Origin of the sequence: Corynebacterium casei LMG S-19264, from assembly GCF_000550785.1 — a bacterium.
GTDB classification, from domain to species: domain Bacteria; phylum Actinomycetota; class Actinomycetes; order Mycobacteriales; family Mycobacteriaceae; genus Corynebacterium; species Corynebacterium casei.
This window is the reverse complement of sequence record NZ_CP004350.1, coordinates 1380198-1437868: the sequence shown is the minus strand read 5'-3', so window position 1 is coordinate 1437868 and position 57671 is coordinate 1380198. Positions and strand designations below refer to the sequence as shown.

Here is a 57671-nt window from a genome sequence, read left to right as displayed (position 1 = left end):
ACTGATTCAGCTTTTACGCCACTGCCCCAATCCTCCCCGCTTGCTGCGGACATCATTGGCCCAGCTCCTGATCCTTCAACCCCACATGTACGTTTCGTTGAGGTTTCAACTCTCTCCGGGTCCGCTGCCATATCCGGCAACAGTGGCGCGATGGGCAACAAGCTGGATACTGAAGTCTTCCTGGGAATTCGTGAGCGCTCTGATGTCATCGTCGTCGGCAGCCGCACAGTGTTGGAAGAAGACTACGGCGGAGCACAGCCCACGAAAAATCGTCCGACTCCACCACCGATTGCTGTAATCACCAACTCTTTCAACGTTGATGTGAATGCGAAGTTCATCAAGGAAGCGATCACTTCGGCCCTAGTCATCGCGAACAATGACGCGCTCAACGACCCCGGCTTCTCGGCCAAACGCCAGGAACTTCTCGATGTCGGAGTGGAGTTCATCGACAGTGGCACCGGAACTGCGAAAGAAATAGTTGAGCAGCTGAGCAAACGAGGACTCAACAAAATCGATTGCGAAGGTGGCCCCGGAATCTTCGGATTATTCATCGCGGATAAAGCCATTAACCAGATGTATTTGACTCTTGATCCCCAACTAACCCCAAAGGTTGAGAAGAATTTAGTCTCAGCCAAAGCCGCTTCTGCAGTGGGAGTTCCAATGGATACAAATCTTCGCATGACGCTGGAGAAAGTAGCCATTGATACGGACTCGACGGTGTTTCTACGGTACGGAGTCGCTTCGACCACGTAGTATCTGCCGGTGTGACAGCTGCATTTCAGAACTGGTTCGAATCCGTGTGGTCAGCTAGACAACCCTTGACCACCACGGTTGATACAGCAACCCACAATGAGGTTCCAGCATCGCCGTCTCGTCTGCCGCGAGTTCTGACAGCAGCTGCGTGGCCACTGGCAATCCTGTTAGTTCTCCATCGCACCTTAATCACCGCCTTCAACGGCACAGCTACCGATGACTTCACAACGGTTTACAACGCACTATCACGGGCATTAGCCGGCACGCCTGTATATGACCAGGCCTATCACCATGTTGATCCGCTGTACTTGTACAACCCAGGCGCAACACTGTTGCTCCTTCCCATCGGAGCCGTGGACAGCTTCGAAGCTGCTCGGTACACGTTTATTCTGGTCAATAGTCTGGCCATTATCGCGGCGCTCGCCATCTTGACCAGGCTTGTCGGCCATTGCCTGCGCGGCCCAGTATTGCCAGTGGCTACTGCCCTGGCGTTTTCTACCGAAGCAGTCATCAATACCCTGACCTTTTCAAACATCAATGGCATCTTGCTTTTGCTGCTAGCGGTTTTCCTCGCCTGCTTTGTTAGGTCCTTCGACTCCGCTGCGAACAATGCTGTGGCTGCCCAAGGCGTAAAGAGTTCGTCACCGCGGGTATCGCCACATGCCCTGCGTTATATTGCTGGCTTGGCCATTGGCCTTGCCATTGTCATCAAGCCGCAGTTCGCTCCCCTGTTATTCATCCCCTTCATGCGCCTAGATTGGCGCACCGTAGGCACCGGCATTGCGGTCCCTGCGCTTTTGAATATCGCTGCATGGCCAATCATTCCTGGCGCTGGTGACTACCTCACCAAGCTCGTTCCTTATCTCGGTGAGACCCGCGACTACGCAAACTCTTCACTGGCCGGCTGGCAAGCATACTTCGATATTTCAAACGCGCTTTACTTTCCGGTATGGCTGCTCACTGCAGCGGCAGTGGCGATCGGCGTCATTTTTCTCCTGCGTTGGCGGTCCACGGATACCTTGTTGTGGACATTGACCACAAGCGGGCTTTTGATGGTCGGCGTATTCACGTTGAGCTCCCTGGGGCAACAGTATTACTCCATGTGGCTATTCCCCATGATATTTACAGTCCTGTTATCCCGGAGCGCTTTCCACAGCTGGCCAGCATGGCTGGCGGCAGTTCTATTCTTGATTCCGAACAGCTGGACTTCCTCGCTGTGGCCAGATTTCGGCCGCTGGATGGGCACCTACATTGGAACTATCGGCTGGGTGCTACTCATCTCCGTGACCGCCGCGACAGCCGTGGGCTGGTGGCGTTTACAAGTAAAAAATCCGGCGTAGACTCACTGTTATGTCCGATAACTTTGTATCCCCATCAACCGGCACTGAAGCAGAAACTGACTTCTCTCAGCTCACCGAAGAACAGTGGCGTGAGCGTCTTAGCCCTGAGGAATACCAGGTACTGCGCCAAGCAGGCACTGAGCGTCCTCACATTGGTGAATACACCAATACCACCGCAGAAGGCATCTACCGCTGCCGTGCCTGCAACGCAGAGCTCTTCCGCTCTACTGAAAAGTTCGCATCCAACTGCGGTTGGCCTTCATTCTTCTCCCCACTCGCTGGAGAGAGCATCATCGAACGCGAAGACCGCTCCGTTGGTATGGTTCGCACCGAGGTTCTCTGCGCAAATTGCAACTCACACTTGGGCCACGTCTTTGCTGGTGAAGGCTACGACACCCCAACCGATCTGCGTTACTGCATTAACTCCATCTCCATGAGCTTCGAGGACGCAGAGGCTTAAGCTAAAGCTAAAGCCGAGTTTCTTAATTTTCCTACAAACAGCTGTGGGGCGAGGATCTAATCCGGATGTCTCGCCCCACAGCTGTTTTCTTACAACGATGCAACTAAGCCGCAGTCGAAATTATGCATCTATGTACTTATACCCTCAAACCGATTAGGTTTCATTCGTCTGGGATTAAGGAAGGATTTCAATCAGTTCAGAAACATCCTTGACGCGACGACCGGTGTGGAATGGGATCTCCTCACGAACATGCAGACGCGCTTCGGTGTAGCGCATGACGTACATCAGATCCACGATGCGGTCGAGCTTTGGCGCTTCGAATGCCAGGACCCACTCAAAGTCACCGAGTGCAAAAGCTGGAACAGTGTTAGCGCGCACATCTGGGTAGTCACGGGCAGCCATGCCGTGCTCCATCAAAATCTTGCGACGCTTTTCATCCTCAAGCAGGTACCAATCAAAGGAGCGAACGAACGGGTACACCGCGATCCACTCTTCTGGCTCCTCGCCCATGATGAAGGAAGGCAGGTGAGACTTGTTGAATTCGGCTGGACGATGCAGAGAGTTGCCGATCCAGGTGACATCGGAAATCTGTCCAAGCACAGTGGTGCGACGGAATTCGCTGAAGACCTTTTGAATATCTTCAAATTCCTCGGCGTGCCACCAAATCATGAAATCGGCGCTGTCACGCATACCTGACAGGTCGTAGATACCACGAATGATGACGGTTCCAGCTTCTTCCACTGCATTGAAAAACTGCTGCGCCTCAGAGATTACGTCTGCACGCTCAGAACCCAGTGCGCCAGCCGGTACTTTAAAGACCGCATGCTGTGAGTACTGCTGCTTCTCGTTCAGCGCCTTAAAATCGAGCTTCGCCATGTGACTTCGCCCCAACCTTTCATCAATACGAATAACTACCTCATCCATCATAAGTTCGATGGTTGAAAAATGCACCAAATGTGACACGGCGCGCCTAATCGGATTGCAGGACTTTAAACTATAGGTTGAGACTCGTGAGCATTTCCGACGCACCCACCCAGCACTCAACTGGCGCCCCTACGCCTATTTCAGGCAATCAGGACGGAGCGCAAGGCACTGCTGGCGATTCAGAAAACAAGACCCCACCAGCCTTTTCGCAAGCTGTAGAGTCGATGCACGCGGCACAGCTGCGCGATGAGATTACCTTGGGCACCATTCGCCCACCACAAAAGTTGGCTCCGTTTAGCCACGCTGTGGGCCTTGAAGTTGGCGGTAACAGTGCTGATGACATCGTTCCAGTCGATACTGACGGTGACGCATTCGGTCGCCTCATCTTGCTTCATGATCCAGGCGCAGAAGAAGCATGGGAAGGCGCAATGCGCCTTGTTGCCTATATCCAAGCCGACATGGACTCCGATGTTGCTGGTGACCCATTGCTTCCGGATGTGGCCTGGGAATGGCTGACCGAGTCGATGGAAGACTGCGGAGCAACCCACACCAACCTTGGAGGCACCGTCACGGCAACTGCTTCAGTTCGCTTCGGCGAGATTGGTGGCCCACCGCGTGCACATCAGCTGGAGATGCGTGCATCGTGGACTGCTGAAGGTCTCGACCTGACCAAGCATGTTGAGGCGTTTTCTCGCGTGCTTGCTAATGTCGCTGGGCTTCCACCAGAGGGCATCACCGAACTTTCCCGCTAACTACGGTGCACAAAAGCCTGTATTCGAAGCAATATTCGCAACAGGCTTGCACTGTGCCCAAGATTGTCTATCAGGTGGACTACTCTTCTAACTTATGAATTCTCCGCGCCGCGTCCCTGAAGGTGGAATCCCTACCGTATTTTCAACACGCAACGGAGTAATTGAAGCAGCACGAATCCTGGCACAAGGCTCCGGTCCAATCGCTATCGATACTGAACGTGCGTCGTCGTTTCGATATGATGACCGGGCCTTTCTTATTCAGCTACGCCGCCCAGATACCCCCATCGTTCTTATTGCTCCAGAAGGTATTCGCAGCGATGTCCGTGAGTTCCTCGCGCCGGTTATCAACGGCGAAGAATGGATTGTCCATGCTGCGGCTACTGATCTCACGTGTTTAGCCTGGTTAGGTTTATATCCGGGAAAGCTCTTTGACACAGAAGTGGCGGGACGCCTCCTGGGTATCCCTAATCCAAATTTGGCCTATGTTACTGAAGAATTCCTCGGGATTGAGCTTGATAAGGGTTATGGGGCGACGGACTGGTCGCGCTTTCCGTTGTCTAAGGCACAACTTGCTTATGCGGCTTTAGATGTGGAAACCCTGATTGACCTTGCTGAAGAGATGGCCTATGACCTTGAGCAAGACGACAAGGCCGAATGGGCTAGGCAAGAATTCGCGGCTATTGCTAACCACTTCGGAAGTATCACCGAGCCGGCCCCACGGTCATGGATAGATTCCCGCGGGATTCGCGGAATCTATGAACTTGAGGGTTTAGCGGTTGCCAAAGCTGTATGGGAAGAACGCGAGCAGCAGGCTTACGATGCCGACATTGCTCCTGGCCAAATTATTTCGAACTCGTCTCTTGTTGATATTGCACGGCATATCCCGCGTTCCATAAACCAACTTCGACGGATTTCTCAGTTGCGAAACCGATCTGCGGCGGAGCTTAAAAAGTGGGTCACCATTATCACGACAGCTGCCGACTCAGATCCGAAAACCTGGCCAGAAATTCCTGTGGAGAATCATGAGTACCCTACTAAGCAGTTCTTAAAAAACAACCACCCTGATCTCAATGAGTTGGTCAATGTCCTGCGCGAAGACCGCGATGACCTCGGCGAGGACATAGCCGTGGTGCCTGATTCCATTGTCAGCGTCGCCGTTTTGCGCAGTGCTGTCTGGGCGACCCGCGGAGATATTCGAAGCCCTCAATACGGCGAGAAAGCTCAAACTGTCACCACCACGGTTCAGCTCGAGGAATTCTTGCGTGAACACGGTCTGCGCAATTGGCAGGTCGAGCAGCTCACCCCAGTTCTTGAATCAGCTCTGCTCTAAATTCAAGCCGTAAGAGCCGGTGATAGAAACAGCGATGCCGCCACAGCGTCTGTTCATGCTGTAGCGGCATCGTTTTGTTGAATCCAGTGCACTAATGCAGGCCGCTAGTGTAGATTGTCTACCCACTCAGTAACGGTTGCTGCAATGCCTTCGGCATCCATACCAACCTCTTCAAGAACTTCACCGCGTGAGCCGTGCTTCGGGAAGATGCTTGGGAAAGCTACTCGGCGCAGCGGAGTATCTACTTCAGCCGCTGAGAACGCTTCGTCGAAAAGTGAGCCAACACCTGCGCGCATCATGCCGTCTTCTGCCACAACGACGATGTCGTGGGCATCGGCCATTTCAATCAGCGATGGTGCAACCGGGCACAGCCAGCGTGGGTCAACCACGGTGACGGACATTCCCTTTCCTTCCAGGATGTCAGCTGCGCCCAGTGAACGCGCAGCCATCGCACCAATGGAGATGATCAGAACCTTCTTCGCGGACTCTTCGTCCGAGACTTCTTCCGAGGACTCATAGAGAATGTCCACGCCGTCATCGGTAGTCGCAACGGCATCCATATCCTCCAGCAAGTTGCCCTTTGGGAAACGCACGACTGATGGGCCGGAATCAATGTCCAAAGACTCCTGGAATAGCTCCCGCAGACGCTGTCCATCGCGTGGTGCCGCAACATGAATGCCCGGAATAATGGTGGTCAAAGACATGTCCCACACACCGTTATGGCTAGCGCCGTCCGAGCCAGTGACACCCGCGCGGTCCAGGACAATGGTCACTGGCTGCTTCAAAAGAGCAATATCCATCAAGAGCTGATCAAACGCACGGTTCAAGAAGGTTGAGTAGATAGCAACCACTGGGTGAAGGCCACCCAATGCGAGGCCAGAAGCTGACGCCATCGCGTGCTGTTCTGCAATGCCCACGTCAAAGAAGCGGTCCGGGAATTTATCAGCAAAAGGCATCAGGCCGGTTGGACCAGCCATCGCTGCGGTAATGGCAACGATGTCGTCGCGCTTTTCCGCTGCCGCAATGAGCTCTTCAGAAAATACTGCAGTCCAACCTGGCTGGCTCTTTCCTTTTGGAACACCAGTGACTGGATCAATCGCGCCGGTGGAGTGCATCTGATCCTGAGGCTCATTAACCGCGGGAGCGAAGCCGTGGCCCTTCTCAGTCACCACGTGGACAATGATTGGTCCCTCATAGTCACGCGCGTAGCTGAGTGCGTGATCAAGCGCCTCAAGGTCATGGCCGTTGACAGGGCCAATATACTTCATGCCCAACTCAGGGAACATCTCAGTTGGCAAGACCGATGACTTCACGCCTTCCTTAAATGCGCGCAGTGCATCGAAAGTGCGATTGCCAACCCAGCCCAAAGACTTCAACGTCTTTTTGCCGTGCTCCATCAGCTCGTCATAGCCATGTTGGGCGCGAATTCGCCCTAGGTTCTCTGACAGACCGCCGATGGTTGGTGAGTAGCTACGGCCGTTATCGTTGACTACGATAACCGCATTACGTTCATTGTCCGCCGAGACGTTGTTCAACGCTTCCCAGCACATGCCGCCGGTAAGTGCGCCATCGCCGACGACCGCGATTGCGTTTCGACGAGACTCCCCCTTAATGCGAAATGCCTTGCTCAGTCCATCAACCACGGAAATCGCTGCGGAAGCATGGGAAGATTCAGTCCAGTCATGCTCAGATTCGCCGCGGTCTGTGTATCCAGACAGGCCATCTTTTTGACGCAAAGTATCGAACTGGTCAGCGCGTCCGGTCAGAATCTTGTGCACATAAGACTGGTGCGAGGTATCAAACACAATGGGATCGCGTGGAGAATCAAAAACGCGGTGCAAAGCAATAGTCAGCTCAACTACGCCGAGGTTAGGGCCGAGATGCCCACCCGTGACTGAGACCTTGTCAATGAGGAATTGACGGATCTCTGCGGCAAGTTCCTCGACTTTGTCATCGGACAAACTCTTCAGGTCTTGAGGTGAGGTCACCTTATTGAGAATTCCCATGGAGTGTTTAGAACCCCTTTACTAAAGACGGTGCTGGGCAAAATGTGTGAAGAATTCACGTTTATCACGCGCGGCTCGTGAATATATACGGTACTTCCGCCGGCTACGGGGCGCGATCTTTTAGGTTCCACCGTACCCCGGGAAAGGTAGAAAACGTGAATGATTCATCGGAAAATACGTGCGGGGTCAAACAAACGTAGACCTGTCGGCGAAAGCGCTACTGCGCTGAAGCTTCCTCATTCTCAGAGTCTTCTTGTTCTGCAACGCCTGGCTCCAGAAGTGCAATCACCTCAAAGTGGTGCGTGCCTGGGAAAGCATTCACGAGTGTGAGACGCTGCATGCGGAAACCATGCTCATTCCAGTAGCCGATATCGCGAGAAAATGTTGCCGGGTCACAACCCACGTGGACAACGCGCTGTGGCGATACGGATGCAACGGTAGATACAACATCTTTGCCAGCACCGGTGCGTGGTGGGTCCATAACAACGGCGGTTGGGCCAGGAAGCTGAGCTGCGACCTTTTCCACGCGGTCTGAAACAACATCGACCTCATATTGTTCAAGATCCGATTGGTTCAGCGCAGTAGCCGCTGGAGAGTAATCCACTGAGATTACACGCGCAGGCTTTTGAGGAGAGCCGAGGCTTCGCGCAATTGCCGGAACGAAGACGCCGACGCCACCGTACAAGTCCCAACCAAGTGGCTCACGGCCCACAGTTTGTGGGCAATCCTTCAAGAACTCACGGATAACGGTGGAATAGGTATCTGGCGCGTCGACATGTGCCTGCCAGAATGCGGTTGCCGGGAAATGGAACCGGTGTCCATCAGCTTCTTGGTTAACGTCACCGCTGCCTTCGATAACGGTGGTGACTTTCTCCACGCGCCGACCACGCGGGGCTTTCGATGTTTCCACAACGTGACGTTTGCCATCACTGTCAAGAACAGCGATAACCTCTGCACCTGGAGTAAATCGACGCGCATCCGCGCCAACGAGGCCATCAACAAGGCCGGGAACCAATTGTGTACACGGAACTTCATGCACAATCTCATTCGAACCACGCTTGCGGGTACCAGCACGTCCCTGCTCGTCGACACCAAGTCGCACGCGAGTGCGCCATCCGCGCTGTGGGTTGAGGTTGATGGTGTCAATATCAGGGATATCGTTAGTTTTTGCTACACGATGCAGCTGGTCCACCAAAACGTCTAGCTTGATGCCAATTTCTGATGTCGGAGCAAGTTCGGCGAAGTCACAACAGCCTGCACCAAGCTCAGCGGCTGGACATGATGACGTTGTGCGGTGTGGTCCTGCACTAACGACTGATTTCAACACTGCGTGTGCAAATGATTTCTTTGCCTTGCTCACTTGAGTGCTTACAACATCACCTGGGAATCCGCCCTGCACGAAGACCACGCGGCCATCAGGTGCAACGCCGATACCTTCACCTCCATGAGCCATGCGCTCGATGGTCAACTCAAAGGTATCTCCTACCTGGATAGCTGGCGCGGAGTTTGCTGCTGCATCGGCAGCCGCATTGTCGTTGTTCTGTGGACTTACTTTTTCGCTCATCGTCCGTCCTCGTTGTTTCTCATAGTGTCTTCAGGATGTGTTTCCGTGATTGTCTCAGCTGTTACTTCAGCATCTCCACCTGCGGAAATTCCATCTTCTTCATTAGCTAGATCGGCGTGCTCGTCGCTGCCATTGGACTGCTCGGGGTTAGTCTCTTCGGTGGTTGAAACCTTAGGTTTCGGGGTCACTTCCCCACGTGCAATGGCTTCTTCCACTGCCTTGTTGGCGCGGCGAACCATCCAGATCGTCAAAATGGTCACAACACCAGTAAGTGGCCAGCCCATGAGGATGCGCACCACGCCCAGTGTCGCGGTATCTGCTGAGTTGTACAGATTGTTCTGGACAAAGAACCTGGCCAGGAAAATAACTACCCATCCAAGCGTCGCGATTGAGTATGACCGACGTGCACTGGCAACACGCTGCCAGGTCATATCCTCGCCGTTAATACCCTTCCAAATAACGCCTACTGCGGGCCATTTGAACAAGACTGTCGCAAAAGCAATTACGGCGAAGACCAATGAAGCCCAGATGCCATAGAGGAAGTAGCCCTTTGCATCACCGGTAAACCACGCAATAGCAGCACAGAAGGCAACACCTAAGAAGCCAGAAATAGCCGGCTGGATAGTTTCCTTGCGGATGATACGCCATACAAGAATAAGCAGAGCAACGCTTAGTGCTGCGATCAGCGCAGGGCCGAGTCCACACCTGCTGTTAACAGGTACCAGCACCAGAATTGGCAAAGTCGTAGAAACTAGACCTTGCCAGCCTCCCATTTGTTCCAGCAGAGTCTGCTCTTCAATCGGCTTCTTTTCTGGTTTGGCTTTAGCTTTGGCGCTGGCTTTGGAATGAGCAGCACCGGAAGCGTTGCTGTCTTCTTCAATTGGGTTATTCACCGTTAATAAGTTGCCTTCACAATCGAACAGTAAAAATTAGCGCCCTATGCAAGCATGATTGCGTTTGCTCGGGCGCTAGAGATAGGTTCACTCTACTTGGAGTCGGTACCTTTATCGGTATCGTCGACACCATCGTCGTGTGAATCTGATGGCACATCAGGCTCATTTTCCGGATGATTCTCGGAGTTCTTTGCTGCTGCTTCCGCGGCAGTTGGCTGGTTATTCTTCTCAGCCTGTGCCGCTGCATTCCCGCCGAGCATCTGGAAAAGCTGACGGGCTGCAGCTTCTTGCGAAGCTTTATTGGCAGCGGAAGTACTTTGCTCAGGCTTCGTCTGCTGCGAAGAGTCCTGGCTCTTTCGGCGTTCCATCTCGTCTTGTACTTGCTTCACCAGCTGTGGCGGCATGGTCACTGGCAAGGAGTTACCCGCCAGCATTGGGTCATCTCCGCGGTAGACGAATACACGGGAGGCTACTTCACGAGCAAGCTCGGTCAAGCCTTCTTCCTTGCCAGTTGGCGCAGCCAAAGTGAGACGCAGCAGCCAACGAGGACCTTCGATGCCGATGATGCGAATCATTCCGTTGGCATTCTGGGCAACGATTTCAGTACCCCAAGGGCCATCTTCTAGTTCGGTGTCCATACCGTCTTTATGGATATTTGCTACCAATTCGCCGACGGAAGACTCCCACTGACCACTAGACCGTGGTGCAGCGAATGCGACTGGGGTAATACGCCCGTGCTCAGTAATGACGTGAAGCATCTTCGGCCCCTTGGGGCCCATCTCCACCTGCACCTGGGACTTCTTCGGTAGTGGAATCTTCATGGACTTCAAATCCAGAATGCCGTTGGAGAATTCCGAGAAGTCAAAGGTTTCAATATCTACGGAGTCGCCGTCGAATGGCCCCATATCGCCATTGATGGCGTCATGCGGGTGAACGGTTACCTCAAGGTTTTGTGCAGCGGCAGCATCACCTGGGGTATCAGATGGCGCTGCGCTATCTGCTCCCAATGCTTGCTCGTCCGCTAATCCCTCTGAACCAGTGTCACTGGTGTCTTCCACAGCACCAGCAGATGCAGCGCGGGTTTCCTCAGCTGCCTGTGCAGCTTGGTCTTCTTTGTCTTGCTTCTTATTCTTTCCGAAAGGCCAAAGTGCCATAACGTGTGATCATCCCTTCAGATGAAATTATCAATCTGTATTGAATCAGTTCTATTGGTGCGGCCGTGGCGTGAAGAGCGAAAATCCCGTGCCAAAAGCCAGTGCAAATATTTAAGTATTTCTACCCAGCCTAACGAAGCCGCAGAAACTTTCATCGTCCAAACGCAATTTCTTCGACTTTTCATCGCTTTTGCAACCGCCGCTCAAAGGTGGGTAGACGCAGTTACGCCATCTAAACGCCCGTGGAGCCGTAGCCGCCTGCGCCGCGAACGGTGTGATCGAGTTCTTCAACTTCAATAAAGTCCACGAGCTCAACACGTTGAATGACCAGCTGTGCAATACGCATCCCGCGCGTGATCTCAATTGGCTCGTGGCGGTCATGATTAATCAAGCAGACTTTAATCTCGCCGCGGTAGTCCGCATCTACGGTTCCCGGAGTGTTGACAACGCTCAGGCCTTGCTTAGCCGCTAGCCCAGAACGTGGATGAATAAGGCCGACGGTGCCCAGCGGCAGCGCGATAGCGATGCCGGTTCCTACAAGTGCACGCTCCCCCGGCTGCAGAGTCACGGCCTCAGCAGCGTAAAGGTCGGCACCAGCGTCACCACGGTGGGCGCGGTGCGGCAGAGGCAATTCCTTATCCAAACGCTTAATTGCTACATCACCAAGCGGCGCTGGCGCACCTGCTGGCGCACCTGCTGGCGCGCCAGCTTTGTCGAGGTTCTCAGTCATTTTGTCGCATCCATTCACGTCCCACACCATACCGTCACTCTCATGCGAACATCACCATAGAGCGCCGTTAAAAGCATAAGAATTGGATTAACAACGGTGTTCTTCTGGCTTCTCCAGCAGAATTTTGGCGTACCTAGCGGGCATGACACTTAGCGATGTGGCGTAGGTCAAGGTAGTTCGCTAAAAAATAGGAAACAAGTACACTAGTGTTTTGTGACTTCATCAGCTAATTCCACACCAGACAGCACAACATCCGGCGAAAATGCCGAGGTTTTATACCAGGAACATCAATGGGTTCCTTGGTACTGGTGGCTGGCAGCTGCGTTTGTAGCGGGGTTGCTTGCGACGACTGTGGGGATCAACCGCATGGATATCTGGCCGATCATCACGTTCCTTATTGCTTTCGGCTTGATGGCTTGGGCGTTGTATTCCATGTCCGGCACGATCATCAAAGTCGAAAAAGATCCGGATGGAACCCGGTGGATCACGGTCAAGGGCGCTCAATTGCCGAACGATATCGTGTCGCGCAGCTTGGCGGTTCCAAAGACTGCGCGCCGCAGCGCATTGGGGCCGCAATTAGACCCAGCAGCTTTTCTTGTCTCACACCAGTGGGTTAATGAATTGGTTATGTTGGTGCTTGATGACCCAGAGGATCCAACGCCTTATTGGCTTGTCAGCTCCAAGAACCCCGAGGCGCTGCTGCGAGCTTTCCTTCCGGGACAAGCAGACCATGCAATCAAGGACCTCGAGAATTAGATAATTCCTCGAAGCACTTCACATAGTTTCGAGAGTTGCAAAAGCGGCATCCCACCAGAATGGGATGCCGCTTTTGCGTTATTGAGAACTAAACCTCAATGCAGACTAAGCAGTGACTAAGCGCAGTCAAGGCAGATTGGCTGGCCGTCTTCCTCATGTGAGAGTCGCTTGTTTGACTGCACGATAAAGCAAGAAGAACAGGTGAACTCGTTCTCCTGGCGTGGGATAACAGTCACGTTGAGCTCTTCGCCGGTGAGGTCCACTGTTGGTGGCTCAAACGGCTCAACGATTTCTCCGTCGTCGTCCATGCCGTTGTTGTCGTTTTCAGCAGCCTTGAGACCTTCCAGAGAGTCGGTCTCGAGCTCGTCCTCAACTCGACGACGTGGTGCGTCGTAATCGGTTGCCATAGATGCGTCCTTAAATAGCGTTAAACATACGGTTTACGTTTCGTCGATCGCGCATACTAAAGGACATTTTTGCATCTGTCATACTCGTTGACGCTTCAAAGTATGATTTTTACCCCCACCACGTATATTCTTCTCGCAATTTTTTAGCCTCACCTGCAGGTTCTCTGGTAGCGAACGGTGATGTGATTTTACCCCTACTGCGGGTGAAAATTGCTGGGCCGTTCAAGTCTGACCCAATATTTTGAGGCTTAAAAACTAGTCAATTTCGCCGTTCGCACCAACGGAAGAAAGCAGCCGTTCAAATGCAGGAGCTAATTCAGCTGATGCTGCCCACACCAGTGTGCCGCGGGCCGAGTTTTTCTCCCACACTTCCGGCACTCGCACTTGAGCGCCTGCTTCACGTGCAATCACGATGCCGGCAGCAACATCCCAAATCTTCACGCCATGTTCGTAGTAGGCATCCACTGTGCCCTCGGCAACCCGGCACATATCAAGGGCAGCTGAGCCCATGCGCCGGATGTCACGAACTTGTGGTAGTACCTCTTGGAGGATTTTCGCCTGTCCGGAGCGACGTGTCTGGGTATATCCAAAGCCAGTGGCGATGAGAGAAAGCTGTGGATCGGTTTCTTGGCGGCAGCGCAAGATGGTGCTTGTGCCGTCGCGATAGGTCACGGTCGCACCGTGGCCCACGGCGGCGGAGTACAAGGTTTGCTTCACCACATTGATAACCACGCCGGCAACATATTGCCCATCGACCATTGCGCCGATTGAGACTGCGTACTCCCCCAGCCCATACATGAAATTCACTGTGCCATCGATGGGGTCAATAACCCACGAGACGCCAGATTTTGATGGTATATCGGCACCCTCTTCGCCAATGATTCCGTCATCGGGTCGATCGCGGTGGATGCTGTCCACGATGAACGCTTCAGCCGCAGTATCTACTTCGGTGACAGGGTCGACTGCAGAAGTCTTTGTCTGGCTGTGCGAACGAATGTCATCGGTCGCGGTAATCTCAGCCCGCTTCGTCAAAATGAGGGACGCGGCCTGTTGCGCTAGACCTGCGGCATAGTCACGAAATTCACGCACATTGATTTCAGTCATACCAACCATTGTGCACTTCTGTAAACTTGTGCGCATGAAAACTTCTTTTGGCATTGATGTGGGCGGCTCTGGCATCAAAGGCGCCGTAGTCAATTTAGACACCGGCGAGTTTGTTGGAGACCGCATCAAGATTTCAACCCCGAAACCGGCAACTCCCGAGGCAGTCGCATCCACGGTGGCAGAAATCGTGGAGCAGGCAGGTTGGGAGGGCCCGGTTGGCATCACCTTGCCTTCCATCGTGAAAGGTCAGATGGTCCTCTCAGCGGCCAATGTTGATAAGTCATGGATTGGGGTGGATGCCTACGAGCTCTTCCACCGCCACCTAGGTTCCGATAGGCACATTTCAGTGCTTAACGATGCCGACGCGGCCGGCCTGGCAGAGGTTGCTTTCGGCGATACCAAGGCAAAAGAAGGGCCAGTCATCTTCCTCACCATTGGCACCGGTATTGGTTCAGCCTTATTGCTGGACGGAAAGTTGTGGCCGAACGCGGAACTTGGACATCTCATCGTCGGCGATGATGAGGCAGAACACCAAGCATCATCGGCGGTCAAAGAAGACAAGGATCTATCGTTCAAGAAGTGGGCGAAGCACGTTAATCGCGTGCTGCACGAGTATGAGGCGCTGTTTAATCCGAACCTGTTCATTATCGGCGGAGGAATCTCGCGGCGCTTTGAAAAATGGGGACCGCATTTGACCATCAAGACTGAGGTTGTTCCTGCTCATCTACGCAATAAGGCAGGAATCATCGGCGCGGCGATGGCCGTTACTCGTGACATCGCGCCATAAGCAATTATGTTGAGTGTCCAAACCAATATTTCAAAAAGCGCTCTATAATAGTAAGAATGCCGACCCGTTCTGGCAATGATGTTTATTCATCATCTATACTGGGCGGTCGACCGTTCAATATTGAGCAACTCCGCACGCGATGGGATATGCAGTTAGTACTGCAACCCCCTCTCATCTGGCGGCAGGAAATTAAAACACCCTCTTCGGCGTTTTAATTATTTGTCGCACCTAGAGGGTGTAAATCCAGGTTTTATGCAATCTGCGTGTTAAGTTTCAAACAAATCATGTCTAGGCGAAAGGGCGTACGTGGCAGCCACTGAATCTTCAGACCAGGCTTTCAGCGAGGGTGCAGAGGAAGCTCCTGCAGTAAAGACCCCTGCCAAAAAGACGGCGAAGAAAACGGCCAAGAAAACCGCTAAGAAGACGGCGAAGAAAACGGCCAAAAAGACCGCTAAGAAAACCGCTCGCAAGACTACGGCCAAAAAGACTGTCCGTAAGTCTGCAGCTTCAAAGGCAACTTCTCCTGAGAAGGCTTCTGCAGAATCCGATGACGAAGAGGCATTGGAAGAGCAGGAAGTCGACGCAAACGAGGAAGACGTAGATCAGAAAGAAACTGATTTCGATCCTGATGCAGCGGAGATGGATGAGGGCGAATTCGGCGAGCCGGATGAAGAGCTCGAAGCCGAGGAGGATGAGGAAGAGTCCGAGGAGGACGCTGGCGCTAGCGTTTGGGACGAGGACGAATCCGCAACCTTGCGTCAGGCGCGTAAGGACGCTGAGCTCACCGCTTCGGCTGACTCCGTCCGTGCTTATCTGAAGCAGATCGGTAAAGTTGCGCTGCTGAATGCTGAGCAAGAGGTTTCTCTCGCGGAGCGCATTGAGGCGGGCTTGTACGCACAGCACCGTCTCGATGACATGGAGCGCTTGATTGCGGAAGGTGACGCGGCTGCGAAGCTGTCGCCTGCGCAAAAGCGCGACCTTCGTTGGATTGCCCGTGATGGCCGCAAGGCTAAGAACCACCTGCTGGAAGCAAACCTTCGTCTGGTTGTTTCGCTGGCTAAGCGCTACACCGGCCGCGGCATGGCATTCTTGGATTTGATCCAGGAAGGCAACCTGGGCCTTATCCGAGCAGTCGAGAAGTTCGACTACACCAAGGGCTACAAGTTCTCTACCTACGCTACGTGGTGGATCCGTCAGGCTATTACCCGCGCTATGGCAGACCAGGCACGTACTATTCGTATCCCGGTCCACATGGTTGAGGTCATCAACAAACTCGGCCGAATCCAGCGTGAGCTGTTGCAGGATCTGGGCCGCGAGCCAACCCCGCAGGAGTTGGCGAAGGAAATGGATATCACCGAGGAAAAGGTGCTGGAGATCCAGCAGTACGCTCGTGAGCCAATTTCTCTTGACCAGACTATTGGTGATGAGGGCGATTCCCAGCTGGGTGACTTCATTGAGGACTCCGAGGCAGTCATTGCTGTCGATGCAGTCTCGTTCACCCTGCTCCAGGATCAGCTCCAAGACGTGTTGACTACTCTGTCTGAGCGCGAGGCAGGCGTTGTACGCCTTCGCTTCGGCCTGACCGACGGCATGCCGCGTACTTTAGACGAAATCGGTCAAGTTTACGGTGTTACTCGTGAACGTATTCGCCAGATTGAGTCGAAGACGATGTCGAAGCTTCGCCACCCATCGCGTTCGCAGGTTCTGCGCGACTACTTGGACTAGACGCCTAGTCCTCCCTGTCGTTTTAAGCCCTGATTCTTACTTCCTTCACTCGCCGTGGAGGTTCGAGAATTAGGGCTTTTGGCGTGCCTCGAGATATTCGCTCCTGAGAATCCCCATGTGGATCTGTGACAAGAATTTTCCGGCGTGGAATGCAGCCGCGCGTCGAGTTTCTTCAACGACAAACCCAACACGTTCGTAGGTGCGCAATGCACGTGTGTTGAATCTCCAGACGTTTAGCTCAATTTTGTTTAGACCAAGTTCTTCAAAGGCGTATCGGAGCACAACCCGCATCGTATCTGTGCCGAAGCCTTGCTCTACGAATTCGCCGCCGATGATGATTCCGAGAGTTCCTGCGCGAACCACCGGATCTACTCCCCAGACGGCGACGTGGCCAAGTAGCTTGCCGCTCTCAATGTCTTCAATAGAGAAGCCAAATCCTCGAGGATTATCATTGCCACTCCAATTGCGGAACATCTCAATGGTTGATGCTTCGGGAGTTGGGAAGATGGCCGCTTGCTGAAGGACCATCCACGCAGGATCATTCCACCATGCAGCAAGCCGCGGAAGATCGCCTTCTTGCAGCGGGCGGAGGCGAATCTTTTCTCCCCGAAGTATTTCGGATGCGTACTCTTGAAAGTCCATGCCCACGTTTTCCAATCATGATTGCGTCGGGTGAGTCTGAACGGTATTTCTCATCATCTTACGCACGCGCCGTCTCAGATTTGGGCACGGTTTGGGGTGAAAACTTAAGTGGAGACACCAGGCTCGGGGGGGTGTCCTAGTGTCTCCGTGTCAGGGGGCTCGCTCCGGAACTATCGGGGGTGAAGGACCGGGGGCCGCGCGCTGACAATTACGAGTATTACATATGACTTTGCTCCTCGCCACCTTAATTAATCGATGTTTTTTCTCAGCGATCAATGGCGGTTCTCGGCATGATTTCAAGCACGAAAAGGTCTACTGCGGGATATATTTCACCCCAGTAATCCGCCCCCATAATTCCACCGCCACCTTTAGGGCACATTCAAGTGCAGGTCATAGGTCAACGTCCAGGGCCCATGTTCGCATAGCGAATTGTGACCCCATACTGCGCACATTGACTATATTGTCTCTATCACTACTTTTACTTCCGTTGCTTCAGTGGGAGATAGAGACCTCTCCTCTCCCTGGTTTCGGTCGTTAAAGACCTAGTTCGAAAGAGGCATGAATATGGGCATCCATTCGCGTTCAGAATCATCACATACCCCGGTAGCAATCGTGGGCGCCGGGCCGGCAGGACTAATGTTTTCGCATCTGCTCCACTTGCAGGGCGTGGAATCTGTGGTCATCGAAAAGCAATCCCGCGAAGAAGTTGAGACCACTGTGCGCGCCGGCATCCTAGAACAAGGCACCATCAACCTGCTGCGCAAGACCGGTGTGGGAGAACGCCTGGACCGAGAAGCAGAAATCGATGAAGGCATATCTATCTCCATCGCGGGTGAAAGCCACCGCATTGACTTTGCTAAATACACCGGCAAACATGTCGCGGTGTATCCACAGCACGAGGTGCTCATTGACCTTATTGCCAAGCGCCTGAGCGACAGCGGCGAAGTCTGGTTCAACACCGAAGTCACCTCCATCGAAGACCACGAGTCCGACAATCCGAAGGTGCATTACCGCACGGCCGATGGCAGCGAGTCGGTTCTAAGCGCCGACTATGTTGTGGGCGCTGATGGTTCCAATTCGCTTACTCGCAAGCTGATTACTGGCGAAGATGGGCGCCGCATGAAGCACGAGTACCCCTTCGCCTGGTTTGGGATGATGGTCCACGCACCGCAAACCGCACCAGAGCTCATCTATGCAACCCACCCAGAAGGTTTCGCGCTGATTTCCACGCGTTCGGAATCCGTGCAGCGCTACTACCTGCAGTGCACTCCCAGTGACACACCTGGGATGTGGCCGGATGAGCGCATCTGGGAGCAACTGCACCTTCGCGCCGATTCGGACAGCGTGATTGTGTCCGAAGGTGAGATCACTGACAAGGCTGTGTTGCGTTTTCGCTCCGCAGTAACTGACCCAATGCAGCGCGGGCGGCTGTTCATTGCCGGCGATGCCGCGCATACCGTGCCGCCTACCGGTGCGAAGGGCCTCAACCTTGCCATGGCGGATATCTGCGCCTTGGCTCCGGGCTTGGTCCAGGCGGTAAAAAGTCTGAAAGCTCGCTGCTGAGCACCTACACCGATCGGGCCTTGCCGCGCGTATGGAAGACCCAGCACTTTAGCTACTGGATGTCATCAATGCTGCACTCGGTACCAGCAGAAGACGAATTGACCTCTGCCTTCCACACCGACCGCCGCCTAGCGGAGCTTTCCACCGTTGTGTCCTCCGACGCCGGCCGCCAGCTTCTTGCGCAGCAATACGTCGGCTGGGACTTCCCTGCCATCTAAGTCCCCTTCAAAAAGGAAGGCCTCCTAACGCATGAACTCATCTACTTCTACTTCTTCAGCCGCAGTGCGTGCCGCACGCGGCGCTAAGAAACCCGCTGTCATCACGGTGCTGTGCTGGTTGGCAATGCTGCTCGATGGATTCGACCTTGTGGTCTTGGGCGTTGCCATTCCGTCCATGATGGAAGACACGCGATGGAACTTTGGCGCAGCCGAAGCAACACTCGTCTCCACCGCCGGCTTGGTGGGCATGATGCTCGGTGCGCTCATTATCTCTTTCCTCACCGATAAGTTCGGCCGTCGGCGCGTTCTCATGCTGGCGGTAACACTCTTTTCCATCTTCACCTTCTTCCTCGCCTTTACTAACAGCGTGAGCTTGTTCGTCATTTTGCGTTTCCTCGCGGGCGCGGGTCTCGGTGGCGCGTTGCCAACAGCTATTGCACTGGTGACAGAATTCCGTGGTGCCACCAAGTCTGGTTCTGCCTCAACAACGTTGATGACTGGTTACCACGTGGGCGCCGTTGCCACCGCGTTTTTGGGCATCATCATGATTGAGCCACTGGGCTGGCACTCACTGTTTATTGCGGGTGCACTACCAGCGCTCGTCCTGGTCCCAGCAATGTACTTCCTGCTGCCAGAGTCACCGCAGTATTTAAAGACAGTTGGCAGGGTCGACCAGGCTAAGGCGATTGCCGCGCAGTTCAACATCCCATTGGAGGATGAATTGGGCGTTAAACACGCGGCAGAAATTGAAAACAACAACACCATGAAGGTTCTGCTTGGCCCAACCTTCCGCCGCAACACCCTAGCTATCTGGGGCACATCCTTTATGGGTTTGCTCTTGGTCTACGGCATGAACACCTGGCTTCCGCAGATTATGCGCGACGCTGATTATGATTTGGGCAATTCCCTTGCCTTCCTCATGGTGCTCAATATCGGCGCTGTGGTTGGCCTGCTCATCTCTGGCCGGATTGCGGATAAGTACTCCCACGCAAGACGAGTTTGGTGTGGTTCGTGGCATCCGCAGTCTTCCTCGCGCTGCTTGCCGTAAAACTGCCGCTCATTGCGCTGTACATCATGATTTTCTTGACCGGCGTATTCGTCTTCTCTTCCCAAGTCCTGGTCTACGGCTTCGTAGGTGAAAACCACCCGTCATCCGTCCGAGCATCCGCGATGGGCCTATCGGCCGGTGTGGGACGCTTAGGTGCGATTTCCGGGCCGATGCTTGGTGGCTTGCTGGTTGCCCAAGGCTTTGCCTACCCATGGGGTTTCTTTGCGTTCGCCATCGTAGGCCTTATCGGCGCCGCAATTTTCTCCACCAGCCGCACGCTGAAGACGCGCCCTGAAGATATTCAAACCGCGTCTCCTACGGCACCTACATCTGGATAATCAAGTCGATTTAATTGTCCACCACAATTGCACTGCTAGGACTATGTCTCTTAGGCCTAGCAGATCCCCCAAAGCTGGAACGAGATCTCTCAACCTAAAGTTTGAAAATTCATTAGGGTGGGGGCTTATGACAAAGCATTTTGAAGTAAAAGTTCCGGGTGGAAAACTGGTGGTCGTTGACGTTGATACAGACGGCAGCACCATCACCGATGTAAAGATTTCGGGTGATTTCTTCATCGAACCAGACGAGGCGTTCTTTGCGTTGAGCGGGGCGCTCAAGGGGGCATCGACAAGCGATACTGCGGATCGTTTGCGCGACAAGATTGATGCCGCCCTCGCTGAATTCGACGGCGCGGAACTGCAGGGCTTTCAGCCCAGTGACGTGGCCCTAGCTGTGCGACGTGCAGTTACTGGCGCGAAGGACTTTACAGATTTCGAATGGGAAATCCTGCATCCTGGCGTCTTACCCACCCCAGTCAACGTCGCGTTGGATGAGCTGATCCTGGAACAGGTCGCCAACGGTGAGCGCAAACCCACCATGCGCATCTGGGACTGGGAAGACCGCGCCACCGTCATTGGCAGCTTCCAGTCCTATGTCAATGAGCTTCATCCCGAAGGCGTGGAGGAACACGGCGTGACCGTTGTTCGCCGTATGTCCGGCGGTGGCGCGATGTTTATGGAAGGCGGCAACTGCATCACCTATTCCGTCTACGCTCCGGAATCCCTCGTGGCCGGACTGAGCTACGAACAATCCTATGAATACCTTGACCGTTGGGGTCTGGCCGCGCTGAAAGAACACGGCGTGGATGCCTGGTATGTGCCCATCAATGACATCACCTCTACCGGCGGCAAGATTGGTGGCGCTGCGCAAAAGCGTCGTGGCGGTGCTGTGTTGCACCACGTCACCATGTCATATGACATTGACGCCGACATGATGACGCAGGTTCTGCGCATTGGCAAGGTCAAGATTTCTGATAAAGGTATCCGCAGCGCGAAAAAGCGCGTGGATCCGCTACGCCGGCAGACCGGCGCTTCCCGCGAGAACATCATTCAGACTCTCAAGTCGGTCTTTTCCACCCGCTATGGCGCCCAAGAAGTTGAACTCACAGACGCTGACTTGCAGGCCGTGCAAACCCTGGTGGATGAGAAATACTCCACCGAAGAATGGACCAAGCGCGTGCCTTAATCGCCCTATTTGATGATGCGGCGTTTTGCACTGCGGAGGGTGTCTTTCAAGCCCATCTTGACCTGCTGCCGCCGCGTCATGGGGTAAATAAGCTCGGCTAACTCCTCAGCCTGCTCTTTCTTTTCGTCGGCGTGCTGGGGCGAGAGCCCCGCGCCGGCCTCAACGGGTACAAGCAAGTCCGTGATTGTCCACGACGAGCCTACCGATGCATGCTTGACCGAGTAATACATGCCAGCATGAACGGAAATAGCAATGCCGGATACGCCGCGCGCAGCCGCCACAAGATGCGGATGAAAGCGGGTGGAAATCCAGGTTTGTCCTTGACGGGTGGGCAGACCAAATGCCCACAGCTCATCAAATGCGATAACTCGAGTTTCCCGCATGAGGTCTTCATCGATGTCTCGAAGTGCATCCAGTACCTTGTAGTCGTCTTCAGGGATGCATTCGATATATGCAATCTGGTGTCCTTGCGCACCGAAGTGCTTGAGCTGCCGCATGATGCGTTGTGCGAGTTCTTCGATCTCAATGCCAAGCAGGTCTGACTGCGCGGCTATGACAAAGTCTCGCTCGCGGGCATCGGTATTACCCCAGCCCAGTCCGTGGCGGGTTGTGGATTCCGCAGCCGCCAACCATGCATCATCTACACCCCGGTCCATCTGTGTGACGTCAGCGAACAACGCATGAGAAGGCTCGTCTCTGACCACAACATGATCAAAGCGCTTCAGCCACCGCCCAAGCTCATCTTTACTCTTCTCCCCCGGAATGAAACCCTGCCCGGTCATCACTTTCAAGTCTTTGCCCAATGAAGCCGCTCCGGCGAGCACTTTGAGGTGATGAGGCCAGGTGTCATTGAGCCAGCCACCACCGAGCACGTGCACAATATCGGCGGTCTTAGCCAAGTTCATCCCAGTGGTCAGCAAAGGCTTGGAGTAGGTATTTCCCAGCGATTCCACCACTTCTTCCGGTGAAGCGCACTTGAGCGCCAGGTGCCACAGGGTATCCGTCACCGTCAGGTGCGGATGCACATTCGCGTGCAGGATTGAGGCAATACCGGGTGTATGGCAGTCCAAGATGACTTGGGCATGCGGACGCCTGCGATATAGCTCGCGCAACCACGCTGAAACGATATATTCATCACCGAAATTTGGATGGCCAGCGGGCGCAACAAGATAAATCGTTGAAGGCATGAACACTATCGTGGCACAGTACAAGTTTCTGTGCAGGAAATACTTTCACCAATCAACCAGAGCAGGTGCGATCGCTCTGCACTTCTCGAAAAATTGTCCTCCAAAAAGTTCTCCAAGGCCAAAAGCCAAGCCGGGGGCACGGGGCTACTAGATTAAGTTCATTGCCCCCATCGTGCTCAAATCATGCGTGTTGCTCACGAGCCTTCCGCCCGGCGTTAAGAGTTTGACCTTGCCGCGGTGGCGTACCGTCCGGCCGCGTTTTGGTCTGGTGAAGTTCTTGCCCGGAACATCACCATCATCGTTCACACCGTTGTGATAAGCACACAGCGTGGAGAGATTCGAAGGGTTCGTCTGACCGCTATTCTTATGCGCATCGATGTGGTGCACCTGGCAGCGATCTGCTGGTACATTGCATTCCGGCCATGGACACACCAGATTTTCTGTCTTGGCCAGGGTTCGCTGCTTAAATGACGCGAAGCGCGCCTCGTACAGGTTGACTGGCCCGGCAGTTGGGTGGAAGAGGCCGGCGTAGATTTTGTCGCCGAGGGCGCCGGACATCGCAAGGTTAACGATTTCCGCACCAGTCATGGTGGTGCCGTCGGAGGCGCCGATGATGGACTCGTCGCCTTCGCCACGGATGATCTGCGCGGATTGATCCAGGCCGATAGCGATGACCGTGCGTTATTGCGGTTTGAGTATGCCACCGCCACCGTCAATAAGTTTCCAAAACGCTTCCAACAGTGCTTTCTTCCTCGGCTGCTCAGTGGTTTCTATCGCGTCGAGGGTTTTCGTAAAATCAGTGATGCGGCGTTGGGTATCAGTCACGGTCATAGTGACCATGCCGTTCTTAGCCTGGATCACTTTTACACCGGGCTCTTTCGGCTTCTCACCTTGGATTTCTTTCACCCGGCGATTGCCGTAGGCATTAACTTCCTTGTACGAGCCCTCGTGGGCGATAAGCTCGGCGCGCAGTTTCCAGGCTGCGCCGCGTTGTTTGAGCTTCTTAGCGTGTCTACTAACCATCACGAGATGGTCAAGACTTAACTGGCGTTGTTCGGCCAGCACTATTGATTCGCGCTGCAGGCGCGGAGAGTCGGCAGGGCCGAGAAGGCTATCGGCGAGCTTGGCGTATTCCTTTGCCTTAGGTAGAGCAATGCCGAAGCTCTCCAAGTCATACGGAGAGTGCTCGTAAGCAATGCGGAGAACGCCTATGCCCTGGGTATAGAAGTGTTTGAGTGTCTGAAGTAGTTCCATAACTTCGACGCTAAACCCACAGCGCAACCAGGCACCAAAGGAAGTCTGAAAATCTGTGGATAACTACGTTGACGCGTCCCGCAACAGGCGAAATTATCCACAGGTACGGCGTCTGAGCGCTGAAAACGGCCCTCATGCCGCCTACTGCTTTCCGGATTGCGCCGGTGCGACCTTTCGGACGGACTCAATCAGTGTGCCCAATGCGCCGTATTCCATCATCACGTTGGGGCTAAGTGAGCAATAGTCCAAGATTTGATAGCCAGCGTGCTGGATAGCGCGGTGCTTTTCCCAGTGCTGTTGTGCTTGTTCGGGGTGGTCCAGTGCCAAAGTTTGAATGGCGCGGCGCTCTGACAACAGCTCATATTGCAGGTCGCGGCGCTGAACCAGAGCGTCATCGGGTTTGCCCGTCAGAAGGCTGCCCAGCACGGTGGACATGGATTGGTAGCTACGCAATTGCAGGCGCATGTATTCGCGTGCCTTGGAGCCGTTGCTCATAAACCACAGCACCAGGAATGCGAATGCTACTGAGAGTGCGATTTCCGCGATGCGGGAGACAACCAAGTCACCGAGTGGTTCAGAAATACCACCCATGAGCAGCGCCAGCGGCGTGGAGAAAATAACACACAGGGCGTAATTCTTGACCACCATAATTTCCGCAAAGAACTGACAGATTGCCAGTGCAGCCAGCAGCGTCCAGCCTTCAACGCCAAAGAAGTATAACAAGGCAAACAGTCCCAGGCCCAAGATGGAGCCCAGCACGCGGTGGGTGCCGCGGATGGTGCCAGGGATTTTCTCTGGGCCGTTCTGCAGAATCAGCAAGGCCGAGATAACTCCCCAGTCGGGGCGGTTTAATCCCAAGGCCACACCAATGACGCCGGTAGCAAGGCCCGCTACCGCGACTTTCTTGGCGGTGACCATCGCATGACTGTCTGCTGTCAACGACCTATAGATGCGATACTGCGCGGTGGGTCGCGAGTGCGGTATGACGGTACGTTCTGGGTCGAGCAGGTTCGCGGATTCAAATAGTGCCTCGGATGAAGCGTCCACGCCAGAGCGATTGTGCTTAACGATGCTCCGCTGCGCGTTCAGTGTGCGCTCCACCAGGTCACTTTGCGAGGTGATAACAACGCGGCCGGCGCGGACGATGCCGGCATCGGCAAGAGCTTCCCACGCCGTAGCTAGCGCGGTCTGTGCCTGGTGGTGGCGTGCTAGTTCATCATCTTTAGATTCTTCAAAGACTTTAGCCGTGCGCTCCAGCGTGGCAACGGTGGCGCGTTCTGGACCGTGAGGATCAATAAGCGCTGGCAGCATACCCAGTACTAAGGCAGTGGCAATTGCGGTCAGTGGCCAAAATGCTGCTTCCAGTGGATCAATTCCCGAGCGTGCCAACATGGTGGAACCACCGGTGACCATGACAATGAAGAAGCCACCCGGCGGTGGCTGGCGCAACGCGTTTTGAATAAAGACAACACCAGCACCCAAAACGGTAACGAACAGCGCGGTGAGCAATAGCCACCAGTGCCCGTTGCCTGGAGCAAACACCAAGGTACCCACGAGCGCGCCGACGGAAGCGCCGAGCCAGAGCAAAGCGCCGGCAACAGCCATGACTTTCCACCGTTTGCGGTAGACAATGCCCTCGCCGTAAATAACGGTGAATGCACCGGCACAAATGAGCAAAATGGCTTCTTTGTCGCCAGTGAGCATGGCGATGCTACCGGGGATCAGTATGGCTAGTGCCGCGCGCAGTGCGCCCGGCCAGCGGGTGGCAGTGGAGTTGACGGCAATAAACGCGGTCCACCAGTCAGCCACTGTCAGTGTCTTCTTCTCTGGCTGTATCGCGTCACTCACTGCGTACCTCTCCCCTTCATCGCAACTTATTCGATTTGCTATTCGTATTGTCGATGAAATTGTTCGACTGTGCTGGCTCTTCCCACAGAAACAGCGCCTGCCACAGTATTTCGCACAAGCGAATCTGTGTCAGGCGCCGAGCGCGCACACGTAGTGCACAGTCTTGCTACATACTAGCTTTACTCCGAGCTATTGCAGGACGCAATTTACAAGCTAATTCAGGTGATTGAGGTTACTGCACGAGGCCTTCGAAGCACTCCTGGAACTCAACCTGGGTAGCTGCGTTATCCCAGCAGGCTTGTACCGCAGGGTCACCGAAGATTGCCAGCACAATTCCGAAGAGCAAAACGGTTGCGATGACACCAATGATGGAGAAAATCAGGCCGAGGACAGACATCCAGGTGCGGCGGGCTTCCTTTGGCTTCTTACGGTTGACCACCAGAGCGATAATCGCAACGATGATGCCAACGAGGCCTGGGACGATGGAAAAGCCGGTGATAGTGGCCAGCAGGGAAATAATACCGATGATGAAGGCAGCCAAGGCGAGGCCGGACTTCTTCACTGGCGCGTCATCGAATCCGCCACCCTGGTAGCCCTGGTATTGCTCATAGCTGCCAAAGTTTGGTTCCTGGTAGCCACCGGCACCTTGCTGGTAGCCGCCAGGTTGGGAACCTGCTGGGCCCTGTTGAGCACCCGAACCGTAGCTAGGAAGACCCGAGCCGGAACCATAGTCGCCAGCGCCGTAGGAGTCACCGCTTGGTTGTTCGCCATAAGGCTGCTGATTATCGCCGTAATTGCCTGAGTTTCCAGTGGAGTCGTACGGGTTATTGTTTGGGTTAGACATAGAAGATAATCCTTACGGTTGTTGGTAAATCAAGCTTATGGCAGATGGAGCCAGCTAGTGCCCGAGCGTGTAGTGAAACAGTTTACCGATAATCCCCGCCGCGTCACCGACCCGGGATATGAACTTGCTCCCACAGCTGCTGCGGAACACGTTCACATTCGGGCCCGGCGCGCGTGTTACCACTTGCGAAGGTATTCGATTCTCTCGCGAAGTTGGTCGGCGTTGCACAATGCGGTGGGCGGCCCGCCGCAGGCTTTACGTGCTTCAGTGTGGATGGCGCCGTGTGGGCGCCCTGTGCGTCCGGCAGTGATGGAGACAATCGTGTTGAGCTCTTTGCGCAACTCTGTTACTTCATCAATTGCTACTGGGGCATCGCCATCGGTGCTTGCGCTGTCACTGCCTGAAGCGCGACGCCGGTTAGCAGGCGAGGACGGCAGTCCGTGAATCTTGCGGCGGTGTTCCTCGGCTGCTTGGGCGGCGCGTTCTTCGCGTTCTTTAGCGGCGCGCTGATCCATTTCTTCTTCCTGCTTCTTACGCAGCAAGTCCTTAACTTGGTCCGCATCAAGCAGTCCTGGGATGCCCAAGAAATCAGCGTCTTCATCAGAATCCAGTGCCGCGGTGTTGAACTGGGAACCGTCGTAGATAAGTGACGAGAACTCAGCGTCTGCACCGATCGACTCATAGGACGGTTCCAGGTCGGGCTCGGTCTGTTCCTTGTTCGCTTGCGCGAGTAGATCATCATCCCAGCCGTCGTCTGGGCGATCCGGCTTGCCAAGCACGTGGTCGCGGGATTTCTCCATGTTCTCCGCCAGGCCCAAAAGGCGCGGCACGGACGGCAGGAAGACAGATGCGGTCTCACCAGGCATACGAGAACGTACGAAACGGCCAATCGCCTGCGCGAAAAACAGTGGCGTCGATGCAGAGGTTGCGTAGACACCCACGGCAAGGCGCGGAACGTCAACTCCCTCAGACACCATGCGCACTGCCACCATCCACTCATCGCGGCTATCAGAGAATTCCTGAATGCGGTCAGAAGAGCCCGGCTCATCGGACAAAATGACCGACACTGGCGTGGAGGACAGCTCCTTGAGGATCTTCGCGTATGCACGCGCGGTCGTCGTGTCAGTAGCGATAACCAATCCACCAGCATCAGGCATGTTGCGGCGCATCTGCATCAAACGCGTGTGCGCGGCCTGCAGCACCGATGGAATCCAGTCGCCGCGCGGGTCCAGCGCAGTCTTCCACGCACGCGCAGTTTGTTCAGGATTGAGCGGATCCCCCAGGCGTGCAGCAAACTCTTCACCCGCGGAGGTACGCCACCGGGCTTCACCGGAATAGGCGAGAAAGACTACGGGGCGAACGACGCCATCGGCAAGCGCATGCCCGTAGTCATAGGTGTGGTCAGAGCGCGATACTAAATGCCCTTCCCCATCTTCTTCATAACGCACGAACGGGATCTGCGAATCATCGGAACGAAAAGGCGTACCGGTCAAGGACAAACGGTGCACCACATCGTCATATGCCTCACGCACACCATCGCCCCAGCTCTTGGCGTCACCAGCGTGGTGGATCTCATCCAAGATCACCAAAGTGCGCCGGGCAGATGCCACCGCACGGTGCTTAAACGGGTGCATGCCCACCTGCGCATAGGTGACCACGATGCCGTCGAAGGAAGGGTTAACGGCAGACGAGTTGGTGAAATGCGGATCGAGCGACAAACCAACGCGTGCGGCTGCAGCCGACCACTGCACCTTCAGGTGCTCTGTCGGCACAACCACGATGACGCGCTCAACCGTGCGCGAATCTACAAGCTCGGTTGCAACGCGCAGCGCGAAAGTAGTCTTACCCGCGCCCGGGGTTGCCACCGCCATGAAGTCTTTCGGCTTGGTGGCAAGAAACTTATCAAGTGCGGCTTGCTGCCAGGCACGTAGTTGACCCTTGTTCCTGGAAGTCTGTGCACTCACTTTCGACGCAGGCCCTTGTAAATCCGTTCGCAATCAGGGCAGACCGGCGAACCCGGCTTGGCTTGTTTGGTCACCGGGAAGGTCTCCCCGCACAACGCAACAACCATCTTGCCGGACACAGCGGAGTCCACAATCTGGTTCTTTTTGACGTAGTGAAAGAACTTAGGGGTGTCATCGTCGGTGTTGCTTACATCCTCACGGATGTCTGGTCTCTCAATAGTCTTTGTCGTCGTACTCACACCCTCTATCTTGCCCCAAAACCCCATCAAATGGGCAAGCCGCAGGTAGGGCCGTATCGAATTTGGGCGGTGATTGGGTCTAGGCTTGAAAACCATGAGTTCCGGTCAAAATAAAGGCAAAGGCAAATCCAGTGCCAAGCCCTGGTGGAAACGTAAGGAGTCTGTGTTGATCACAGACGCTGAGGTTTCACCTGGGCAAGACCGTCATCGCAGGGAGATCGGCTATGGCATTTTGATGTTTCTGCGTGTTCCCTCGCTGCTTCTCACGGTGTGGGTCATCTATGCCTATAACGCGTGGCTTTTGGGCGCGTTCATTTCCGCTATCACCATTCCCCTGCCGTGGATTGCTGTGGTCTTTGCCAATGCTCGGGGCCAAAAGCGTGACCCGCGTGAGCGCAACACCTATAAGCCAGCGCTTGCCCGCCAGGCCCGTGCAGAGGCATTAGCGGCGGGTAACAATCCTCAGTTGGAATACACCGACTCCCCGCGCCGTGAATCTGACATTATTGACCATGTAGATACCGATAACCCCAATTCTTCAAAGGACAAATAGATGCCCGATTTTTGCCCGCCACTTAACCCGCAGGTTCCACTTCATTCCATCGCGCAGGAATTGGTGGATGTCTTTGCAGAAGCAGGGTTTAATACCCATGGCATCGCCGCGCATTTAGGCCCGCAGGCAACCGAGGCGCTTTATCGTGGTGAGCCAGCAGCGGTCGAGGTCGCCACCAGCGCAAACACGCAGATGGATCTGCTCATCAGGTTATTTTTGTTGCATCAGCCGGCACCAGCCACGGATTTGGCCGCGGCGGTTGGCTCCGTTCTTGCAACAAAGCTTGTCGATGCCAACATTGCCCTTGCTGATCCCAACGGGGTAATCCGCATTGCTTTGGATATTCGGTCCCACATCATCGATGGCACTAACCGCTGGGTGTTCTCCGACGTTGATGCATCGGTAGTCGAGCATGTCCCTGGCCCTGACCACGTCCTCGGCGTTGGGGCGGCGAGTTTGTCCCTGCTGCGCACCACCCCAACCACCCCGGTTCACTCCGTGCTGGACTTAGGCACTGGTTCTGGTGTGCAGCTACTCGGTCAGCTTGGCAGCGCGGAGAATATCGTGGCCACTGACGTCCACGAGCGAGCGCTGGCCTTAGCGCAGGCAACGATTGCCACTACGGGTGCGAAGAACGTGGACTTTCGCCACGGCAGCTGGTTTGAGCCAGTCGCAGGAGAGCACTTTGACCGCATTGTGGCCAACCCACCATTCGTGGTCGGTCTGCCAGAAGTAGGCCACGTCTATCGCGATTCTGGCCTCAATCTAGATGGTGCCAGCGAGCTGGTTATCTCCGAAGCCGCTGAGCACCTCAACCCCGGTGGTACCGCGCACTTGTTAGCTGCCTGGGTGCACACCTCCGATGGTGCATGGCAGCAGCGCGTTGCTTCCTGGATTCCGAAGACCGGGGTGAGCGCTTGGATCTTGCAGCGCGATGTCGCAGACCCAGCACTGTATGTGTCCACCTGGCTCAAAGATGAATCCATCGACCCGCGCAGCGATGAAGGCCGTGAACGCGCCCGGCTGTGGCTGGAGCACTTCCGCGACAATGACGTCACCGGAATTGGCTTCGGATTCGTCGCCTTGCAGCGGATCGATGACTCTTTGACTTCTGAGGTCACGGCGGAAGAAATTTCGCAGGCTTTCGACGACGCCCTAGGGCCAGAAATCGAGGAGCACTTCATGCGCTCTGCCTGGCTGCGCAATCTCCTGCCTGATGAAATTGGGGATAAGCAATTTGGCCTGCGCCCGGGTGTTGCCCGCGAGGACATTGCCTTGGCCAATGCTGAAGTCGGCTTCGGTTTCAGCCGCACAACCATGCGCTTAACCCGCACCGAGGGACCACGGTGGACCCATGAAGTGGATGAACACGTTGCCTCCATCGTCGCCGGACTCAACCCCCAAGGGCTCAACCTGCGCGAGACCATCGAGCTATATGCCGTGGCCAATGACTACGACTCTGAGGAGCTCCTCACCGCAGCGCTGCCGGCCATCACCGACCTCGTGCGCCATGGCTTCCTCTACCCCACCGAACTCGGCCCGGTTCTCTAACATCCCAAACTCTGACCACCTAAGTTCCTAAGAAAGGACGCTCTTCCACGTGCGTGCAGTACTAACCCGTTGTCTTTCTGCTTCTGTCACAGTCGACGATGAAGTCGTTGGCTCTTTCGACGCTCCGGAGACTGGCGGGCTGCTGGCGCTCATCGGAGTCTCCATCGAAGATGTCGAGGCGGGTAAAGACGATCCGGCGGTGTTGGACAATAAGATTTCCACCATGGCTCGCAAAATTGCCGAGCTTCGAATCCTCGATGGCGAGACTTCCGTGGAGTCCGCGGGCGCCCCCGTCCTGGTAGTGAGTCAATTCACCCTATATGGCCGCACTGCCAAAGGCCGTCGCCCGTCATGGTCCGATGCGGCGCCTGGTTCTGACGCCGAACCAATCATCAATAAAGTGATTGAAAGTCTGCGTGCGCGGGATATTCATGTCGAAGAGGGACGCTTTGGCGCGATGATGAAAGTCGCTTCTGTCAACGATGGCCCCTTTACTGTTCTTGTTGAGACGTAAACAATTTAGGTAACCCTTACCCCAAATTAGGGTGTCTTTTTCCGGTGTGGGAGAACAATTTTTATCGCGTGGGAACTAATCAGCTTTCAGTGCCGTTGGATATTATGTAACCGGCGATTAATTCAGGAGGCCAACGATGACAGACGCATCTGCCCAGAATTCCCATGACGCTTCAGAGAAGAACGAAAAGGAAGTTGACCGCGGTTCCCGCCGTGGCCAAACCAATGACAATCCTTCCGCAGACCTAGTGCGTGTTTACCTCAACGGAATTGGTAAGACGGCACTGCTTTCTGCAGAAGATGAAGTTGAGCTGGCACAGGCGATTGAAATCGGCCTTTACGCCGAGTACAAGCTTGCAAATGCAGACAAGCTCACCCGCGCAGAAAAGCGCGACATGAAGATTTTGGTGAAGGAAGGCAAGAAGGCGCGCTCCCACCTACTGGAAGCAAACCTGCGCCTCGTAGTTTCTTTGGCCAAGCGCTACACCGGCCGCGGCATGCCGCTGCTAGATCTTATCCAGGAGGGAAACCTCGGCCTTATCCGCGCAATGGAGAAGTTCGACTACGCCAAGGGCTTTAAGTTCTCCACTTACGCAACCTGGTGGATTCGTCAGGCTATTACCCGCGGCATGGCTGACCAGTCACGCACCATCCGCCTCCCAGTCCACCTCGTTGAACAGGTCAACAAGCTCTCCCGCATCAAGCGCGAGATGTACCAGTCCCTGGGCCGTGAGGCTACGAATGAGGAACTGGCAGAAGAGTCCGGTATCGAAGAGAACAAGATTGAAATGTTGCTTCGCCAGTCCCGTGACCCAGTGTCACTCGACATGCCGGTCGGCGCAGATGAAGAAGCACCACTGGGTGACTTCATTGAAGACGCCGAGGCTACCGATGCTGAAACTGCGGTTGTAGCTTCCATGCGCCACTCCGATATCCGCGATGTCATCGAAACCCTCGAGGAACGTGAGCAGGATGTTATCCGCTTGCGCTACGGCCTCGATGACGGTGTGCCTCGCACTTTAGACCAAATTGGCCGCAAGTTCGGCCTATCCCGTGAGCGCGTGCGCCAGATAGAGCGTGAAGTAATGGCCAAGCTGCGTGACGGTAACCGTGCCGCACGTCTGCGGGAGTACGCTCTGTAAACTACAGACGGCAAATCTTCGCTTAGAACAAACTGTCCATCGGCGCCACTTCACGGTGAGTGCCGGTGGATTTTCCGTTCCAGTGAGGACTTATCGGCATAAAGTCCAGCGCATCCCACACAATGGCACTGATTCGCCCCTGTGTGCTAAATTTAAGGAAAAGCTTTTATATCCGCCGTCATCTATCAAACAATCCAATAACACCACATAGGCACAACTTTTGCGCTGAGACTAAAAGTCAGTCCTAAAAGTCTCTGCGGGAAAAGTGCGCTAGTGTGTAAGTAATTAACTATTTTCTTTGTTGCTGAAAGGGTCGCCACGTGAGGGACTTAGTCGATACCACTGAGATGTATCTGCGCACCATCTATGAACTTGAAGAAGAAGGCATTACCCCTCTGCGCGCGCGCATTGCCGAGCGCCTCGAGCAGTCCGGCCCAACCGTATCCCAGACGGTCGCCCGCATGGAGCGAGACGGCTTGCTGCACGTGCTTCCAGACCGCAGCCTTGACTTAACCACCGAGGGTCGCGAGCACGCTACCTCCGTTATGCGTAAGCACCGTCTGGCAGAGCGCCTGCTCACAGATGTCTTGGGCCTTGATATTCACCAGGTGCATGATGAGGCGTGCCGTTGGGAACACGTAATGAGTGAAGACGTGGAGCGCCGCGTGGTTGCCGTTATCGAGGATCCATCGCTTTCTCCATTTGGTAACCCAATTCCAGGTTTGGAAAAGCTCGGAGCAGTCTCTGCGCCGTTTAATGACGATAAGCGCGCGATTGACCTGCCGCATGGTGAGGACGTTGAGGCAACCATCACGCAGATCAATGAGATCATCCAGTACGACGGTGATGCATTTAAGAACCTGCACGCCGCCGGCATGAATGTGGGCGCGACTGTGACGGTGCGTCAAGAAGGCGGCGTTGTCACTCTCACCAATGCTGAGGGTGAAACGGTACAATTGAAAGACGATTACGCCCACGCGATTCGCGTGGCAGTACGCTAGTCTTCCCCCGCTCAATTCTTAGGGCTCACTGCCCTAGTGCTCTGGGGTTCGAACCTTTAACGGGGTTCGGGCCCCTTGTGGTTTTTAAGTGAAGCTTCAGCGCAGCGTAGTTTTCTTTCCTTTGTTTCCAATGTGTTTGGTAGGTCTGACATGAAATTGCTCGTTACTGGTGGCGCCGGATATGTCGGCAGCGTGTGCGCCGCGACTCTGGTGGAAGCTGGCCACGATGTCACCATCATTGATAATTTTTCGACTGGTAACCGGGAAGCGGTTCCTGCCGAGGCGACACTGGTGGAAGGCGACGTTGCCGACGTAGTGGCAGAAGTACTCGGCCAGGGTGGCTTTGATGGTGTTGTGCACTTCGCAGCACGTTCACTTGTTGGTGAGTCAGTTGAGATGCCAGCGGAATATTGGCAGCACAATGTTGTCACGACCTTGACGCTGCTGGAAGCAATGCGCGCCAATGAGGTGAAGAACTTGGTGTTCTCCTCCACCGCCGCTACGTATGGCGAGCCTGAGCAGGTTCCAATTACTGAGGATATGCCGACCCAGCCAACCAACCCTTATGGTGCGTCAAAGCTAGCCATTGATTACATGATCACCTCTTATGCCAAGGCTTATGGCCTGGGTGCGACTTCGCTGCGCTACTTCAATGTTGCCGGCGCTTATGGCCAGATCGGTGAAAACCGTGAGGTTGAAACCCACCTCATCCCAATCGTGCTGCAGGTTGCACTGGGCCACCGCGACAAGATTTTCATGTTCGGTGATGACTGGGGCACCATCGATGGCACGGCGGTGCGCGACTACATCCACGTTCGCGATCTGGCTGATGCCCACATGTTGGCGCTGGAAGCGAACGCTGCCGGTGAGCACCGAATCTTCAACCTGGGCTCCGGTGATGGTTACTCGGTCAAGCAGGTTATTGAAACCTGCCGGGAAGTTACCGGGCATCCTATCCCTGCAGAGGTGGCTCCGCGCCGTGCGGGAGACCCAGCAACCTTGATTGCCTCTTCTGAGCGCATAAAGTCTGAGCTGGGCTGGAACCCGCAGCGCACGGATCTTCACACTATTGTCTCCGACGCGTGGGAGTTTACTCGCCAGCTCGGAGATCGCGCGCACTCCGCCAAGCGCGTTAAGTAAGAGTCAAAGAGTCACCGCGCCGAGCCCGGCGCGCTAGGCTGCGTCGTCGAAATCAGGTGTGTCAGACTCCCGTGATTCACGGGAGGAATCGCCTGAGCTTGGAGGGTTTTTCTTGCCCTGATTTTTCTGCGCCCGTTGCCTGTAATGATGGCTGCGGGCATTCGTGCTTCCCTGGTAGATATTGTCCACGCAGTTATTAGCTAGGCCGTTGAGGTAGCACTGCAACATCAGTGTGGTCAGAGAGTGACTCCGGTCTGCTCCTTGGGAAGCTCCGAGTGCCATTCCCGCGTACATCGGCATGCCACGTTTGATCTGTGCCGCTGCGTAGATACACAGGGCATTGTTGCGGATTTCTCCGGTGAACGATTGTGAGGTCGCGAGCATGATCGCTGCGGTTTGCTCAGGGTGGTCAAGATATGTCGCTGCGGTGAGGTCACGGACGTAGTTATTTGCCATTGTCATCGCGGCAACTCCAAGCAGCCCAATGTCATGCAGGCAGCTATCGGCCGCATCATATCCATAGGTAGACGCCTGGAAGATGAGCTCCTCGCATTCATCGAGCAGGTCTGCCAAGTCGTAGCCATAACGTGGATTGTCAAGAGTGTTTTTGTCTTGCATGATCATTGCTGCATGCAGTGCCTGAGCTCGAGTGAGTTCCAAGGTGTCGGCATCGATGATGTGATTGCGCGTGTGCAGTGGCGCGTGCGCTTCATCACGGTCAAAACCTGGCAGGCGGCCTTCGCGGATGAAAGGCTCCATTGTTGCTGAGTTCACGATGTTCTCAATGCGTCCCCTCTTCCAGTGTTCAGGGAGTTCTTCCATGTCGATGAAGTCTGGGTGGATATCGTTCAAGTCCCGGGCAATCATTCCAAAGGGCTCTCCCTCTGCAATCTCGGTGGTGTGCCACATCCCCGTGATGGGCATTTCCAACAAGGCTGCCTGATTGAAGATTTCGTTGGCGATGCTGTGCAGGTCTGTGTTGGCAGAAGTCGTGATGGCAAAGGGCATGATAAAAACGCAACGGTGATAGTCGATGGCTGTGAGAGCTTCAGTCAATGTGGAGCTGACATCTGCGATGTCGAATCGAAGGGTCGGGCCAAGGGTGAGCGCCCCGTCGCTTTCTTCAAAAGCCATGAGGACTATAGAGTCTGAAGGATAGAATCCCAGGATTCCGGGAATGTTGGATAGTAGCTGTCCTGGTGTACGAAGAGTAGATGAGTTTGTCATAGTTTTAAGCTTCGTAAATCACGCAAGCCCACACCAGAGCAAAAGTCCTTAGCCCTATCAATCTGTGGATAACTTGGCCAGTTCATTGACGTGTCATCATAGTTATCCACAGGCACGGAGGCTGGCGCGGGCGAATCCTTCACAGCTTGGCACATATTCGCGAACGAATGGCCTAGAATAGTTGGACAAGCGCCGCGGATTGCATGCAGCCAATGCTCGGAATACTTTATCCGTGAAGTGTGTTGAACGTGGTAGTAAGAGGAGGTTAATCATGCAAGATAACGAACGTCGCATGTATGAATTGGAATATCCCGCACCACCGGTAGACGAGGGGCCAACATTAGTGGTGGCAATGCACGGCTACGCCGATGCCGGACTCGCGGTTGAATCCAGCGCTGATCACCTCAAGGCTGCCCTGGATTCACGCCCGCTAGCAACATTTAACGCTGATGAGCTCATTGACTACCGCTCACGTCGTCCTGCTGTGACTATTGATATTGATCAGCCGGTCGAAGTGGAATCAATGGACTTGGACATTCGTGTCCTCAAAGACACCGATGGCAAACCTTTCTTGTTGCTGTCTGGCCCAGAGCCAGATTTGCGTTGGGAGTCTTTCACCAAGGCCGTATCCGAGCTAGTGACTCGCTTTGATGTGAAAAACACCATCTGCCTTTACGCAGCTCCTATGCCAGTGCCGCACACGCGTCCGCTGGTTGTGACTGCACATGGTAACCCTGCGGAATTGGTCTCACGCATGGTGCGTATGGAATCCAAGATGATTGTTCCGGGTTCTGCTTCCTTGTTCATCGAAAAGGAACTGGCAAAACGTGGCCGCAACGTCGCAGGCTATACCGCGCATGTACCGCACTACTTGGCGTCTTCGCCATACCCTCACGCGACCCATGAGTTGCTGGATGCTATCTCAGAGGTTGCAGGATTAACCCTGCCGCTGAAGTCTTTGGAGCACGACATCGAGCGCGTTAATACCCAGCTTGAAGAGCAGGTAAATGACTCTGAAGAAATCGTTCAGGTTGTTCACTCCTTGGAAGAGCAGTATGACGCCTACATGGAGCGTTACCGCCACGAACATCCGCAGGCGATTATGCCGGGTGAGCAAAATGTTCCAACCGGCGAGGAAATTAGTGAAGAGTTCCAGCGCTTCCTCGCGGACTTGGACACTGTGGATGACTTCTTGTCCGAGGATATTGATGACCGTGAGGACTCCGGCCCAGAAGACGACATCTAGTCAGGATGACTTCTAGCAACTGAGGTAGCTAAGCTGGGACGGGTGAACTTATCCCAGATGTTGCCTGACTTGGAAGAAGTACCCGAATCCCTCGTTGAGGACGCGGTATGGGACACCTTTGTGTCCTGGACTAGCCAACGAGGGATTTCTTTGTATCCCGCGCAAGAGGAAGCATCGTTAGCCTTGCTCGCCGGTGACAACGTTATTCTTGCGACCCCAACCGGCTCTGGTAAATCCATGGTTGCCAACGCTGCGCACTTTGTAGCCATGGCGCGTGGACAGCGTTCCTTCTACACCGCTCCGATTAAGGCGTTGGTAAGTGAGAAGTTCTTCGCGCTGTGTGAAATCTTCGGCCCAGAAAACGTCGGCATGATGACCGGTGATGCCACCGTAAACGGCAACGCACCGATCATCGCCGCGACTGCGGAAATCGTCGCGAACATCGCCCTGCGCGACGGCGCTGAGGCAAACATCGACCAAGTAGTGATGGATGAATTCCACTACTACTCCGAACCTGACCGCGGCTGGGCCTGGCAAGTACCGCTGCTCGAGCTGCCCAAAGCCCAGTTCCTTTTGATGTCTGCGACATTGGGCGACACCGAATGGTTGGAAAAGGATCTCACCTCACGCACTGGACGCGAAACCACCTTCGTTGGCGGCACCACTCGGCCCGTCCCCTTGGACTTCTCCTATACCTTCCTCGCGGTCCATGAAACAGTCCAGGAACTGCTGGACTCCGGCAAAGCACCAATCTATATCGTCCACTTTTCCCAACGCGAAGCCTCTGAACGCGCACAGGCCCTAACCTCTCTGTCTGGGCTCATTACGCCGGAAGAAAAAGAGCTCATCGCCCAAGAAATAGGCACCTTCCGCTTCACCACCACCTTCGGCAAAGACCTCTCCAAGCTCGTACGACGGGGCATCGGCGTGCACCATGCCGGCATGCTCCCCAAATACCGCCGCCTGGTAGAGCGACTTGCTCAGAAAGGCTTACTCAAAGTCATCTGCGGCACCGACACCCTAGGCGTTGGCATCAACGTCCCCATTCGCACGGTGCTCATGACTGGCCTGGCCAAATACGATGGCCGCCGGGAACGTATTCTCAAGTCCCGCGAATTTCATCAGATCGCTGGTCGCGCCGGGCGTGCTGGATATGACACCGAAGGCACCGTGGTAGTTGAGGCACCAGAACACGAGATTGAAAATGCCAAGGCACGCCAAAAGCTGTCCACTGATCCTGCGAAGCTGAAGAAACTCAAGAAGAAGTCCGCCCGGGAAGGTTCTGTAACCTGGTCGGAGCAAACTTTTGACCGCATTATTAATGCCGAGCCAGAACAGTTAACGTCCCAATTCCGGGTGTCGAACTCGATGCTGCTCAATGTCCTGGCGCGCCATGGCAACGGCTATGAGCACATGAAGCACCTTCTGCGCACCAATCATGACACCCGCACCCAGCAAAACAAGCACATCTTGACTGCGCTAGACCTGTTCCGAGGCCTCCTCAATGCTGGTTTGGTGCAGCGCTCCACCAAGGGCCTGGATATCTACGGCCGGCCGTATCACTTGGTGCGTGAACTCCCCCGTGACTTCGCACTGAACCAGCCGCTGTCCCCCTTCGCGCTCGCAGCACTATCGCTGTTGGACAAAGAGTCCCCCACTTTCTACCTCGACGTGATCTCTGTCTTCGAGTCAATCTTGGATAATCCCCGCCAGGTGCTCCAGGCACAGCAGTCACAGCGCCGCGGTGAGGAAATTGCTGCGCTGAAGGCCGAGGGCGTGGACTACACCGAACGCATGGCCATTGTTGAGGATGTCACCTGGCCAAAGCCACTCGAAGAGCTTCTTGAGCAAGGCTATGACACGTTCGCGGAATCCAACCCGTGGGTGAAGGAGTTTGAGCTTTCCCCCAAGGCGGTCGTTCGCGACATGTTGGAAAACGCGATGACGTTTTCGGACTTGGTGGCCACTTATGGGTTGGCACGGTCCGAAGGCGTTATCCTGCGCTATCTCACGGACGCCTGGCGCACGCTGCGGCAGTCCATTCCGGATGAATACATGACCGACGAGCTCGCCGATGTCATCGAATGGCTCGGCGAGATGATCCGCCAAGTGGACTCATCTTTGGTTGATGAATGGGCTGAGATGACCGGTGAGGATTCGCCGATTTCGCAGGAGACCCTCGACCGCGAGCTTGCCTTCGGCGTGGAAGATCCATCGCTTCTGACCTCAAACCGCAGAGCGTTTACTATCATGGTGCGAAATTATCTCTTCCGTATTGTCCATCTCTTTGCCTTCGAAAAGGAAGACCGCTTGGAAGAGATGCTGGAATACCTCGAGGACATGCCAGACTTCGGCGCCGCGTTGGATAGCTACTTCGACGAATATGACGACATGGAAACCGGGCCAGAAGCGCGCGGAAAGGAGTTCTTCCGCCTCGGTGATACTTCCGGCCGCAGCTGGGAAGTCCGCCAGATTATTAAGGATCCAGCTGGCGATCTCGGCTACCAGCTCGTTGCAACCATCGATCTTGATGCCTCGGATGAAGCAGGAGAAGTTCGCCTCTCCAGCCTTCATATCGAATACTAAGCTCGGCTCTTTTAACTCTGCCTCGTGCCATGTATTGCTTGGCCCATCGTGGATAACCACGAAGAGTACAAGCAGCATGATCTGAACCGGGTTAATAGTTGACCCCAGCAGCGTCTCAGTAGCCATAACGACAGCTGGCAATGTGGCGAGAATCAACGCAGAGATAAACGGCGGTGCCAGGATGACTCCCCATTGCAGCAACAAGATGGGAAGCGTAATGCACAGCGTCGACAGTATAATCAGCTGTCCGTTGTTGCCCTGCAGTTCTGTGAAATCCACTGAAGTAATAGCGATTATCCCACTTAAAATCCATGCCAGGTGGAAGCGGATCGCGGCAATTGTAAGCACGCCCAGGCCTTGGCTTGACGCCCAGCGCGGCGAATGTAGTACGCCGACTGCCGAAATACCAGCACCCACCGCAAGCAACACGCCAGCATAAGTTTCACTCGTGGCACTAACATCTCCTATGAAAAAGAAGGCGAAAGCCAAAGCGACGATGGCAAACGTCGGAATCAGAGTGCTGTTAAACCTTTGGCCGTGAGCGCTAGAAGCACGGCAACCACGAAGGGACCGACCCCTGTCTCAATCACACTCGCCGCCGTTGGCTGGATCATCGTGGCGGAGATATAGAACAGACAAAATGCACCAGCCGAGAACAGGTTCAACGCCAGTGCGGACTTAACCCGCTGCGACTTCGTTGCACTTGGCACTTCCACTACACGCTCTGAACTCGCATTCTACTTTCGATGATTTACAGCGAAGTAGCCAATGGTTGAAAGCACTGCAGCAATGAGGAAGGCCGAAAACGTCGTGAAAGTAGATAGATCCGGCTCAACCCGCATACCAACCACAGCGGTACCGATTCCCTGCCAAATGACGGCAACAGCAACAATGACCGCTCCAGTCATCGTCTTATTCGACGTATTCATATCCCCCACTCATTCATTGTGGACCTCAACTTGCAAAGTGGTTGCACTGTCAATAGCGCAAATTGCCATGCTAACGCGCGAGGACGATAAAAAACTTTTAATTCATTCAGGAAGGTTCTCAGTTTTTAGAGCCGTCTCTATGTGAATGGTTTGCGCAATAGCTTGGATAACAGAAGCGATCTTGACGGCTTCCCATACCTGCAGCGTACTCAGCCCCTGTTCTTGGACATCGCGGGAGTGTGCTTGCGTGCATTGTTCGCAGCCATTAACTATCGAAACAGCAACTGCCCAAAGCTCATAGTCTGCTTGGGTGACACCAGGTTTTAGGAAGACACCATTGCGTAGTCCGAAGCGTAGGGATTCAAAGTCGTGGCCCAACCAATGCTTGGTCCGGAACCCATAGTTATTCAAAGTCATCGCAGTTGTACACGCCAGTGCCACGTCAACAGCGTTTTCACTTAAATGCTCGCGGGCTTCAGCGTGGACCTGTTTTAACACCACATCGTTGCGCGACGTCGCGGCAGAGACAAGCAAGCAACCCCACAACTGTTGCTGCGTCAGTACCGAAGACTTGATGAGAGCATCGAGGTTGCGCCGCTGATCCTTGGCGTAGTCGGGAATCAAATGCTTAAGGTTGTCCAAAGCCATTACGACGGCCGTCCTTTAACGTGGATATGAGTGGTTTTCTGGCATTAATAGTAGTGACAGGCCAAAACCAATAGGCGAATCCGCCCATTGAAGCCACTCCTTCAATCGCCTAACTATTGCCATTAACCTGCATCTAGTTGAAATGGTTATCAATAGTAATTGGATTTATAGATTTCTTTAACAGTAGGTGTAGAGTTATAGGCATGTTCGATAAAGAGTACCGCCCCACCCTGGCGCAGTTGCGAACCTTCGTGACCATTGCGGAGAACAAGCATTTCGGTACAGCAGCCCAAAAGCTCAAAATTTCCCAGCCCTCCCTATCGCAGGCGCTGGTTGCACTCGAGCAAGGACTCGAGATTCAACTTATTGAACGCTCCACCCGCAAAGTCATCGTGACCTCTGCTGGGGAACGTCTGCTCCCCTACGCGAAAGCCACCCTCGAGGCGGCAGATATCTTCCTGACGCACGCACGAGGCACGCACGGTGAGCTCGCAGGTCCCTTAACTATTGGCATGATCCCTACGGTCGCGCCTTACGTGTTGCCGCAGATCCTGACTGAAATCCAGACCCAGTTCCCAGGGCTTGAGCCACGTATCGTGGAAGAACAGACTACTCACCTGACGCAAGAACTTCGTGATGGTCAGCTGGATATGGCGATCATTGCGCTTCCTGCAGAAGGTTCAGGGCTGGTGTCTGTCCCTCTTTATCGTGAACGTTTCTCCATTGTCCTGCCGGATGGCCATTCCTTGGCGGGCCATAATGATGTTTCATTGGACGAGATCAAGAACCTAGAGCTTTTGCTTCTCGATGACGGTCATTGCCTGCGTGATCAGATCATGGACCTGTGTCGTCGCGCGGATGTGAATCCTTCTGACGCCACGAATTCCATCACCCGTGCATCGTCACTGACCACCATCATCCAGCTAGTGCTCGGCGGCTTGGGGTCAACGCTGCTGCCAGAATCCGCGATTGCTACGGAGTACTCCAACGACAAGTTGAAGCTTGCTACTTTCCGGGATGATGTCATCGCTGAGCGCGAGATTGGCTTGGTCTTCCGTGCTTCTGCTGCCCGTGGTGAAGAATTCCGTCACTTTGGCGAGCTGGTCGTGCAGGCATATGAGGCTGCAGTCGCGCGCTCACGCAGCGTGCTCGCTGAAAAAGTCGGATAGCTAAGTCCCCCAACTCCCCCCAGCGCAAAGCAACGGCCCAACCAGGATGATGTGGTTGGGCCGTTGCTTTGCGCTTAAGTTAGGTATCTACCTTTAACTGCGGTCTATGCTGCCGAATGGAACTGGTCCACCGGCAATCTGGCGGTAAGCATGGGCTTGCGCCAGCAGGTACACAGGCAGCGCAATAATCATGCCGAGTCCAAGCGTTACCAAGGTAATAAAGACCATCACAACGCTGATCGCGATGTTAAATCCGATTAGACGGAAGTAGTTCGCGGCGCCAGACCGGAAGCCCTGCACGATGGACTGTCCAATACCAGCGCGGCCGTCAGCTGCGTACCACACCATCAGCTGGTACAGCGGGGTTACCAGCAAATATCCGACCATAATCAGCATGAGGATGCCCAAGAATGTGCCAATGTTCGCAGCCAAGGAGTTGTAGAACTCAACTTCATCAGTGCCAGCCGCTTCAAGCTGCGCGAAGAAGCTTCCGAGAATCATTGTGACGACAAAGAACGAGAACACGAGGCTGATGAGCCAGAGAATAAACGTGATGGCCAGCGTTGGGAAATAGTGAACATCCTTGCCCAGAGTTGACCAGCCGGTGGAGCGGGAGTCCACTTCCTTGGTTGCAAGGCGGTAGACAAATGGCATCAGAGCCAGGGAAATGAGGCTAACAATATTGCCGGCAAGGTCGGTACCGAGCTCGAAACCGCCACCTGTTTGTCCAGCATCGTTTCCGAAAATCGCGCCGACGATTCCACCCAGGATGAACGAAACAACGATGAAGGCCAAGGAGCCCAACAGCCATAGCTTGGCGTTGGAGAAAGTGCGCTTGAAGCCGAAGCCAATTGCGCTAAATACCTGTAGCTTGCCGTCGGTCTCTACCAAATCACGCTGGCCTGAGCCATTGTTAAAAAGATTCTCTGAGTAACCTGCGCCGCCGAATTGCGCGCCGCTGTAGCCAGCGTTTCCATAATTGGAGTCATACCCTGAGGAATACGGTTGGCCGTTGCCGCTCTGCGCGTATCCGCCTTGACCATAGTCAGGACGGTCTTCGGGATGATTTGTGGACCCGTATCGTGGCAAGTCCCCAGATCCTTCATTCTCCTTGTCCCAGAAGTCATCCTCGTTACCGTTGTATGGAGTGCTCATTTGCCGTCCCCTTCTTAAATAAAAGCTCTACTTCACAGGATAAACACAACCTCGAAAGTAATTCCTGTTCAACGCTACCGTGTACTTTCACAGCCCGCACTACCGCATACAACATTATACTCCCCCGCCGAGAGATTTGGAAACGCTCTTAGCCACAAAGGATTAGCGTTGAGCGAGGTAGAGCAGTATTTATAGGCCTTGAGCCTCCAACTCATTACAAAACTGAAAAATTCTCAGGCTACACATCGGCCAGTTCAAATGCCTGTTCAGTCTCAAGCGCCCAAACCAACTGGGTAAAGGCAATGATAACGGGTATGATTTCCCACTAGTCATGAGTAATTCACACCGCGATAATGCCGCAGAAAATTCACAGAAGTCCCAGGATGATTCTATCGACGCTCCAACTCGCCAAGAGTTGTATGAGCGTCTAGAGCGCGTTGTGCTAACTGAGGAACGTTCTTTTCGCCGTCGCCTGTCCAAAGCACGTACACAGAAGGCACTGGCAGCTATCGGTGTCGACATAGATAAAGCTGCTTCGCGGGTAGAGCTTATCGATGCTCACGTGCCGGAGCTCGAATACCCCGAGGCACTACCTGTCAGTGACTGCAAAGACGATATTGCAGAGGCCATAGCCAATAACCAGGTTGTCATCATTGCTGGTGAAACTGGTTCGGGTAAGACCACTCAGATCCCAAAAATCTGCTTAGAGCTTGGACGCGGACGTCGAGGACTTATTGGCCATACTCAGCCCCGGCGTCTGGCAGCCCGCACTGTCGCTGAGCGTATCGCTGATGAGCTGGGCCAAGACTTGGGCGAGTCCGTTGGCTATGCCATTCGTTTCGATGATCGCGTCACCAAAACAACCGCGGTCAAGCTCATGACCGACGGTATTTTGCTCGCGGAGATGCAGCGTGACCGTTTCCTCAACGCTTATGACACCATCATCATCGATGAAGCCCATGAGCGTTCGCTCAACATCGACTTCCTGCTGGGCTATTTGAAGCGACTTCTTCCCCGCCGCCCAGACCTGAAGGTCATCATCACCTCGGCAACGATTGACCCGGAACGGTTTGCTGAGCACTTCGCGGATAAAGAAGGCAATCCTGCGCCAATCATCGAAGTCTCGGGCCGCACCTATCCCGTGGAGATTCGCTACCGCCCCCTCCAGTTTGAAGCCGCAGGTAAACTAGTAGACCAGGATCCCCTCGACGGCCTGTGCGAGGCAATTGAGGAGCTCATGAAGGAGGGCGACGGCGATATCTTGTGCTTCTTCCCTGGTGAGCGCGACATTCGTGATGCCATGGAAGCAATCGAAGCGCGGCGCTGGCGGGGTGTGGAGGTAACTCCATTGTTCGGCCGTCTATCCAATCAGGAACAGCACCGTGTCTTTAGCCCTCACTCGGGACGCCGCGTTGTCCTGGCAACCAATATTGCCGAGACGTCACTCACTGTCCCGGGGATCCACTACGTGGTCGATACCGGCACTGCGCGTATCTCCCGCTATTCCACGCGCACCAAAGTGCAGCGACTTCCCATTCAGCCAATCTCACAGGCGTCGGCAAATCAGCGTTCGGGTCGTTGTGGTCGTATCGCCGATGGTATTGCTATTCGCCTCTATTCCGAGGAAGACTTCGAGTCCCGTCCAGAATTTACCGACCCAGAGATTCTGCGCACCAACCTTGCCAGCGTCATCTTGCAGATGGTTTCCCTGCGTTTGGGCGCAATCGAAGAGTTCCCCTTTGTCCAGCCGCCCGAGGCAAAATCTATTCGTGATGGCTTGATGGTGCTGCATGAGCTCTCTGCATTGCAGGACACAGAAGACGAAGGGCTGCCCAAACTTACTGAGATTGGTCAAGACTTAGCGCGCATTCCTGTGGATCCGCGAATGGCACGTATGCTTGTCGAGGCACAGAAACTCGGTGCTCTGAGCGACGTGACCGTCATCGTGGCTGCGATGACAGTGCAAGATGTTCGCGAGCGCCCACTCGAGTTCCAGGCCCAAGCCGACCAGGCGCATGCTCGGTTTAAGGACAAGACCTCAGATTTCATCTCCATGCTGAAGTTGTGGGATTACATCCAGGACTCCCGCGATGAAATGTCGGGAAATGCATTCCGCAAGCGTATGAAGAAAGAGTTCTTGCACTACATGCGCATCCGCGAATGGTTCGATCTGGTGCGACAGCTCCAGAATGTCACCAAGCAGATGGGCTGGACGGCTACTCAAACTCAACGCCAAGAGGACAGCATTCACCAGTCGCTGCTGTCTGGCCTACTGTCCAATATTGGCGCACGCGACGGGAACTCAAAGGAGTTCTTCGGCACACGCAACACCAAGTTCCTCATCTTCCCCGGTTCTGCCCTGGCGAAGAAGCCGCCTGAGTTCATCATGGCGGCTGAGCTCGTGGAGACTTCACGTTTGTGGGCTCGCGATGTTGCCAAGATTGATCCGGCTTGGGTAGAAAAGCTTGCGGAGAAGCTGCTGCGACATAACTATTCGGAACCTACGTGGTCGAGCAAGCGTGCTGCCGCGATGGCTACGCAGCGCTCAACTCTCTACGGGGTCACCGTGGTGGCCGATCGCAGCGTGCCTTATCACCGCATCGCCCCTGTAGCTGCCCGGGACATGTTTATCCGCGAGGCGCTCATTGGCGGCAATTGGAACACGCACCACCACTTCTTCCATGACAACGTGAAGAAGCTCGAGGACGCGAGCCAGTATGAGGAAAGGGCGCGTCGCCGCGGAATTGTTGTGGATGAAGATACGCTCTTCGATTTCTACGACCAGAGACTGCCTGCCAAAGCAACCACAGGCCGCAACTTTGACACGTGGTGGAAGAAGGAGCGTCATAAGAATCCAACACTTCTAGATTTTGATCCCGAAAGCCTCATCAATGATGATTCGGCGGTCACCGAAGAAGCGTTCCCTGATCACTGGAAGCAGGGCTCGATTGACTATGAGCTGACTTATCGTTTTGAGCCGGGCGACCCTCTCGATGGTGTGACCTTGATGATTCCGGTTCCGCTGCTGGCGGGGCTGGAGAAAGAACATTTCGATTGGCTGGTGCCGGGACTTCGCGAAGAACTTGTCACGGAGTTACTGCGCACCCTTCCTAAGGCTCTGCGTCGCTCTGTCGTCCCGGTTCCAGAGTTCGCTAGTCGGGCGATGGACAAACTCATTCCATATCAGGGCAGTTTGGTCCAACAGCTTTCTGATGTATTGCGCGAACTCGGCGGATCGGGCATCTCTGCATCTGATTTCCGTCCAGAAGCACTACCGCCTCACCTGAAGTTCAACTTCGCTGCGGTGGACAAGAAGGGCGACATCATCGACTCAGATCGAGATTTGGCGCTGCTGGTCAAGCGCCAAGCTGGATCGATTACCTCTTCGGTGTCACAATTGGGCCGTGCCAAGGAGTCTGCAGCTGTATCCGAATGGACGACTGACACGATTGGTGAGATCGAGGAAGAAGTGGCAACCGTTGTTGATGGCCATGATGTGGTTGCTTATCCCGCGCTGGTTGCCACCCCAGATGGCGTTGAGGTCAAAGTGCACGCGACTAAAGCAGCTGCGGATTCGGCGATGATTACGACGACGCTGACTTTGCTCATGCGCGATATCACCGTCAATACGACGCAGATGGTCAAGGGCCTGCCCTTGCAGCAACGTGTTGCCATCGACAACTACGGTGCTGAAGAGTTAGTCAATGATGCTCGAGTCGCTGCCATCCGCGATGTCATGATGGAATCAGGCGGTCCAGTGCGCTCGCCTGATGAGTTCCAAGAACTCAAAATGAAGGTGAAGCCGGAAGTTCCAGTGCGTGTTCGCCAATCCATTGTCGCTCTGGCTCCGGCAATGGTGCAGTTTGCTCATGTTAGTGATGAGCTCAAGAAGTGGACCGGCCCAGCTATTGATGACATGAAGAAGCAGCTGGACTTCTTGCTCCCGAAGCATGCCATTACGGTCCACGGCATCCAGCATCTCAAGCACCTACCGAGGTATCTGCAGGCCATGAATATCCGAATGGATGAGATGGGAATTGACCCAGACAAAGACGCGGACCGCCAAGCAGAAGTAGAAAATGCTCATGCATACCTCAACAACAGGCTGCGCAATCTACCGGCCGGTCGTGCGAAGTCACGGGAGGTCAAAGACATCCGTTGGATGATCGAAGAGCTCCGCGTTTCCCTCTTCGCACAACGCCTTGGAACCGCTCACGCGGTCTCGTTACGCCGAATCCAAAAGGCCGTCGACAAGCTCTAACGATAATCAAACGTCGCGTTCGCGGCGACGCATGAGGCGAATCTCAGACTCGAAGTCATCCGCGCTATCGAAAGACTTGTAGACGGAAGCAAAGCGCAAATACGCAACCTCATCCAAGTCGCGGAGCGGCTCCAGGATGGCTAGGCCGACATCATTAGCGTTGACCTGGGAGCTGCCGTGACTACGCACCCGCTCCTCTACCTCCTGCGCTAGGCGCTTCAAAGCATCATCGGAGACGTCGCGCCCCTGGCAAGCTCGACGAACACCGCGAATCAGTTTGTCACGGCTAAACGGTTCAGCCAAACCATTACGCTTGACCACCAAGAGGATGGCTTTTTCAATGGTGGTGAAACGTCCCTGGCATGAGGCGCACTCACGGCGACGGCGTATAGCTGAGCCTGCATCGATAACGCGGGAGTCGATCACACGGGATTGTTCGTAATGGCAAAAAGGGCAGTACACCAAAGGTCCTAACTGTGGGATTCTCACGCCAAATTAAAGCGTGATGAATACTTAACTAGAACTAGTGTACTGCCCTTAAGAAAACTTATTCAGACTGCCCAATGTGCCGCTATGGCCAGCGATGTTGCACAAATCCGAATGCTTTGTCGCTCACCTTATCGAGCAATAACCTCACCGGCCGCAGGCGAGCTGCTAACGGAGGTAACCTGCGACATTGGCTCTTCTGATGTATTGAATCCGGCGAAAAGAGTGCCCATGAATACGGCAGCGCCAAATACTGCGCCCAGCGCGATGTTGCTTCGAACACTTGCAGCGCGTCCACCATTTTCGGGAGTAGATAATTCTGGATTTGAAGCATGATGTTCGAAAGTGTTTCGCTGCACTGTTCTAGGGGCGGTCCCTAAAGTGCGAACATTGTTTACACGCGGTTCCCGAAGTGAAGGTTCCCACACAGATACGGATGGAACACGATTCACGCGATGCGGGGAGAAGGTAGAAGTACGTGCTGAATTTGCGTTTCCGCGGTTAAGAGCGATAGCCATAGTAATTTCCTTTCGGTCACGCATGTAACACTATCCATCTATCCAGACACTGAAGCTTGCCATTAGCGCAACTGTTCGATTTTCTTTGTATGTTCGATTTATAACAGGATTTCGAAAGTTTGTCCAGAAATAGCCGGAAATAGTCGAACATCGGTGAAAAACGTGATACAAATACGGTATCGCTTTTATAGCTATTTCACTTTCACCGATTACCCGCAGTCCACTTGACGTAAGTTCAGTCGAACTAAGCCGCTAAAGCATCACGCAATTTGGATGCAGGCTTAGATGTCCAAGGAGCTAAGAAAATGGCCAAACCACGAGGAGTTACTCCCCGTCCAGATATTTCCGAGCTGTCGCCGCGACAGCGCCGGATCCTCGAAGTCATCAAAGATGCTGTTGTTTTGCGCGGTTATCCGCCAAGCATTCGCGAAATCGGTGACGCGGTTGGACTTCAGTCCACCTCTTCCGTTGCTTACCAGCTGAACCAGCTGGAGCAGAAGGGCTTCCTTCGTCGAGATCCAAACAAGCCACGCGCTGTGGATCTTCGCCAGTTTGCAATGGATGATGAGCCGAAGCCAGGACGCAAGAGCACCGCAGAGGCTCCGATTGACGCCACCCTTCCGGAAGGTGCAGCAGGCGTTAGCTACATCCCGGTTGTCGGTCGTATTGCTGCGGGTGCTCCGATTACGGCAGAAGAGAATGTGGACTCCTACTACCCTCTCCCCGATGAGATTGTGGGCAAGGGCGAGCTCTACATGCTCAAGGTCGTTGGCGAATCCATGAAGGACGCAGCCATCCTTGACGGCGACTGGGTAATTATCCGTTCCCAGCCCACCGCGGAATCCGGCGACTTCGTCGCGGCACTCCTGGACAATGAGGAAGCCACAGTCAAGGAATTCCACCAGGACTCCAGTGGCGTGTGGCTACTTCCCCACAATGAGGCATTTGCACCTATTCCAGGTGATGACGCCAAGATTATGGGCAAGGTTGTCTCTGTAATCCGCAAGATTTAACACGAGCACTCGCTAGAACCTAGGCTGCGCCCTCTACCCAAGGAGGACGCGGCCTCTTTTTGTGTTCTCAGTTTGTGGGATATCGGAAATCTACTCCCCCCGAAAGGGTAATTTCCTTTGGCTCTTAAATCGCAGGTATTCCCACATTCTGTGTCCGATATTAACCCGCTGACCGCTATTAATAGCAGCAACAATACTGTACAGCGGGCTACAAGTGATTATGCCGTTGATGCTGAATCTGTGTTTAGTTCTGAAAACCATGGCATTCTGGAGTTAAGGCTGCCAAATTAGGACATAACTCCACATTTCCGCCCTCCGTTTAAATTTCTTGCGCATCTCATTATCGGGTGGGGGAATTGACCTTGACTGATTCGACCTAGGCCCGTGATGGAAGGGAATGCCATATGTACGCTGAGGAGCGTCGCCGACAAATTGCTTCATTGACTGCAGTAGAGGGTCGTGTCAACGTCACCGAGCTGTCTGAGCGCTTCGATGTCACTGCTGAAACCATCCGTCGTGACCTTGCGGTACTCGACCGAGAAGGCGTTGTGCATCGTGTCCACGGTGGCGCCGTGGCATCACAGTCTTTCCAAACTTCTGAATTGACTCTTGACACGCGTCTGCGTTCAGCAACCACCGCAAAGATGGCGATCGCCCGTGCCGCTATGGAATTTCTCCCCCAGGGCCACGGCAGTATCTTTCTCGACGCGGGTACAACCACGAGCGCAGTGGCGGATCTGATTGGTCAATCCCCTGCTGCGCATCAGTTGTCTATCGTCTCGAATAGTCTGCCCATTGCATTATCGCTGGCGAATAACGGTGTGCAGTATGTCCAGCTGCTTGGCGGCACGGTTCGCGCCATCACGCAGGCTGTTGTGGGCGATACGGCACTGCGCACGATGGCGTTGCTTCGTGCAGATGTCGCTTTCATCGGCACCAACGCCCTCACTTTGGACCATGGGTTGTCCACTGCGGATGCGCAGGAAGCAGCCATCAAGTCTGCCTTCGTTACCAACGCCCACAAGGTAGTTGTCTTGTGTGACTCATCGAAGTTGGGCACGGACTACTTAGTTAGTTTCGCCCCAATTTCTGAGGTCGATGTCGTTATCACTGATAGCGGCGCATCTGAGGTCTTCTTGAACTCCCTGCGTGATCGCGAGATTGAAGTAGTCGTTGTTCCTGATGCACACCGTTCTTAGTCAAACGCTAAAACAAACAAGCCGGTCAGAGCAGAACAGTTACTGCTTTGACCGGCTTGTTGGTGATGAGTTCAAGCTCGTGTTTTAAGAGTTGTATTCATCCAACAGTGCGCGGACAGCTTCGCGTGCCTCTGGTGCGCCCACGGAGTAGATGGCTGCCTCGGCCATCTTCTGGCACTGCTCCAGGGTCACTTCAGCGAGCTGAGCACCCACGCCAGCGATTGCCGTCGAGGCCGCGGACAAGGAATTGACGCCAAGTCCTACAAGAACGCAGGCCAATAGTGGGTCTGCTGCAGCCTCACCGCACACACCAACGGGGACGTTGTTGTCAACGCCGCCAATGCAGGTGTGCTGAATCAAGCGCAGAACTGCAGGCTGCCACGGGTCCGTCAGGTATGCCAGCTGTGGAGACAAACGGTCTGCAGCCATTGTGTACTGAGTGAGGTCATTGGTACCGATGGATACGAAGTCCAGGTGCGGCATGATGGTATCGGCCATCAAAGCAGCAGCTGGAACTTCAACCATTGCACCTGGCACTAGGCCGCGCTCACGGCATAGCTCCGCAAACCACTTCGCCTCAGTGGAAGTCGCCACCATGGGTGCCATAACCCAGGTTTGAGCGCCTTCATTACGCTCTGCTGCGGCTTGGGCGATAGCATCGAGCTGGCGAGTCAGCAAAGACTCGTTATCCCGTGCAATACGCAGACCACGAACACCCAGGGCTGGGTTTTCTTCTTCGCTCAAGGTTGCATAGGAAATTGGCTTATCAGAGCCCGCATCCAAGGTTCGGACAACGACCTTGGAATCAGGGAATGCTTGGAACACCTTGCTGTAGATCTTGGCTTGCTCATCAACCGAAGGCTCGGAACTAGCAGAGAGGAATGACAGCTCGGTGCGGTACAGGCCAACACCTTCTGCCTGAGACTGGGCGGCAAGACGTGCTGCATTGCCATCGGCAACATTGGCAAGAACCTGAATGGAGTGACCGTCTTTGGTCTGCGCGGGACCGGTCCACTGCGCAACTTTCTCGGCACGTTCTTTGTATTCCTCAACAGCCTGACGAGCTTCGTTCTCATCAGCGTCAGTGCTCACAGTGCCCAAAGCACCATCAATAAACAGCACTGTCGACGCTTCAATCTCACGAAGAGACTTGCCCACGGCGACGATACAAGGGATATCCAGCTGACGGGCAATAATCGCGGTGTGGCTGGTTGGGCCACCAAGCTCAGTCACCAAAGCCTTCACGTGGGAGGTATCAAGGGTGGCTGTGTCGGCTGGCGCCAAATCATCGGCAAGCAAAATTGCCTCACCCTCAATGTGAGGAAGGCCCGGTTCCTCTTCCCCCCGCAACTCAGCGATGACACGATCGCGCACATCGCGCAGGTCAGTCGTGCGTTCTGCCATGACGCCACCAGCGGCCTCAAACATGGCAACGAACTTATCGGTCGCGCCGACAACCGCATACTCTGCATTGTGTCCACCGAAGATATTCTTCTTGACGGCCTTTTGCCACCCACGGTCTTTGACCATTCCGGCGGTCACGTTGAGAACTTCCTGCGCATGACCTTCGGCTTGTGCGGCACGGTCATTTAGACGTGTGGACACCACTTCTGCTGCTTGCTGGAAACGTTCAAATTCGGCGTCACGTGCATCTTCCGCGATGGATTGGCCTGGTTGCGGAAGTTCTGGACGCGGACGCACCCAAACGGCTGGAGCATAAGCGACGCCTGCAACGACGCCAGTACCGTTGATGGACTTTGACATGGTGTGTTCTTCTCCCTTGTCTTTCTTGCATGCTGTGCGCTGCGCTTTATGCCTGCGCCATGCGAAACAGTGATGCGGATTAGAGGTGTGAAGTTGTAAATGGGTTTGGGAAACAATATTCCACAGATTAGCCACAGAATATCATTGACAATCGGACATATTCGGGCAACAATCAACATTGTCGAGTATTTATCCATGCAATTTCCCAAGTAATCGCCATTTACTCGGGCTTTGTGCCAATATAGCTAATTTTTGGAGAACCCCGCACAAAATGATTGTGACTCTAACTCCGAATCCAAGTATCGATGCCACTATCGCGTTGGATTCCGCCCTTGAACCCGGCACTGTGCACCGGGCCCACAGTATGACCCACGTTGCCGGCGGCAAGGGCATCAATGTGGCCCACGCAGTCACGCTGGCACACCAGCCCAACATCGCAGTTTTCCCGGCTGCCGACAATGATCCTTTCGTTCCTTTGGTTCGTGACATTAACGTCAAGATCAAGACAGTTTCCATTGATGAACCCATCCGCACCAACACCACCGTTACGGAACAATCCGGGCGCACAACCAAGCTCAATGGCAAAGGTCCGTTGGTGGATGAGAAGGCACAGCAACTGCTGATTGACGCCACCTCCGCCGCGGCTGCCGATGCCGCGTGGGTAGTTATGGCCGGTTCCTTGCCGAATGGCGTGCCGTCTGATTTCTATGTCACGGCCATCAAGTCTCTGCGTGAATCAGCACCGAATGTCCGAATTGCTTTGGACACTTCCGACAAGCCGATGGAAGAGATTGCAAAGAATCTCTCTACCGCGGCACCTGATTTAATCAAGCCAAACGGCCTGGAGCTGGGTCAGCTCGTCGGTGAGGACGGTCTTGCACTAGAAGAAGCAGCTGAACAAGGTGACTTTTCTGGTGTGATTGCTGCAGCACGCAAGGTCAACGCTCAGGGTGTTGCCTACGTACTGGTGACGCTCGGCGCTGCGGGTGCACTGTTGGTCACTGAGTCGGGCGCGTGGTTGGCTAGTCCGCCACCGATCGACGTGGTCTCCACTGTTGGCGCGGGCGATAGCTCACTTGCTGGATTCTTGTTGGCCCAGGCGGCTGGCAAGAGCTTGGCTGAATCTCTACAACAATCCGTAGCGTATGGTTCCGCCGCAACCTCATTGCCGGGTACAACTATTCCGACTCCGGATATGCTGAATCTGGAACAGACCGAAGTCAGTGAACTGAATTAGTTTCATATTCCTTCCCTTATAAATCAAGGAGAGACCTCTCATGGCATCCGATCTCATTACTACGGACTTAGTCGCGTTAGACGCTGACTTTGGTTCGTCCGTTGATACTGTCATTACCCAGCTCGCTGCGCTCGTGCATGGCGCAGGGCGTGCCAACGACATCGAGGGCTTGGCACAGCCTGCAATCGAGCGTGAATCTCAGGCTGGCACTGGCGTGCCTGGCCAGGTCGCAATCCCTCATTGCCGTTCTGAGGCAATCAGCGAACCCACCTTGGCTTTCGCGCGCCTGTCCAATCCAGTGGACTTCTCTGGTCCTGACGGTGACGCCCAATTGGTTTTCCTCATTGCAGCGCCAGCTGGCGGCGGCAAAGAACACCTAAAGATTTTGTCCAAGCTGGCTCGCGCGCTGGTTCGCAAGGATTTCCTAGAAGCGCTTCGCACCGCAACCAGCAAGGAAGAGATTGTCTCCCTCGTCCTCGAGGTTGTCAACGCAGAGAAGAAGCCAAAGGCACAAGCTACACCTGCAGCTGAGTCTGCAAGCGCCGCGGCTGGCACCGCAGCAGCGGGCACCGCTGCAACCACCGGAGCATCCACCGCAGCATCCACGGACAAGGGCTCAACCTTGAATGTTGTTGCGGTTACCGCCTGCCCCACCGGCATTGCGCACACGTACATGGCTGCCGATGCTTTGACGCAGACCGCTGAAGGCCGCGACGATGTAAATCTGACGGTCGAAACTCAGGGTTCCTCCAACAACACTCCCGTGGCGCAGTCTGTCATTGATGCAGCCGATGCAGTCATCTTCGCTACTGACGTCGGGGTGCGCGACCGTGAACGCTTCGCGGGCAAGCCAGTCATTGAATCGGGCGCAAAACGCGCCATCAATGAACCTGATGTGATGCTCAACGAGGCTGTCGCGGCTGCAAAGAATCCGAATGCTCGTAAGGTCACGGGTTCTGGTGCGGCGGCATCGTCAAGCAGCGAAGAAGCCGGCGGACAACTGAGCTGGGGCAAGCGCATCCAGCAGGCCATTATGACCGGTGTGTCTTACATGGTGCCTTTCGTTGCTGCCGGTGGTCTGCTGCTGGCCCTAGGCTTCCTCTTCGGCGGCGCCGATATGGCCAATGGCTGGCAGGTGATCTCCACGGAGTATTCCCTGACCAACCTGCCAGGTCATGACGTTGAAGTTGATGGCGCGACCATGACTTTTGAGCGTTCTGGCATGCTGCTCTACATCGGTGCTGTTCTCTTCGCTACTGGCCAAGCCGCGATGGGCTTCATTGTCTCCGCACTGTCTGGCTACATTTCCTACGCTCTTGCCGGCCGCCCAGGTATTGCCCCTGGTTTCGCTGGTGGCGCGATCGCTGTTGTGGTTGGTGCTGGCTTCATCGGTGGTCTGGTGACTGGTCTGCTTGCAGGTCTCATCGCAATGTGGATCGGCTCCTGGAAGGTTCCACGTTGGATGGTTTCTCTGATGCCAGTCATGTTGATTCCACTGCTAACCACCCTGGTGGTTGGCCTTGCCATGTACTTCGTGCTGGGCGCACCGCTAGCCGCACTGATGACCGGCCTGCAGAACATGCTGGGCGGAATGTCTGGATCCTCTGCAATTCTGTTGGGCATCGTGCTTGGTTTGATGATGTGTTCCGACCTTGGCGGACCAATCAATAAGGCGGCGTACCTCTTCGGCACCGCCGGTCTGTCCACAGGTGACCAAGCTTCCCTGCAGATCATGGCTGCGGTTATGGCTTCCGGCATGGTTCCACCAATCGCACTATCCATCGCAACCTTCGTGCGCAAGAATCTGTTCACTCCAGCTGAGCAGGAAAACGGTAAGTCTTCCTGGCTCATGGGTCTGGCATTCGTGTCTGAAGGCGCTATTCCATTCGCTGCCGCCGACCCATTCCGCGTCATTCCAGCAATGATGGCTGGTGGCGCAACGACCGGCGCAATCATCATGGCGTTCGGCGTCGGCTCCCGCGCGCCACACGGCGGCATTTTCGTACTGTTCGCTATCGATCCAATTTGGGGCTACATCGCCGCAATCTTGGGCGGCACTCTCGTGGCAACCGTACTGGTTATCACCTTGAAACAGTTCTGGCCTAACAAGACCATTCAAGAAGCAGCAGCTAAGAATGAGAAGGAAAAGGCCGCTGCCGCAGCTGCCTAATACCTGGACAAAATCCGTGACCTTGCCTCGACTTTGAATCATTCTGGGCCCTTCGCGGGACCATTCGTGGCAGAGTTTCGGATTCGTCTTTAAACTGGTGTGAGAAATTTTAATTCTGGAAAGGATTTACTAATCATGGCTTCTAAGACAGTAAAAGTCGGCTCCTCCGTAGGCCTGCACGCACGTCCAGCTTCCGTCATCGCGGATGCTGCAGCAGAGTACGATGAGGACATCTTCCTGGCTCTCGTAGGCGAAGAAGACGACGATGAAACCGATGCCGCATCTTCTTTGATGATCATGGCATTGGGTGCCGAGCAAGGTGACGAAGTCACCGTCACTTCTGACAACGCTGAAGCCGTTGAGAAGATTGCCGGTCTCATTGAGCAGGACCTCGACGCCTAAGCGCTACCCAAGACCTCGCAATACCAAGCAGAGGGTCTGAGAAACTTCCAGTAGGAAGTACTCAGACCCTCTGCTTTTGTCTGCCTATGCTCGCTAGTGCGACAAGTACCAGTACAAATTGGTCACAGCTTCAGCGGTGCTGCTGTCATCTCCCCTGTCCACATAATCTTCAAAGGTCGGCTCGGAGACTTTGAAGCCTTCAGTCGCGAGTTCTTGGGCGAAGGCAGACCAGGAATCTCCAAGCTTGTTGTAGCTGCCGTGGTGCACGGTCATCGCTGCATTGCGCTCATCAAACTCGATGAGCTCCAAGCCGCCAAACGCTCCATTGGAGTCACTGTTGTTGGATTCTTCTACCGCTGCGCGGATGACGTCGAGGTCTTGCTCAGCGATGACATATGCCGCGGCAATATCAATCTCATCGGGCGACATTGAATATGTATATGCGCGGCATGCCTCTTCTTTTATGCCAGCCTCGTTCACGAGCGCTTCGATGCGTTCATAGGAGGGCTTGAGGAAAGTTGGGATGCTGTCCAGCGGGACGGTGTCGCGGATTGAAAGAATATGGTGAGCTGGAACGGTGGTCATTTCGATCTTCATGTGCTGATTCCTACTCTGAATTCCGCGCGAGAATTTCTCTGCCAGAACTCCACTTATTGGTGATATAGGGCACAGGCTACCACCGTTTGCTGTTAGTACTTTGCGTGCTGGCCCTCACCAAGGGTTTCGTACAGCTTCTTCAAAATTG

The 57671-nt window shown here is 54.6% G+C and carries 48 protein-coding genes and 3 pseudogenes (2 of these 51 cut by a window edge); 27 read left to right on the top strand and 24 right to left on the bottom strand.

Going from position 1 to position 57671, the window contains the following annotated elements; genetic code table 11:
- From CCASEI_RS06615 to msrB, 3 genes are all read left to right on the top strand, one after another.
- Window positions 1-753, top strand: partial view of a dihydrofolate reductase family protein gene (locus tag CCASEI_RS06615; protein WP_025387500.1) — the 3' portion only. 3 nt of this gene lie to the left of the window's left edge; the window shows 753 of its 756 coding nt (coding positions 4-756); its start codon lies off the left edge, out of view; the stop codon is at window positions 751-753.
- A gap of 122 nt (window positions 754-875) precedes the next feature.
- Complete coding sequence (locus CCASEI_RS06610; RefSeq protein ID WP_038575035.1) at window positions 876-2093, top strand: glycosyltransferase family 87 protein; 1218 nt, start codon at window positions 876-878, stop codon at window positions 2091-2093.
- A gap of 10 nt (window positions 2094-2103) precedes the next feature.
- On the top strand, window positions 2104-2553 hold the full coding sequence (gene msrB, locus CCASEI_RS06605; protein WP_025387498.1) for a peptide-methionine (R)-S-oxide reductase MsrB: 450 nt from the start codon (window positions 2104-2106) through the stop codon (window positions 2551-2553).
- 174 nt (window positions 2554-2727) lie between these two features.
- On the opposite strand, the gene hemQ is transcribed toward msrB, so the two are convergent.
- Complete coding sequence (gene hemQ, locus CCASEI_RS06600; protein ID WP_025387497.1) at window positions 2728-3429, bottom strand: hydrogen peroxide-dependent heme synthase; 702 nt, start codon at window positions 3427-3429, stop codon at window positions 2728-2730.
- Between the two features lie 185 nt (window positions 3430-3614).
- On the opposite strand from hemQ, the gene CCASEI_RS06595 reads away from it, so the two are divergent.
- Window positions 3615-4229 (top strand): DUF3000 domain-containing protein, encoded by a 615-nt coding sequence (locus tag CCASEI_RS06595; RefSeq protein ID WP_038575028.1) that lies wholly within the window; start codon window positions 3615-3617, stop codon window positions 4227-4229.
- A gap of 94 nt (window positions 4230-4323) precedes the next feature.
- Complete coding sequence (locus CCASEI_RS06590) at window positions 4324-5559, top strand: HRDC domain-containing protein (protein WP_025387495.1); 1236 nt, start codon at window positions 4324-4326, stop codon at window positions 5557-5559.
- Window positions 5560-5663: 104 nt separating this feature from the next.
- On the opposite strand, the gene dxs is transcribed toward CCASEI_RS06590, so the two are convergent.
- The 5 genes from dxs to dut all read right to left on the bottom strand — a co-directional run bounded on the left by dxs (window position 5664) and on the right by dut (window position 11906).
- Entirely contained in the window at window positions 5664-7565 is a 1902-nt protein-coding gene (gene dxs / locus CCASEI_RS06585) for a 1-deoxy-D-xylulose-5-phosphate synthase (protein ID WP_025387494.1), read from the bottom strand.
- Between the two features lie 217 nt (window positions 7566-7782).
- Complete coding sequence (locus CCASEI_RS06580; RefSeq protein ID WP_025387493.1) at window positions 7783-9129, bottom strand: class I SAM-dependent RNA methyltransferase; 1347 nt, start codon at window positions 9127-9129, stop codon at window positions 7783-7785.
- A complete protein-coding gene (locus CCASEI_RS06575) occupies window positions 9126-9902 on the bottom strand; it encodes a DUF3159 domain-containing protein (protein WP_081466608.1) in 777 nt (258 codons plus the stop codon). The genes CCASEI_RS06580 and CCASEI_RS06575 overlap by 4 nt, the downstream gene beginning before the upstream one ends.
- A gap of 212 nt (window positions 9903-10114) precedes the next feature.
- A complete protein-coding gene (locus CCASEI_RS06570; RefSeq protein WP_006821825.1) occupies window positions 10115-11176 on the bottom strand; it encodes a DUF3710 domain-containing protein in 1062 nt (353 codons plus the stop codon).
- A gap of 232 nt (window positions 11177-11408) precedes the next feature.
- Complete coding sequence (gene dut / locus CCASEI_RS06565; protein ID WP_025387492.1) at window positions 11409-11906, bottom strand: dUTP diphosphatase; 498 nt, start codon at window positions 11904-11906, stop codon at window positions 11409-11411.
- 213 nt (window positions 11907-12119) lie between these two features.
- Between dut and CCASEI_RS06560 the strand changes: the two genes are divergently transcribed.
- Window positions 12120-12662, top strand: a complete 543-nt coding sequence (locus CCASEI_RS06560) for a DUF3093 domain-containing protein (RefSeq protein WP_006821823.1) — start codon at window positions 12120-12122, stop codon at window positions 12660-12662.
- A 116-nt stretch (window positions 12663-12778) separates the two neighbouring features.
- Here the strand turns inward: CCASEI_RS06560 and CCASEI_RS06555 are convergent, their stop codons facing one another.
- Both CCASEI_RS06555 and CCASEI_RS06550 read right to left on the bottom strand, forming a co-directional pair.
- A complete protein-coding gene (locus tag CCASEI_RS06555; protein ID WP_006821822.1) occupies window positions 12779-13069 on the bottom strand; it encodes a DUF4193 domain-containing protein in 291 nt (96 codons plus the stop codon).
- 255 nt (window positions 13070-13324) lie between these two features.
- Window positions 13325-14173: an inositol monophosphatase family protein gene (locus CCASEI_RS06550; protein WP_174401646.1), complete on the bottom strand. Its 849-nt coding sequence runs from the start codon at window positions 14171-14173 to the stop codon at window positions 13325-13327.
- Between the two features lie 34 nt (window positions 14174-14207).
- Here CCASEI_RS06550 and ppgK point away from each other — a divergent pair, with 34 nt between their 5' ends.
- Both ppgK and CCASEI_RS06540 read left to right on the top strand, forming a co-directional pair.
- A complete protein-coding gene (ppgK, locus tag CCASEI_RS06545) occupies window positions 14208-14960 on the top strand; it encodes a polyphosphate--glucose phosphotransferase (RefSeq protein WP_025387490.1) in 753 nt (250 codons plus the stop codon).
- A gap of 306 nt (window positions 14961-15266) precedes the next feature.
- Window positions 15267-16685, top strand: coding sequence for an RNA polymerase sigma factor (locus tag CCASEI_RS06540; protein ID WP_006821818.1), 1419 nt, complete (start codon window positions 15267-15269; stop codon window positions 16683-16685).
- 69 nt (window positions 16686-16754) lie between these two features.
- Here CCASEI_RS06540 and CCASEI_RS06535 read toward each other — a convergent pair whose 3' ends face one another.
- The gene (locus CCASEI_RS06535; protein WP_006821817.1) at window positions 16755-17327 is read right to left on the bottom strand and encodes a GNAT family N-acetyltransferase; all 573 of its coding nucleotides are present in this window, start codon (window positions 17325-17327) and stop codon (window positions 16755-16757) included.
- Between the two features lie 636 nt (window positions 17328-17963).
- Between CCASEI_RS06535 and CCASEI_RS06530 the strand changes: the two are divergent.
- From CCASEI_RS06530 to CCASEI_RS06520, 3 genes and pseudogenes are all read left to right on the top strand, one after another.
- Window positions 17964-19108, top strand: a pseudogene (locus CCASEI_RS06530) (4-hydroxybenzoate 3-monooxygenase).
- 124 nt (window positions 19109-19232) lie between these two features.
- Window positions 19233-20494, top strand: a pseudogene (locus CCASEI_RS06525) (MFS transporter).
- A gap of 127 nt (window positions 20495-20621) precedes the next feature.
- Entirely contained in the window at window positions 20622-21680 is a 1059-nt protein-coding gene (locus CCASEI_RS06520; protein ID WP_025387489.1) for a lipoyl protein ligase domain-containing protein, read from the top strand.
- A 5-nt stretch (window positions 21681-21685) separates the two neighbouring features.
- Here the strand turns inward: CCASEI_RS06520 and CCASEI_RS06515 are convergent, their stop codons facing one another.
- From CCASEI_RS06515 to CCASEI_RS06490, 6 genes and pseudogenes are all read right to left on the bottom strand, one after another.
- Complete coding sequence (locus CCASEI_RS06515) at window positions 21686-22867, bottom strand: polysaccharide pyruvyl transferase family protein (RefSeq protein ID WP_038575024.1); 1182 nt, start codon at window positions 22865-22867, stop codon at window positions 21686-21688.
- A gap of 147 nt (window positions 22868-23014) precedes the next feature.
- Window positions 23015-24121 (bottom strand): annotated as a pseudogene (locus CCASEI_RS06510) (HNH endonuclease signature motif containing protein).
- Window positions 24122-24262: 141 nt separating this feature from the next.
- Window positions 24263-25969, bottom strand: a complete 1707-nt coding sequence (locus CCASEI_RS06505) for an FUSC family protein (protein ID WP_025387487.1) — start codon at window positions 25967-25969, stop codon at window positions 24263-24265.
- A 232-nt stretch (window positions 25970-26201) separates the two neighbouring features.
- Window positions 26202-26813 (bottom strand): DUF4190 domain-containing protein, encoded by a 612-nt coding sequence (locus CCASEI_RS06500; protein ID WP_006821810.1) that lies wholly within the window; start codon window positions 26811-26813, stop codon window positions 26202-26204.
- Window positions 26814-26989: 176 nt separating this feature from the next.
- On the bottom strand, window positions 26990-28777 hold the full coding sequence (locus CCASEI_RS06495) for a DEAD/DEAH box helicase (protein WP_025387486.1): 1788 nt from the start codon (window positions 28775-28777) through the stop codon (window positions 26990-26992).
- Entirely contained in the window at window positions 28774-29043 is a 270-nt protein-coding gene (locus CCASEI_RS06490; RefSeq protein WP_035094310.1) for a DUF3039 domain-containing protein, read from the bottom strand. The genes CCASEI_RS06495 and CCASEI_RS06490 overlap by 4 nt, the downstream gene beginning before the upstream one ends.
- Before the next feature lie 67 nt (window positions 29044-29110).
- Between CCASEI_RS06490 and CCASEI_RS06485 the strand changes: the two genes are divergently transcribed.
- The 6 genes from CCASEI_RS06485 to galE all read left to right on the top strand — a co-directional run bounded on the left by CCASEI_RS06485 (window position 29111) and on the right by galE (window position 34916).
- A complete protein-coding gene (locus tag CCASEI_RS06485; protein WP_006821807.1) occupies window positions 29111-29569 on the top strand; it encodes a DUF3099 domain-containing protein in 459 nt (152 codons plus the stop codon).
- Window positions 29570-31120: a DUF7782 domain-containing protein gene (locus tag CCASEI_RS06480; protein ID WP_025387484.1), complete on the top strand. Its 1551-nt coding sequence runs from the start codon at window positions 29570-29572 to the stop codon at window positions 31118-31120. It begins immediately after the preceding gene.
- A 49-nt stretch (window positions 31121-31169) separates the two neighbouring features.
- Window positions 31170-31634 carry a D-aminoacyl-tRNA deacylase gene (gene dtd / locus CCASEI_RS06475; protein ID WP_006821805.1) on the top strand — a complete coding sequence of 155 codons (465 nt, stop codon included), beginning with the start codon at window positions 31170-31172 and terminating at the stop codon, window positions 31632-31634.
- Window positions 31635-31770: 136 nt separating this feature from the next.
- Window positions 31771-32775, top strand: a complete 1005-nt coding sequence (locus CCASEI_RS06470; protein ID WP_006821804.1) for a sigma-70 family RNA polymerase sigma factor — start codon at window positions 31771-31773, stop codon at window positions 32773-32775.
- 320 nt (window positions 32776-33095) lie between these two features.
- Window positions 33096-33776 (top strand): metal-dependent transcriptional regulator, encoded by a 681-nt coding sequence (locus CCASEI_RS06465; protein ID WP_006821803.1) that lies wholly within the window; start codon window positions 33096-33098, stop codon window positions 33774-33776.
- 150 nt (window positions 33777-33926) lie between these two features.
- Window positions 33927-34916 carry a UDP-glucose 4-epimerase GalE gene (gene galE, locus CCASEI_RS06460; RefSeq protein WP_006821802.1) on the top strand — a complete coding sequence of 330 codons (990 nt, stop codon included), beginning with the start codon at window positions 33927-33929 and terminating at the stop codon, window positions 34914-34916.
- Window positions 34917-34949: 33 nt separating this feature from the next.
- On the opposite strand, the gene CCASEI_RS06455 is transcribed toward galE, so the two are convergent.
- Window positions 34950-36143 (bottom strand): DUF4192 domain-containing protein, encoded by a 1194-nt coding sequence (locus CCASEI_RS06455; RefSeq protein WP_038574497.1) that lies wholly within the window; start codon window positions 36141-36143, stop codon window positions 34950-34952.
- Window positions 36144-36414: 271 nt separating this feature from the next.
- On the opposite strand from CCASEI_RS06455, the gene CCASEI_RS06450 reads away from it, so the two are divergent.
- Both CCASEI_RS06450 and CCASEI_RS06445 read left to right on the top strand, forming a co-directional pair.
- A complete protein-coding gene (locus CCASEI_RS06450) occupies window positions 36415-37389 on the top strand; it encodes a proteasome assembly chaperone family protein (protein ID WP_006821800.1) in 975 nt (324 codons plus the stop codon).
- A 42-nt stretch (window positions 37390-37431) separates the two neighbouring features.
- Complete coding sequence (locus tag CCASEI_RS06445; RefSeq protein ID WP_025387482.1) at window positions 37432-39975, top strand: DEAD/DEAH box helicase; 2544 nt, start codon at window positions 37432-37434, stop codon at window positions 39973-39975.
- 737 nt (window positions 39976-40712) lie between these two features.
- Here the strand turns inward: CCASEI_RS06445 and CCASEI_RS15030 are convergent.
- Together CCASEI_RS15030 and CCASEI_RS06435 are read right to left on the bottom strand one after the other, a co-directional pair.
- A complete protein-coding gene (locus tag CCASEI_RS15030; RefSeq protein ID WP_155894825.1) occupies window positions 40713-40904 on the bottom strand; it encodes a hypothetical protein in 192 nt (63 codons plus the stop codon).
- A 102-nt stretch (window positions 40905-41006) separates the two neighbouring features.
- Window positions 41007-41552, bottom strand: a complete 546-nt coding sequence (locus CCASEI_RS06435; RefSeq protein ID WP_006821796.1) for a carboxymuconolactone decarboxylase family protein — start codon at window positions 41550-41552, stop codon at window positions 41007-41009.
- A gap of 203 nt (window positions 41553-41755) precedes the next feature.
- Here CCASEI_RS06435 and CCASEI_RS06430 point away from each other — a divergent pair, with 203 nt between their 5' ends.
- Entirely contained in the window at window positions 41756-42721 is a 966-nt protein-coding gene (locus tag CCASEI_RS06430) for a hydrogen peroxide-inducible genes activator (protein ID WP_025387481.1), read from the top strand.
- Between the two features lie 93 nt (window positions 42722-42814).
- On the opposite strand, the gene CCASEI_RS06425 is transcribed toward CCASEI_RS06430, so the two are convergent.
- The gene (locus CCASEI_RS06425; RefSeq protein WP_025387480.1) at window positions 42815-43876 is read right to left on the bottom strand and encodes a DUF2189 domain-containing protein; all 1062 of its coding nucleotides are present in this window, start codon (window positions 43874-43876) and stop codon (window positions 42815-42817) included.
- 331 nt (window positions 43877-44207) lie between these two features.
- Between CCASEI_RS06425 and hrpA the strand changes: the two genes are divergently transcribed.
- Window positions 44208-48137: an ATP-dependent RNA helicase HrpA gene (gene hrpA / locus CCASEI_RS06420; RefSeq protein ID WP_025387479.1), complete on the top strand. Its 3930-nt coding sequence runs from the start codon at window positions 44208-44210 to the stop codon at window positions 48135-48137.
- Window positions 48138-48143: 6 nt separating this feature from the next.
- On the opposite strand, the gene nrdR is transcribed toward hrpA, so the two are convergent.
- The gene (gene nrdR, locus CCASEI_RS06415) at window positions 48144-48599 is read right to left on the bottom strand and encodes a transcriptional regulator NrdR (RefSeq protein ID WP_025387478.1); all 456 of its coding nucleotides are present in this window, start codon (window positions 48597-48599) and stop codon (window positions 48144-48146) included.
- 155 nt (window positions 48600-48754) lie between these two features.
- Window positions 48755-48982, bottom strand: coding sequence for a hypothetical protein (locus CCASEI_RS15025; RefSeq protein WP_155894824.1), 228 nt, complete (start codon window positions 48980-48982; stop codon window positions 48755-48757).
- Between the two features lie 464 nt (window positions 48983-49446).
- On the opposite strand from CCASEI_RS15025, the gene lexA reads away from it, so the two are divergent.
- The 3 genes from lexA to CCASEI_RS06400 all read left to right on the top strand — a co-directional run bounded on the left by lexA (window position 49447) and on the right by CCASEI_RS06400 (window position 51353).
- Entirely contained in the window at window positions 49447-50154 is a 708-nt protein-coding gene (lexA, locus tag CCASEI_RS06405; protein WP_025387477.1) for a transcriptional repressor LexA, read from the top strand.
- Between the two features lie 150 nt (window positions 50155-50304).
- A complete protein-coding gene (locus CCASEI_RS15020; RefSeq protein ID WP_155894823.1) occupies window positions 50305-50445 on the top strand; it encodes a hypothetical protein in 141 nt (46 codons plus the stop codon).
- A gap of 113 nt (window positions 50446-50558) precedes the next feature.
- Window positions 50559-51353: a DeoR/GlpR family DNA-binding transcription regulator gene (locus tag CCASEI_RS06400; protein ID WP_006821789.1), complete on the top strand. Its 795-nt coding sequence runs from the start codon at window positions 50559-50561 to the stop codon at window positions 51351-51353.
- An 84-nt stretch (window positions 51354-51437) separates the two neighbouring features.
- Here CCASEI_RS06400 and ptsP read toward each other — a convergent pair whose 3' ends face one another.
- The gene (gene ptsP, locus CCASEI_RS06395) at window positions 51438-53117 is read right to left on the bottom strand and encodes a phosphoenolpyruvate--protein phosphotransferase (RefSeq protein ID WP_006821788.1); all 1680 of its coding nucleotides are present in this window, start codon (window positions 53115-53117) and stop codon (window positions 51438-51440) included.
- Window positions 53118-53388: 271 nt separating this feature from the next.
- Between ptsP and CCASEI_RS06390 the strand changes: the two genes are divergently transcribed.
- The 3 genes from CCASEI_RS06390 to CCASEI_RS06380 all read left to right on the top strand — a co-directional run bounded on the left by CCASEI_RS06390 (window position 53389) and on the right by CCASEI_RS06380 (window position 56926).
- Complete coding sequence (locus CCASEI_RS06390; RefSeq protein ID WP_025387476.1) at window positions 53389-54354, top strand: 1-phosphofructokinase family hexose kinase; 966 nt, start codon at window positions 53389-53391, stop codon at window positions 54352-54354.
- A 40-nt stretch (window positions 54355-54394) separates the two neighbouring features.
- The gene (locus tag CCASEI_RS06385) at window positions 54395-56524 is read left to right on the top strand and encodes a PTS fructose transporter subunit IIABC (protein ID WP_025387475.1); all 2130 of its coding nucleotides are present in this window, start codon (window positions 54395-54397) and stop codon (window positions 56522-56524) included.
- Window positions 56525-56659: 135 nt separating this feature from the next.
- Window positions 56660-56926 carry an HPr family phosphocarrier protein gene (locus CCASEI_RS06380; RefSeq protein WP_006821785.1) on the top strand — a complete coding sequence of 89 codons (267 nt, stop codon included), beginning with the start codon at window positions 56660-56662 and terminating at the stop codon, window positions 56924-56926.
- A 93-nt stretch (window positions 56927-57019) separates the two neighbouring features.
- On the opposite strand, the gene CCASEI_RS06375 is transcribed toward CCASEI_RS06380, so the two are convergent.
- Together CCASEI_RS06375 and CCASEI_RS06370 are read right to left on the bottom strand one after the other, a co-directional pair.
- Complete coding sequence (locus tag CCASEI_RS06375; RefSeq protein ID WP_006821784.1) at window positions 57020-57523, bottom strand: GyrI-like domain-containing protein; 504 nt, start codon at window positions 57521-57523, stop codon at window positions 57020-57022.
- Between the two features lie 92 nt (window positions 57524-57615).
- Window positions 57616-57671: the final stretch of a uracil-xanthine permease family protein gene (locus tag CCASEI_RS06370; protein WP_025387474.1), read on the bottom strand. It continues 1228 nt past the right edge of the window; the window shows 56 of its 1284 coding nt (coding positions 1229-1284); the start codon falls outside the window, past its right edge; it ends in the stop codon at window positions 57616-57618.

Excerpts from the sequence above, each read along its gene's own strand:
- msrB (WP_025387498.1), top strand. The coding sequence starts at position 2,104 with ATGTCCGATAACTTTGTATCCCCATCAACCGGCACTGAAGCAGAAACT.
- hemQ (WP_025387497.1), bottom strand. The coding sequence starts at position 3,429 with ATGGCGAAGCTCGATTTTAAGGCGCTGAACGAGAAGCAGCAGTACTCA.
- CCASEI_RS06590 (WP_025387495.1), top strand. The coding sequence starts at position 4,324 with ATGAATTCTCCGCGCCGCGTCCCTGAAGGTGGAATCCCTACCGTATTT.
- dxs (WP_025387494.1), bottom strand. The coding sequence starts at position 7,565 with ATGGGAATTCTCAATAAGGTGACCTCACCTCAAGACCTGAAGAGTTTG.
- CCASEI_RS06580 (WP_025387493.1), bottom strand. The coding sequence starts at position 9,129 with ATGAGCGAAAAAGTAAGTCCACAGAACAACGACAATGCGGCTGCCGAT.
- CCASEI_RS06575 (WP_081466608.1), bottom strand. The coding sequence starts at position 9,902 with ATGGGAGGCTGGCAAGGTCTAGTTTCTACGACTTTGCCAATTCTGGTG.
- CCASEI_RS06570 (WP_006821825.1), bottom strand. The coding sequence starts at position 11,176 with ATGGCACTTTGGCCTTTCGGAAAGAATAAGAAGCAAGACAAAGAAGAC.
- dut (WP_025387492.1), bottom strand. The coding sequence starts at position 11,906 with ATGACTGAGAACCTCGACAAAGCTGGCGCGCCAGCAGGTGCGCCAGCA.
- CCASEI_RS06555 (WP_006821822.1), bottom strand. The coding sequence starts at position 13,069 with ATGGCAACCGATTACGACGCACCACGTCGTCGAGTTGAGGACGAGCTC.
- CCASEI_RS06550 (WP_174401646.1), bottom strand. The coding sequence starts at position 14,173 with ATGACTGAAATCAATGTGCGTGAATTTCGTGACTATGCCGCAGGTCTA.
- ppgK (WP_025387490.1), top strand. The coding sequence starts at position 14,208 with ATGAAAACTTCTTTTGGCATTGATGTGGGCGGCTCTGGCATCAAAGGC.
- CCASEI_RS06535 (WP_006821817.1), bottom strand. The coding sequence starts at position 17,327 with ATGGACTTTCAAGAGTACGCATCCGAAATACTTCGGGGAGAAAAGATT.
- CCASEI_RS06520 (WP_025387489.1), top strand. The coding sequence starts at position 20,622 with ATGACAAAGCATTTTGAAGTAAAAGTTCCGGGTGGAAAACTGGTGGTC.
- CCASEI_RS06515 (WP_038575024.1), bottom strand. The coding sequence starts at position 22,867 with ATGCCTTCAACGATTTATCTTGTTGCGCCCGCTGGCCATCCAAATTTC.
- CCASEI_RS06500 (WP_006821810.1), bottom strand. The coding sequence starts at position 26,813 with ATGTCTAACCCAAACAATAACCCGTACGACTCCACTGGAAACTCAGGC.
- CCASEI_RS06490 (WP_035094310.1), bottom strand. The coding sequence starts at position 29,043 with ATGGGGTTTTGGGGCAAGATAGAGGGTGTGAGTACGACGACAAAGACT.
- CCASEI_RS06485 (WP_006821807.1), top strand. The coding sequence starts at position 29,111 with ATGAGTTCCGGTCAAAATAAAGGCAAAGGCAAATCCAGTGCCAAGCCC.
- CCASEI_RS06480 (WP_025387484.1), top strand. The coding sequence starts at position 29,570 with ATGCCCGATTTTTGCCCGCCACTTAACCCGCAGGTTCCACTTCATTCC.
- CCASEI_RS06470 (WP_006821804.1), top strand. The coding sequence starts at position 31,771 with ATGACAGACGCATCTGCCCAGAATTCCCATGACGCTTCAGAGAAGAAC.
- galE (WP_006821802.1), top strand. The coding sequence starts at position 33,927 with ATGAAATTGCTCGTTACTGGTGGCGCCGGATATGTCGGCAGCGTGTGC.
- CCASEI_RS06455 (WP_038574497.1), bottom strand. The coding sequence starts at position 36,143 with ATGACAAACTCATCTACTCTTCGTACACCAGGACAGCTACTATCCAAC.
- CCASEI_RS06450 (WP_006821800.1), top strand. The coding sequence starts at position 36,415 with ATGCAAGATAACGAACGTCGCATGTATGAATTGGAATATCCCGCACCA.
- CCASEI_RS15030 (WP_155894825.1), bottom strand. The coding sequence starts at position 40,904 with ATGAATACGTCGAATAAGACGATGACTGGAGCGGTCATTGTTGCTGTT.
- CCASEI_RS06435 (WP_006821796.1), bottom strand. The coding sequence starts at position 41,552 with ATGGCTTTGGACAACCTTAAGCATTTGATTCCCGACTACGCCAAGGAT.
- CCASEI_RS06430 (WP_025387481.1), top strand. The coding sequence starts at position 41,756 with ATGTTCGATAAAGAGTACCGCCCCACCCTGGCGCAGTTGCGAACCTTC.
- CCASEI_RS06425 (WP_025387480.1), bottom strand. The coding sequence starts at position 43,876 with ATGAGCACTCCATACAACGGTAACGAGGATGACTTCTGGGACAAGGAG.
- hrpA (WP_025387479.1), top strand. The coding sequence starts at position 44,208 with ATGAGTAATTCACACCGCGATAATGCCGCAGAAAATTCACAGAAGTCC.
- lexA (WP_025387477.1), top strand. The coding sequence starts at position 49,447 with ATGGCCAAACCACGAGGAGTTACTCCCCGTCCAGATATTTCCGAGCTG.
- CCASEI_RS06400 (WP_006821789.1), top strand. The coding sequence starts at position 50,559 with ATGTACGCTGAGGAGCGTCGCCGACAAATTGCTTCATTGACTGCAGTA.
- ptsP (WP_006821788.1), bottom strand. The coding sequence starts at position 53,117 with ATGTCAAAGTCCATCAACGGTACTGGCGTCGTTGCAGGCGTCGCTTAT.
- CCASEI_RS06390 (WP_025387476.1), top strand. The coding sequence starts at position 53,389 with ATGATTGTGACTCTAACTCCGAATCCAAGTATCGATGCCACTATCGCG.
- CCASEI_RS06385 (WP_025387475.1), top strand. The coding sequence starts at position 54,395 with ATGGCATCCGATCTCATTACTACGGACTTAGTCGCGTTAGACGCTGAC.
- CCASEI_RS06380 (WP_006821785.1), top strand. The coding sequence starts at position 56,660 with ATGGCTTCTAAGACAGTAAAAGTCGGCTCCTCCGTAGGCCTGCACGCA.
- CCASEI_RS06375 (WP_006821784.1), bottom strand. The coding sequence starts at position 57,523 with ATGAAGATCGAAATGACCACCGTTCCAGCTCACCATATTCTTTCAATC.